53 protein-coding genes, 1 tRNA gene and 1 pseudogene are annotated in these 50,959 nt (G+C 69.2%); 19 read left to right on the forward strand and 36 right to left on the reverse strand.

Annotated features, from left to right (window positions below; all coding sequences use genetic code 11):
- Positions 1–85 precede the first annotated feature (85 nt).
- The 3 genes from ATM97_RS25615 to ATM97_RS25625 form a co-directional block, all read right to left on the reverse strand.
- On the reverse strand, positions 86–1,720 hold the full coding sequence (locus ATM97_RS25615) for a long-chain fatty acid--CoA ligase (RefSeq protein ID WP_218720751.1): 1,635 nt from the start codon (positions 1,718–1,720) through the stop codon (positions 86–88).
- A 119-nt stretch (positions 1,721–1,839) separates the two neighbouring features.
- Positions 1,840–2,223, reverse strand: coding sequence for a metalloregulator ArsR/SmtB family transcription factor (locus ATM97_RS25620; RefSeq protein ID WP_218720752.1), 384 nt, complete (start codon positions 2,221–2,223; stop codon positions 1,840–1,842).
- A 23-nt stretch (positions 2,224–2,246) separates the two neighbouring features.
- Positions 2,247–2,846 carry a TetR/AcrR family transcriptional regulator gene (locus tag ATM97_RS25625; protein ID WP_218720753.1) on the reverse strand — a complete coding sequence of 200 codons (600 nt, stop codon included), beginning with the start codon at positions 2,844–2,846 and terminating at the stop codon, positions 2,247–2,249.
- A gap of 72 nt (positions 2,847–2,918) precedes the next feature.
- Between ATM97_RS25625 and ATM97_RS25630 the strand changes: the two genes are divergently transcribed.
- A complete protein-coding gene (locus tag ATM97_RS25630) occupies positions 2,919–4,058 on the forward strand; it encodes an acyl-CoA dehydrogenase family protein (RefSeq protein WP_218720754.1) in 1,140 nt (379 codons plus the stop codon).
- A gap of 99 nt (positions 4,059–4,157) precedes the next feature.
- Positions 4,158–4,943 (forward strand): DUF1542 domain-containing protein, encoded by a 786-nt coding sequence (locus ATM97_RS25635; RefSeq protein ID WP_255588411.1) that lies wholly within the window; start codon positions 4,158–4,160, stop codon positions 4,941–4,943.
- Here ATM97_RS25635 and ATM97_RS25640 read toward each other — a convergent pair.
- Positions 4,857–5,981, reverse strand: a complete 1,125-nt coding sequence (locus ATM97_RS25640) for a hypothetical protein (protein WP_218720755.1) — start codon at positions 5,979–5,981, stop codon at positions 4,857–4,859. The genes ATM97_RS25635 and ATM97_RS25640 overlap by 87 nt on opposite strands.
- A 60-nt stretch (positions 5,982–6,041) precedes the next feature.
- A complete protein-coding gene (locus tag ATM97_RS25645) occupies positions 6,042–6,671 on the reverse strand; it encodes a hypothetical protein (protein ID WP_218720756.1) in 630 nt (209 codons plus the stop codon).
- A 343-nt stretch (positions 6,672–7,014) separates the two neighbouring features.
- On the opposite strand from ATM97_RS25645, the gene ATM97_RS25650 reads away from it, so the two are divergent.
- Positions 7,015–7,087, forward strand: a tRNA-Arg gene (locus tag ATM97_RS25650).
- A gap of 16 nt (positions 7,088–7,103) precedes the next feature.
- Here the strand turns inward: ATM97_RS25650 and ATM97_RS25655 are convergent.
- The 4 genes from ATM97_RS25655 to ATM97_RS25670 all read right to left on the reverse strand — a co-directional run bounded on the left by ATM97_RS25655 (position 7,104) and on the right by ATM97_RS25670 (position 10,649).
- Positions 7,104–8,327, reverse strand: a complete 1,224-nt coding sequence (locus tag ATM97_RS25655) for a site-specific integrase (RefSeq protein WP_218720757.1) — start codon at positions 8,325–8,327, stop codon at positions 7,104–7,106.
- Complete coding sequence (locus ATM97_RS25660; RefSeq protein ID WP_218720758.1) at positions 8,324–8,527, reverse strand: AlpA family transcriptional regulator; 204 nt, start codon at positions 8,525–8,527, stop codon at positions 8,324–8,326. The genes ATM97_RS25655 and ATM97_RS25660 overlap by 4 nt, the downstream gene beginning before the upstream one ends.
- A 13-nt stretch (positions 8,528–8,540) precedes the next feature.
- Positions 8,541–10,202, reverse strand: a complete 1,662-nt coding sequence (locus ATM97_RS25665) for a replication initiator (protein ID WP_255588412.1) — start codon at positions 10,200–10,202, stop codon at positions 8,541–8,543.
- Positions 10,203–10,355: 153 nt separating this feature from the next.
- Complete coding sequence (locus tag ATM97_RS25670) at positions 10,356–10,649, reverse strand: hypothetical protein (protein WP_218720760.1); 294 nt, start codon at positions 10,647–10,649, stop codon at positions 10,356–10,358.
- 149 nt (positions 10,650–10,798) lie between these two features.
- Between ATM97_RS25670 and ATM97_RS25675 the strand changes: the two genes are divergently transcribed.
- Together ATM97_RS25675 and ATM97_RS25680 are read left to right on the forward strand one after the other, a co-directional pair.
- Entirely contained in the window at positions 10,799–11,632 is an 834-nt protein-coding gene (locus tag ATM97_RS25675; protein ID WP_218720761.1) for a sigma-70 family RNA polymerase sigma factor, read from the forward strand.
- A 50-nt stretch (positions 11,633–11,682) separates the two neighbouring features.
- Positions 11,683–12,426, forward strand: a complete 744-nt coding sequence (locus ATM97_RS25680) for a protein phosphatase 2C domain-containing protein (RefSeq protein WP_218720762.1) — start codon at positions 11,683–11,685, stop codon at positions 12,424–12,426.
- Between the two features lie 772 nt (positions 12,427–13,198).
- On the opposite strand, the gene ATM97_RS25685 is transcribed toward ATM97_RS25680, so the two are convergent.
- The 4 genes from ATM97_RS25685 to ATM97_RS25700 all read right to left on the reverse strand — a co-directional run bounded on the left by ATM97_RS25685 (position 13,199) and on the right by ATM97_RS25700 (position 17,814).
- A complete protein-coding gene (locus ATM97_RS25685; protein ID WP_218720763.1) occupies positions 13,199–13,690 on the reverse strand; it encodes an HIT family protein in 492 nt (163 codons plus the stop codon).
- 802 nt (positions 13,691–14,492) lie between these two features.
- Positions 14,493–16,145 carry an AMP-binding protein gene (locus tag ATM97_RS25690; protein WP_218720764.1) on the reverse strand — a complete coding sequence of 551 codons (1,653 nt, stop codon included), beginning with the start codon at positions 16,143–16,145 and terminating at the stop codon, positions 14,493–14,495.
- Positions 16,135–17,136 carry an SDR family NAD(P)-dependent oxidoreductase gene (locus ATM97_RS25695; RefSeq protein WP_218720765.1) on the reverse strand — a complete coding sequence of 334 codons (1,002 nt, stop codon included), beginning with the start codon at positions 17,134–17,136 and terminating at the stop codon, positions 16,135–16,137. The genes ATM97_RS25690 and ATM97_RS25695 overlap by 11 nt, the downstream gene beginning before the upstream one ends.
- Positions 17,137–17,142: 6 nt before the next feature.
- Positions 17,143–17,814: a TetR/AcrR family transcriptional regulator gene (locus ATM97_RS25700; protein WP_218720766.1), complete on the reverse strand. Its 672-nt coding sequence runs from the start codon at positions 17,812–17,814 to the stop codon at positions 17,143–17,145.
- A 34-nt stretch (positions 17,815–17,848) separates the two neighbouring features.
- On the opposite strand from ATM97_RS25700, the gene ATM97_RS35085 reads away from it, so the two are divergent.
- A complete protein-coding gene (locus ATM97_RS35085) occupies positions 17,849–18,520 on the forward strand; it encodes a Uma2 family endonuclease (RefSeq protein WP_218720767.1) in 672 nt (223 codons plus the stop codon).
- Positions 18,486–19,811 (forward strand): cytochrome P450, encoded by a 1,326-nt coding sequence (locus ATM97_RS25710; protein WP_218720768.1) that lies wholly within the window; start codon positions 18,486–18,488, stop codon positions 19,809–19,811. The genes ATM97_RS35085 and ATM97_RS25710 overlap by 35 nt, the downstream gene beginning before the upstream one ends.
- 8 nt (positions 19,812–19,819) lie before the next feature.
- On the opposite strand, the gene ATM97_RS25715 is transcribed toward ATM97_RS25710, so the two are convergent.
- Positions 19,820–20,413, reverse strand: a complete 594-nt coding sequence (locus tag ATM97_RS25715) for a hypothetical protein (RefSeq protein ID WP_218720769.1) — start codon at positions 20,411–20,413, stop codon at positions 19,820–19,822.
- A 74-nt stretch (positions 20,414–20,487) separates the two neighbouring features.
- Here ATM97_RS25715 and ATM97_RS25720 point away from each other — a divergent pair, with 74 nt between their 5' ends.
- The gene (locus ATM97_RS25720) at positions 20,488–20,787 is read left to right on the forward strand and encodes a chorismate mutase (protein ID WP_218720770.1); all 300 of its coding nucleotides are present in this window, start codon (positions 20,488–20,490) and stop codon (positions 20,785–20,787) included.
- On the opposite strand, the gene ATM97_RS25725 is transcribed toward ATM97_RS25720, so the two are convergent.
- The 4 genes from ATM97_RS25725 to ATM97_RS25740 all read right to left on the reverse strand — a co-directional run bounded on the left by ATM97_RS25725 (position 20,735) and on the right by ATM97_RS25740 (position 22,893).
- Positions 20,735–21,214, reverse strand: a complete 480-nt coding sequence (locus ATM97_RS25725) for an iron chaperone (RefSeq protein ID WP_218720771.1) — start codon at positions 21,212–21,214, stop codon at positions 20,735–20,737. The two genes, ATM97_RS25720 and ATM97_RS25725, sit on opposite strands and share 53 nt — an antisense overlap.
- An 11-nt stretch (positions 21,215–21,225) precedes the next feature.
- Complete coding sequence (locus ATM97_RS25730) at positions 21,226–21,501, reverse strand: hypothetical protein (protein WP_218720772.1); 276 nt, start codon at positions 21,499–21,501, stop codon at positions 21,226–21,228.
- Positions 21,502–21,663: 162 nt separating this feature from the next.
- On the reverse strand, positions 21,664–22,407 hold the full coding sequence (locus ATM97_RS25735) for a helix-turn-helix transcriptional regulator (RefSeq protein ID WP_218720773.1): 744 nt from the start codon (positions 22,405–22,407) through the stop codon (positions 21,664–21,666).
- 45 nt (positions 22,408–22,452) lie between these two features.
- Positions 22,453–22,893 (reverse strand): DUF6194 family protein, encoded by a 441-nt coding sequence (locus ATM97_RS25740; RefSeq protein WP_218720774.1) that lies wholly within the window; start codon positions 22,891–22,893, stop codon positions 22,453–22,455.
- Between the two features lie 60 nt (positions 22,894–22,953).
- Between ATM97_RS25740 and ATM97_RS25745 the strand changes: the two genes are divergently transcribed.
- The gene (locus ATM97_RS25745; RefSeq protein ID WP_218720775.1) at positions 22,954–23,652 is read left to right on the forward strand and encodes a MerR family transcriptional regulator; all 699 of its coding nucleotides are present in this window, start codon (positions 22,954–22,956) and stop codon (positions 23,650–23,652) included.
- On the opposite strand, the gene ATM97_RS25750 is transcribed toward ATM97_RS25745, so the two are convergent.
- The 4 genes from ATM97_RS25750 to ATM97_RS25765 all read right to left on the reverse strand — a co-directional run bounded on the left by ATM97_RS25750 (position 23,653) and on the right by ATM97_RS25765 (position 27,659).
- Positions 23,653–24,162: a pyridoxamine 5'-phosphate oxidase family protein gene (locus tag ATM97_RS25750; protein WP_218720798.1), complete on the reverse strand. Its 510-nt coding sequence runs from the start codon at positions 24,160–24,162 to the stop codon at positions 23,653–23,655.
- A gap of 127 nt (positions 24,163–24,289) precedes the next feature.
- Positions 24,290–25,981 carry a SulP family inorganic anion transporter gene (locus ATM97_RS25755; protein WP_308248613.1) on the reverse strand — a complete coding sequence of 564 codons (1,692 nt, stop codon included), beginning with the start codon at positions 25,979–25,981 and terminating at the stop codon, positions 24,290–24,292.
- Between the two features lie 14 nt (positions 25,982–25,995).
- Positions 25,996–26,655 carry a GAP family protein gene (locus ATM97_RS25760; protein WP_218720776.1) on the reverse strand — a complete coding sequence of 220 codons (660 nt, stop codon included), beginning with the start codon at positions 26,653–26,655 and terminating at the stop codon, positions 25,996–25,998.
- Between the two features lie 128 nt (positions 26,656–26,783).
- Positions 26,784–27,659 (reverse strand): NAD(P)-dependent oxidoreductase, encoded by an 876-nt coding sequence (locus ATM97_RS25765; RefSeq protein WP_218720777.1) that lies wholly within the window; start codon positions 27,657–27,659, stop codon positions 26,784–26,786.
- Between the two features lie 272 nt (positions 27,660–27,931).
- Between ATM97_RS25765 and ATM97_RS25770 the strand changes: the two genes are divergently transcribed.
- Together ATM97_RS25770 and ATM97_RS25775 are read left to right on the forward strand one after the other, a co-directional pair.
- On the forward strand, positions 27,932–28,924 hold the full coding sequence (locus tag ATM97_RS25770) for an adenylate/guanylate cyclase domain-containing protein (RefSeq protein ID WP_218720778.1): 993 nt from the start codon (positions 27,932–27,934) through the stop codon (positions 28,922–28,924).
- Between the two features lie 41 nt (positions 28,925–28,965).
- The gene (locus ATM97_RS25775) at positions 28,966–29,736 is read left to right on the forward strand and encodes an RluA family pseudouridine synthase (RefSeq protein ID WP_255588415.1); all 771 of its coding nucleotides are present in this window, start codon (positions 28,966–28,968) and stop codon (positions 29,734–29,736) included.
- A 70-nt stretch (positions 29,737–29,806) separates the two neighbouring features.
- Here ATM97_RS25775 and ATM97_RS25780 read toward each other — a convergent pair whose 3' ends face one another.
- From ATM97_RS25780 to ATM97_RS25790, 3 genes are all read right to left on the reverse strand, one after another.
- The gene (locus tag ATM97_RS25780; protein ID WP_218720780.1) at positions 29,807–31,042 is read right to left on the reverse strand and encodes an NAD(P)/FAD-dependent oxidoreductase; all 1,236 of its coding nucleotides are present in this window, start codon (positions 31,040–31,042) and stop codon (positions 29,807–29,809) included.
- Between the two features lie 80 nt (positions 31,043–31,122).
- Entirely contained in the window at positions 31,123–32,064 is a 942-nt protein-coding gene (sigJ, locus tag ATM97_RS25785) for an RNA polymerase sigma factor SigJ (protein ID WP_255588416.1), read from the reverse strand.
- A 68-nt stretch (positions 32,065–32,132) separates the two neighbouring features.
- Positions 32,133–32,750: a TIGR03086 family metal-binding protein gene (locus ATM97_RS25790; RefSeq protein WP_218720782.1), complete on the reverse strand. Its 618-nt coding sequence runs from the start codon at positions 32,748–32,750 to the stop codon at positions 32,133–32,135.
- 61 nt (positions 32,751–32,811) lie between these two features.
- Between ATM97_RS25790 and ATM97_RS25795 the strand changes: the two genes are divergently transcribed.
- From ATM97_RS25795 to ATM97_RS25825, 7 genes are all read left to right on the forward strand, one after another.
- A complete protein-coding gene (locus tag ATM97_RS25795; RefSeq protein WP_218720783.1) occupies positions 32,812–33,255 on the forward strand; it encodes a MarR family winged helix-turn-helix transcriptional regulator in 444 nt (147 codons plus the stop codon).
- 151 nt (positions 33,256–33,406) lie between these two features.
- A complete protein-coding gene (locus ATM97_RS25800) occupies positions 33,407–34,186 on the forward strand; it encodes a metallophosphoesterase (protein ID WP_218720784.1) in 780 nt (259 codons plus the stop codon).
- Positions 34,187–34,269: 83 nt separating this feature from the next.
- A complete protein-coding gene (locus ATM97_RS25805) occupies positions 34,270–36,387 on the forward strand; it encodes an ATP-binding cassette domain-containing protein (RefSeq protein ID WP_308248614.1) in 2,118 nt (705 codons plus the stop codon).
- Positions 36,384–37,124 carry a CbiQ family ECF transporter T component gene (locus ATM97_RS25810; protein WP_218720785.1) on the forward strand — a complete coding sequence of 247 codons (741 nt, stop codon included), beginning with the start codon at positions 36,384–36,386 and terminating at the stop codon, positions 37,122–37,124. The genes ATM97_RS25805 and ATM97_RS25810 overlap by 4 nt, the downstream gene beginning before the upstream one ends.
- Before the next feature lie 57 nt (positions 37,125–37,181).
- The gene (locus tag ATM97_RS25815; RefSeq protein ID WP_218720786.1) at positions 37,182–37,859 is read left to right on the forward strand and encodes a DUF1345 domain-containing protein; all 678 of its coding nucleotides are present in this window, start codon (positions 37,182–37,184) and stop codon (positions 37,857–37,859) included.
- Between the two features lie 212 nt (positions 37,860–38,071).
- The gene (locus ATM97_RS25820; protein ID WP_218720787.1) at positions 38,072–38,710 is read left to right on the forward strand and encodes an ammonium transporter; all 639 of its coding nucleotides are present in this window, start codon (positions 38,072–38,074) and stop codon (positions 38,708–38,710) included.
- Positions 38,711–38,760: 50 nt separating this feature from the next.
- Positions 38,761–39,405, forward strand: coding sequence for an isochorismatase family cysteine hydrolase (locus ATM97_RS25825; protein ID WP_218720788.1), 645 nt, complete (start codon positions 38,761–38,763; stop codon positions 39,403–39,405).
- Positions 39,406–39,580: 175 nt separating this feature from the next.
- Here the strand turns inward: ATM97_RS25825 and ATM97_RS25830 are convergent, their stop codons facing one another.
- The 5 genes from ATM97_RS25830 to ATM97_RS25850 form a co-directional block, all read right to left on the reverse strand.
- Positions 39,581–39,754 carry an antitoxin gene (locus tag ATM97_RS25830; RefSeq protein WP_218720789.1) on the reverse strand — a complete coding sequence of 58 codons (174 nt, stop codon included), beginning with the start codon at positions 39,752–39,754 and terminating at the stop codon, positions 39,581–39,583.
- A gap of 70 nt (positions 39,755–39,824) precedes the next feature.
- Positions 39,825–42,092 carry an ATP-dependent DNA ligase gene (locus tag ATM97_RS25835; RefSeq protein WP_218720790.1) on the reverse strand — a complete coding sequence of 756 codons (2,268 nt, stop codon included), beginning with the start codon at positions 42,090–42,092 and terminating at the stop codon, positions 39,825–39,827.
- Positions 42,093–42,143: 51 nt separating this feature from the next.
- The gene (locus ATM97_RS25840; RefSeq protein ID WP_218720791.1) at positions 42,144–42,389 is read right to left on the reverse strand and encodes an antitoxin; all 246 of its coding nucleotides are present in this window, start codon (positions 42,387–42,389) and stop codon (positions 42,144–42,146) included.
- A gap of 30 nt (positions 42,390–42,419) precedes the next feature.
- Complete coding sequence (locus ATM97_RS25845; RefSeq protein WP_218720792.1) at positions 42,420–43,553, reverse strand: MBL fold metallo-hydrolase; 1,134 nt, start codon at positions 43,551–43,553, stop codon at positions 42,420–42,422.
- Positions 43,553–44,281: an enoyl-CoA hydratase gene (locus ATM97_RS25850; RefSeq protein WP_218720793.1), complete on the reverse strand. Its 729-nt coding sequence runs from the start codon at positions 44,279–44,281 to the stop codon at positions 43,553–43,555. Before ATM97_RS25850 ends, ATM97_RS25845 begins: the two co-directional genes overlap by 1 nt.
- A gap of 90 nt (positions 44,282–44,371) precedes the next feature.
- Here ATM97_RS25850 and ATM97_RS25855 point away from each other — a divergent pair, with 90 nt between their 5' ends.
- A complete protein-coding gene (locus tag ATM97_RS25855) occupies positions 44,372–45,490 on the forward strand; it encodes an NAD(P)-binding domain-containing protein (RefSeq protein WP_218720794.1) in 1,119 nt (372 codons plus the stop codon).
- Here ATM97_RS25855 and ATM97_RS25860 read toward each other — a convergent pair.
- The 6 genes and pseudogenes from ATM97_RS25860 to ATM97_RS25885 form a co-directional block, all read right to left on the reverse strand.
- A complete protein-coding gene (locus ATM97_RS25860) occupies positions 45,471–46,325 on the reverse strand; it encodes an aldo/keto reductase (protein ID WP_218720795.1) in 855 nt (284 codons plus the stop codon). The genes ATM97_RS25855 and ATM97_RS25860 overlap by 20 nt on opposite strands.
- A 93-nt stretch (positions 46,326–46,418) precedes the next feature.
- Entirely contained in the window at positions 46,419–47,930 is a 1,512-nt protein-coding gene (locus ATM97_RS25865; protein ID WP_255588427.1) for an acetyl-CoA carboxylase carboxyltransferase subunit alpha/beta, read from the reverse strand.
- A gap of 270 nt (positions 47,931–48,200) precedes the next feature.
- On the reverse strand, positions 48,201–48,803 hold the full coding sequence (locus ATM97_RS25870) for an ATP/GTP-binding protein (RefSeq protein WP_019044951.1): 603 nt from the start codon (positions 48,801–48,803) through the stop codon (positions 48,201–48,203).
- The gene (locus ATM97_RS25875) at positions 48,784–49,158 is read right to left on the reverse strand and encodes a DUF742 domain-containing protein (RefSeq protein ID WP_019044950.1); all 375 of its coding nucleotides are present in this window, start codon (positions 49,156–49,158) and stop codon (positions 48,784–48,786) included. Before ATM97_RS25875 ends, ATM97_RS25870 begins: the two co-directional genes overlap by 20 nt.
- Before the next feature lie 7 nt (positions 49,159–49,165).
- Entirely contained in the window at positions 49,166–49,579 is a 414-nt protein-coding gene (locus tag ATM97_RS25880; RefSeq protein ID WP_011207200.1) for a roadblock/LC7 domain-containing protein, read from the reverse strand.
- Positions 49,576–50,959, reverse strand: a pseudogene (locus tag ATM97_RS25885) (histidine kinase); the annotation flags it as partial. The pseudogene ATM97_RS25885 and the gene ATM97_RS25880, both read right to left, overlap by 4 nt.

Raw genomic sequence — 50,959 nt, forward strand, 5'->3', positions numbered from 1 at the left:
GAGGGGTGAGACGTACCGCCGAAGGCGCAGTATCACCCCTCGGCGGCGAGGTCACGAGGCCGAAACCCGCGGCGCCAGCCGCCAATTACACAGTCGTCACATCCAGCTCGCCCTCGGCGTACTGCGCGCGCAGCCGCTTCTTGTCGAACTTGCCCACACTGGTCTTGGGCACCTCGGCGATGAAGGTCCAGCGCTCCGGCAGCTGCCACTTGGCGAACTTGTCGGCCAGGAAGTCACGCAGTTCGACGGCGTCGGCGGCGGCGCCCTCGGCCAGCACGATCGCGACCAGCGGGCGCTCGTCCCACTTCTCGTCCGGCACGCCGATCACGGCGGCCTCGGCGACGGCCGGGTGGCCCATCACCGCGTTCTCCAGGTCCACCGAGGAGATCCACTCGCCGCCGGACTTGATGACGTCCTTGGAGCGGTCGACCAGGGTGAGGTAGCCGTCGGGGCTGATCTTGCCGACGTCGCCGGTGCGCAGCCAGCCGTCGTCGAACTTGTCCGGGTCGATCTCGGCCCCGGTCGGCGAGTAGTAGGAGCCGGTGATCCACGCGCCGCGGACCTCGAGCTCACCGAGCGACTCACCGTCGTTCGGGACGACCTTGCCGTCGTCGCCGACGAGCCGGGCCTCGACATTGGCCGGGAAACGGCCCTGCGTGTAGCGGTAGGCCCAGGCCTCCTCGCCCTCGACGCCCGCGGGCGCGTGCGCGACGCTGCCCAGCGGGGAGGTCTCGGTCATGCCCCACGCGTGCAGGATGCGCACGCCGTGCTTCTCCTCGAACGCGCGCATCATGGCGGGCGGCACCGCGGAGCCACCGACGACGGCGGTGCGCAGGTGCGAGATGTCCTGCGGCTGCGCGGCCAGACCCGCCAGCACGCCGCCCCAGATGGTCGGCACGGCGGCGGCGAAGGTCGGCTTCTCGGCGGCCATCATCTCCAGCAGCGGGCCGGGCTGCAGGAAGCGGTCCGGCATCAGGATGTTCGCGCCCGACATCAGCGCCGCGTACGGCAGGCCCCACGCGTTGGCGTGGAACAGCGGCACGATCGCGAGCACGTAGTCCCCGCCGTGGAAACCCATGCCGTTGGGCGAGTTCACCTGCATCGCGTGCAGCCAGTTGGAGCGGTGCGAGTAGACGACGCCCTTCGGGTCGCCGGTGGTGCCGGAGGTGTAGCACATGGCGGCGGCGGAGCGCTCGTCCACGACCGGGAAGTCGAACTCGGCGGACTGGCTGTCGAGCAGCTCGCGGTAGGAGTGCACCTGCACACCTTCGGGCGCGGTCAGTGCGGCGGCGTCGCCGTTGACGACGATCACGTGCTCGACCGTCTTCAGGTTCGGTAGGTACTGAGCGAACAGCGGCACCAGGGTGCCGTCGACGAGCACGACCTTGTCCTCGGCGTGGTTGGCGACGAACACCAGCTGCTCCGGGAACAGGCGGATGTTGAGCGCGTGCAGCACCGAGCCCATCGCGGGCACCGCGATGTAGGCGACCATGTGCTCGTTGTTGTTCCACATGAAGGTGCCGACGCGGTCGCCCTCTTCGATGCCGAGCCCGCGCAGCGCGTTGGCCAGCCGTGCGGCGTCGGCGCCGAGCTCACGGTAGGTCATGGTGCGCACACCGTCGCCGGTCCAGGTGGACACGGTCGAATTGCCCTGGAAGGTGGCGGCATAGTTGAGCAGTTTGGCCAGCGACAGCTGGTCGTCCTGCATGGTGCTCAGCATCGAAAACTCCTTCGGTCTCGCCGCGGCATGAGCCACGTCACAAGCGGATGCTACCGAAGGGAGCGCGGGCGGCAACCGTTTCCCAGCGTAACTTTTCCTGGTGAACGGTGTGTTCAGCGTCAGCCCTCTTGCGTGCGGTGCGGCGGTTGCGCGTCGGGGCCGCGATGATGCGCGGGCACGCCGGGGCCCGCGTGCTCGGCGTTGTGCACCGCGTCGACCACCAGCCTGCGGACGTGGTCGTTCTCCAGGCTGTAGTAGATCGTGGTGCCCTCCCGACGGGTGCGCACCAGCCGCGCCATCCGCAATTTGGCCAGATGCTGCGACACCGACGGCCCCGGCTTGCCGACCTCGGTCGCCAGTTCGTTCACCGACAATTCACGGTCGGCCAGCGCCCACAGCACCTGGACCCGGGTCGGATCGGCGAGCATCCGGAAGACCTCGACGACCAGCCCCACCTGGTCCTCGGCCAGTGGTGCGCGGACCGGGTCGCCGTCTGCGTTCATGCGCAGATGATAGGCCCGGCCGGTCAGCGCAAGGCGAGGTCGGCCAGCGCGGTCCAGTCGGCCAGCACCTGCTTGCGGCGGACCCGGTCGCGCCCGACCATCTCGTCGAGAGTGGCGCCGCGGACCAGATTGATGGTGAGCCAGAAGGTGCTCTCCAGCCGCTCGCGGGTGATCGCGGGGTCGATCAGCCCGGCGCAGCGGTCGAGCAGCTCGACGGTCAGCTCGTGCTGGACGCGCAGCATCTCCCGGCGCAGCGGCGGATCGTTGGCGATGCCGACGTAGAGCTCGACGGCGGCGCGGCCGAGCTGCCCGGCGAACGTCGCGGTGACCAGTTCGACCAGCACCGCGCCCGCCGCGCTGTCCCCCGGCAGGGCTTTGGCCTTGCGCTGCATGGCTTCTCGCTGCCGCTCGGTGAGATGTCCGATGGTCTGCGCGAACAGCTCGCTCCTGGTGTGGAACTGGTGCAGCTGCGCGCCCCGGGTGACCCCGGCCCTGGCGGTGATGTCGGCGATCGAGGCCCCCGCGTAGCCGACCTCGGCCAGGCTCTCGATCGCGGCATCGAGCAGCAGGGTCCGCGTTCGCAGACTCTTCTCCTGATGCTTGTTCGGTGGCAGCTCGGGCATCGACCCAGTATAGAGGGTGAAAATTCCATGCTGCCTTGCACGCAATTCAGTGCTGGACGTACTGTGTCGAGCATGGCTGTTGACCGGATGCTGCCCACCGACGAAGCGCGCGAGCTGATCGAGCTGACCCGTGACATCGCCGACAAGGTGCTCGAACCGCGCGTCGCCGAGAGCGAGAAGACCGGCGTCTTCCCCGACGGCGTCTTCCCCGCACTCGGCGCGGCCGGGCTGCTGAGCCTGCCGTATCCGGAGGAATTCGGCGGCGGCGCGCAGCCCTACGAGGTCTACCTGCAGGTGCTCGAGGAACTGGCGAGCCGCTGGGCCGCCGTCGCGGTCGCGGTGAGCGTGCACGGCCTGTCCTGCCATCCGCTGTTCACCTATGGCACCGACGAGCAGAAGCAGCAGTGGCTGGCGAGCATGCTCTCCGGCGAGACCATCGGCGCCTACAGCCTGTCCGAGGCACACGCGGGCTCCGACGCCGCCGCCCTGCGCTGTCGCGCCACCCCGGTCGACGGCGGCTACCGGCTCACCGGCACCAAGGCGTGGATCACCAACGGCGGCCGCGCCGACTTCTACACCCTGTTCGCCCGTACCGGCGAGGGCTCGCGCGGCATCTCCTGCTTCCTGGTCCCCGCCGACACCGCGGGCCTGAGCTTCGGCAAGCCCGAGGAGAAGATGGGCCTGCGCGGCATCCCCACCACCACCGCCGCCTACGACGACGCCTTCCTGCCCACCGAACGCCGCATCGGCGACGAGGGCCAGGGCCTGTCGATCGCCTTCAGCGCCCTCGACGCGGGCCGCCTCGGCATCGCCGCCGTGGCCACCGGTGTCGCCCAGCGCGCGCTCGACGAGGCCGTGGCCTACGCGAAGGAGCGGGAGGCGTTCGGCCGCAAGATCATCGACCACCAGGGTCTGGGCTTCGTCCTCGCCGACATGGCCGCCGCCGTCGACACCGCCCGCGCCACCTACCTCGACGCCGCGCGCCGCCGCGACGCCGGACTGCCGTACTCGCGGCAGGCCAGCGTCGCCAAGCTGGTCGCCACCGACGCCGCGATGAAGGTGACCACCGACGCGGTCCAGGTCTTCGGCGGCTACGGCTACACCCAGGACTTCCCGGTGGAGCGCTACATGCGCGAGGCCAAGGTCATGCAGATCTTCGAGGGCACCAACCAGATCCAGCGCCTGGTGATCGCGCGCCATCTCGCCGGGTGAGCTACCCCGCAACGCGCTGATCACACAGCCTCAGCCCGTTCCGGCAACCGGCCAGTAAACTGGACGGCGTCTCGAGACCTCGGGCGAAAGAGGTGCGCGATGCTGTGGTGGTTGATCGTGATCGTCGTCGTGTGCGTGGTCGCGCTGCTGTATCTGCGCGCCGAGCAGAACAAGCGGACCGCGCGCGAACTCGACGAAGCGCAGGCCGATGCCAGAGTGACGATCGAACGGCTCGGCGGCCAGGTGTACCAGCTGTCGCCGCGCAACGAAGCGGCCCGGCAGGCGCTGGCCGACGCGTCCGAACGCTACAACGCCGCGGGCGGGCAGATGGACAGGGCGAACTCACCCGTCCAGGCCCGCCTGGCCAAGCAGACGGCAGTGGAAGGGCTCTATTACATCCGGGCTGCGCGCACGGCGATGAATATGGACCCGGGCCCGCCGGTACCGGCCCTCGATGGTCAGGACATCGCGGGACAGGTCGACCAGCAACGGGTCGTCGAGCACAACGGTCGCCGCATCGCCGCTTCCCCCACCCCCTCCCAGGGCACGCCGAATTATTACCCCGGCGGGCGTGTGGCCGGACGGCCGGTCCCCGCGGGGTGGTATTCGGAGCCGTGGTGGAAGCCCGCGCTGATCGCCGGCGCCTGGGGCGCCGGTTCGGCACTGCTGTTCACGACATTGTTCGCCGGGATGTCCGGAGTCGGCTACGACGCCCAGGCCTTCGAGGACGGCACCGGCGAAGCGGCACTCGACCAGGGCGAGGTCGGCCAGGATCCGGGGTACGACCCGGGTCAGGATTCAGAGGGGTGGGGCGGCTCCGATGGTGTCGAGGGTGGATACGACAGCGGCGGGTTCGACAGCGGCGGTGGATTCGACGCGTTCTGAACCAGGCGGCGGGCCGGGACCTGCCCTGGCGCCACCGAGATAGCCGGGGCCGGGATGCGACGGGGGCACCACGCCACGACGAATCATGTTGCGGCCATGCGGGTCTGGGCTCATGTCGCAGCTCACGTCGTGCCGGTGCCGACCGTCGGCGCGACTGCGCGCGGTAACCACCGCCTCGACCCGGATGCCGGGTAACAGTCGGCCGGCGGCGATCGGATCGCCTCGGTCCGCCCAGAGCGGGGGCACACCGGCCGCAGATAGTCCGCCCTGCGCCGGACACTTCCGAGCCTGGACCTGCGGCGGGACCTTCCGGGTCTCTGCCTGCATCGGGACTATGCAGGTCTCGACTTCCGCCGGGACCATCCGAGGCTCGACCTCCGCCAGGACCATCCGAGGCTCGACCTGGATCGTGGCGACCGCATCGAGGTCAGCCCGGCCGTAGCCGACCGCGGCGGGGCAGACCGAGCCGCCGGGTACGTCGCCCACCGGGTCCACAGGCGAGAGTTCCCCAGGGCAGGACTGGCCGCCACCCCCCACGCCCCCCGTGGTGACGACCGCGCGTTCGGCCGCATCGCCCGAGTCCGCAGGACCATCCCCGATTGCCGACTCGGCAGGACCGGTCGCCACGGACGGCTCGGCGAGGTCCGACTCCGCGGGATCGGCACCGGGTGTGGGCCGAGTCGGTTCGGCCTGGCCGGGTAGCGCGAACCCGAACGTGGTGAGCAGCGAGAGGATCGGCTCGACCGGCGATGAACCCTTCGGGAGGACCAGGTCCAGCGTGGGGCCCAGGTCAGCCGACGGCGGTCCGAGTTCCCATGACGGAGCATCTCCTGCTGCCGCGTCTTCCGTGGTGGATCGTCCGAGCTCCGGCAGGAGAGCGTCGAGGATCGGGGGCGACAGGTCCGGGCCGACGGCCGTGACCAGCGGGAGGTGCTGGGCGGTCGGAGTGTCCTCGGCGGCGGCCACGCCGGCGATCGACAGCGCGGCGAACACCATGCCGGTCAGCAGCACACCACGGACGTAGCCGGCCGCGCGCATCACCCACTCCTTCCTGTCTCGTCAGTACTGGTTCTTCCGGTCGGCGACAAGCCGCGCCCGTCAGCTGGGCGTGCGGCACTCCGACAACTCCCCCGCGTCCCGCCGAACCTGCTTGGACGCGGGCAGCCGCTGGGCGACCACCCTGATCCGCGGATTCTCGTTCTCGATCTGCTGTGCCGAGGCGGCGAGCAGATCCCTGGCGACGCCGCGCAGCCGATCGGTATCGGCGATATCCACGCCGCCCATCTCGCCCGCCCGCGCGCGGTCCGCCTGCCCGAGCCGCTCGAAGAGCCCGACCAATTCCCCCTGCGCGGAGCGCCATTCGTCGGGGTAGAGGTCCGGGATCGGTAGCCGGCCGGCGGTATCGCGCGCACCGTCGGCCGCGGCGGCCCGGCCACCGAGGATCATCGCCGCCGTGTCGCGATACTGCGCCGGCGTGAGCGCCCCGGCTTCGCGCTCGGCCGCTTTCAGCTCCGCCCGATATCGGGTCTGCAGCGAACAGACGGACCGATAGAACGCGAGCATGGTCGATTGCGTCGCCGCGCTCGCGCCCTCGATCGCCTCGGCGCGCGCCGCAGCAGCCCGATCCACCTGCGACGACGCCGAATCCGGATCGACCAGCCCGCCGTCGACCGCGCACCCGCCCAGCCCCACACACACCGCCGCGGCCAGCACGAGCGCCCTCACCACCTGCGCACGCCGAGCCATCCGATCGACACGGACAACCCCGGCGGCACGGCGCGACTCGACGCGCCGTGCCGCCGTAAGCGGGACCCCACAACCATGACCACGTACTCCTCGCGAGAAGACAGAAAGTCAGTGCGTGCACGAATGCCCGACCAGGCCGGGCGGAAGCCACCGGGAACGCTAGAACACCGAAACCCCACCTCAGGGGCCCACACCCGTTTCAGATCAGCGTGTCGCCGTGTTCGCCGACACCGCGCACCCCGTCCCCAGCTTTGCTACCCCCCAGCCCCCGCACGCTATACTCGGCACGGTCGAACCGGGCCCCACCCCGACCCCGACCAACCCCGCCTTCGTAGCTCAGGGGATAGAGCACCGCTCTCCTAAAGCGGGTGTCGCAGGTTCGAATCCTGCCGAGGGCACAAGCATTTATGCAGGTCAGGCGACTTTCTTTCCGTTGCCGTTCGACCCTTCGACCCGTTCCGTACGCAGTTTGTACGCAGTAGCGGCGAACCCCTTGCGGGCCGAGTCGAGCTTGGTGGCCACGTCGTCGAGGTCGTCGTCGAACAGGTCCGAGTAGAAATCCAGCGTGGTGCTCGGCTTGTCGTGTCCCAGCATCCGTTGCAGCGCCAGCACCGATGCGCCCTCAGACACCGCCAGCGAGGCCGCAGTGTGCCGGAGCTCGTGCGGTGTGAGCCCTTCCAGTCCGGCAGCTTTCGCGGCAGCGTCGAACCAATCCCGGCGCATGTTGCGCACCCGCAGCACCGCACCTTGCGACGAGGTGAAGACCTCCGCGTCAGCACTTCGGCCGGCAAGACGTTGAGTCAGCGGCTCGACCAGGAACGCCGGGAACGCGACACTGCGCCGTTGGTGATCCTTGGGAGCCTTCGTCACCAACTGCCCGTCAACCTCGGTGATGGTCCGCTCGACCTGGATTCGGTTGCGCGCGATCGACACAGCGGAGACCTGCATACCCGCCAGCTCGGCGAACCTCAGACCGCAGTAGGCGAGCACCATCACCGTCAGCCAGTTGCTACCCGCCTGTTCGGCCAGCCGCTCTACCTCCACACCGGACAGGTAGCGACGCTTCGCGAGACGCTGTTTCGGCCGGTCCACCGTGCGGCACGGGTTCACCGCGATCTTTCGCGTCTTCACCGCGTGATCGCAGATCTGGGACAGCACGCCGAGGTTCTTCCGGACAGTGCCGCCCGCCGCGCCGCCCTCAACCTGCGAGGTCACCCATTCCTGAATCTCGTCGTGCATCTCGACCAGATCACCGAGGCGGAGGCTCCCCCACTTCGGCAGGATGTGCCGCTTCACGATGGACTCGTACCGCGAACGCGTCCCCTGCTCCCACGACGGATGACCAGCAAGCCACGCCTTGGCCACGACATCGACAGTCACCCGCCCAGCCGAGGGCGATGCGTGTGCGCCCGTCACGACCGCCGATGTTTGTCCGTCCAGCCACGCCTGAGCGTCGACCTTGCGCGCGAACCGCTTGGAGTGCTCTTTGCCCATCGTGTCGACATACCTTGCACGCCAACGCTTTCCCTTCTCCCACAGCTTGGACGGGACACGATGCAGCGTGCCGTCCGGTCGGCGCTCCTCCTTCGTCCAGAGGTCTTCGACCCCGGCCCGACGGTTGCGGCGGACGGTGCTCACGCGGCATCACCGAGAGCTTCGGCCTCCTGCTCAGCGATCCACGCCAGGATCACCGACTTGCGCCACACACGACGGCGAGCACCGAGCTTGAAGCTGGCCGGACCCTTGCCCACGTGCGCCCACCACCGCCAGGTGGCTTCGGGAATCCCGGTCAGCGCTTCGCAGTCCTTGGCCCTCAGGTACGTGTCTTCGGTGTTCATTTCCGGTTCCTCCCTATGCTGCTGCGGATGTCTGGACGGTTGAAATCTGTTGTGTCCCAATGGTTTCCCGTGAAACACCACCACCACCCGGGGGTCCTTCGTCCTGTGCGAGGCGAGCTGTGATGTATTGGGCGCGCTGACCGATCCGTCGTTGGACCAAGTCCAAGACCAGGTGCGCGCGTGGTGGTGCGTCCTTGTCGCCGGGGCGTACCGGAGTGATCCTCAGGTGCGAGGTATCGGCCATGACCAGACCGACGGCGGCGAGGTACTCGCGGACGTATTCGAGCCGTTCGGCCTTGTGGTCAAGGACGGTCTTGCCGGTCCACTTGTTCGAGTTCTTGCAGCGCCGACCCGGCAGCCCCAGCGATTCGCGGCGGTGTGCGATACCCCGGCACTTGCCCGGCTGGGTCTTCTCGCTGGCGCCCTTGGGCACGATGCCGTAGGTCAGCCACACCGAACACGTCGGCGAGCACGGCGTGTGCTCCAGCTCGGCGTGTAGCCGGTCGTAGTGTTCGGCCACTCGTCGCGAGCCCGGTTCGAGGATTTCCCCGACGCTCTTGGTCAGGTACTTCGTCAGGTAGCGGACCTTGTGATCCATGCCGTCGGAACCGGCCAGGATCTGGACCGCCTTGGACTGGCCGCCGAACTGGAGCGTGTGAGCCGGGTCGAGCTCATCCACGGAATCCATGACCGCGAGCGCGTCGTCCCAGTAGGTCAGCGGGCGATGGGTTTTGGGGTCGACGAAAGTGCCGGCGGAGTAGTCCCAGACCGGCATGTTGGTGTTGTCGTAGACGGGCCGGTCGTAGTGCGGCCACCAGATGTTGACGTAGGTCGCCGCGGTGACCTGGTAGAGCAGCTTGGTCGGGATCGAGCCCCGCAACGCGATATGCAGGTGCGGAGCGGCCCGGCGCTGCGGCTCCACCGTGGCGAAGTACTGGACGTTCCAGCCGACCGCGCGCCGCAGGTTCTCGATCCACTTGGAGAACAGCCGCGCCATGTGGATCGTGTCGCGGGCCTGGCGGGCGTAGTCGTAGGCGTCCGGATCACGCGGGGAGCCGTCGGAGACCATCTTGCCCGTCTCCGGATCGCGTACCTGGTTGATCGACCCGTACGAGGGCAGGGTGAGGGTGAAGAACGTCGACGGTCGGTACTTGCCCTCGGCGTAGGACTGACCCACGGTCGTCTTGGCGACCTTCTTACGCGGCAGGTCGGGCAGGTCGTCACGGCGGCGTGTGGACTTGGCCTTGCGGCGGGGCTTCTCGTCGAGGGCGGGGAGTCGGCCACGCACGCCGAGTTCACGCGCCTCGGTGTCGAGGTCGGCCACCAGCACCTTGATCGCGTCCGCGAGCTCGTCGTCACCGTCGCGGCGAGCATCGTGGTAGTCGCTGAAAAGGCTTGCGCGAGCGGTCAATACGTCCTGTTGCGCCTGGGTGACGACCGGCTCGGGGTCGACCGGTTCGTGTTCGGCGCACCAGCCTTCGCGCAGCTGGGTGATGCGCAGGTACTTGTTCGCCTTCGCGCAGGCCGGGCAGGTCGTGGCCACGGTCGACTTGCACGGGGCACCGACGTAGGAGGTCCGCGAGGTGATCGGGTCGAATGCCCGCATCGGCACGACCCGCGCGCACACGCCTTCCTTCTCGGCGGCAGCTTCGGCGATGTCCTTGATGTCGGGCATCGCGCGACGGTCGGCAGCGGTTTCCCGGTTCGGCGCTACGCCGATGATCGGAGCGGTAGCCATCAGAACCACACGTCCGATCCGTCACCCTCCCACAGCGGGGCGGCGGTCGAACTCGCGAGCCCTCACGTTCGCTGCTTCGTTGAGTGCCTCCTAGTAGCCCTCAGCCGCCTCAGCGGTGTAGGCCGCCAGCTCGATCACGTCGGCAGCGGGCCGCTCGATCTCGACCAGACCGCCCGTGCAGTCGCAGCGGGTCAGCGTTTCCCGGCACGAGCACTCGGAGCCGTCGCAGGTCGGGCAGATCGCCCACGCCGTCGCGGCATGAGCAGCGATGCAACGCGCGTCGGCGCAGTTGCGGGTGAAGCAGTACATGCACCAACCCGCGAAGTTCAGGCGAGTCGGACGCAGAACGGCGGTCGTAGCCGCCTTGGTGGTCTGTGCGTACATGGTTGCCCCCTGGTGTTGGCCGCGTTGCGCTGCAAGTTTATGACTCGTAAACCCTCAAGCCAGCGTTGGTGGATGATGGTGGTTTATGAGTCGTAAACTCAGAGTAGGACCCTCGCCCCATGTCGTCAAGAGGTTCTAAACTCTGTGTCGTGAGCACCCACGATGAGTTCGAAGCCATCCGCAACGACCCGGACCCGATCCGGCGCGGGCTACGCGCTGGCGAACTCATCGGGATCTACAAGCAACGCTCGGTGGAGCTAGCGCGCCTACGAAAGGCCGCGATCGAACAGGCAAACCAGGACCTCGGTTTGAGCTTTTCTGAGATTGGTGAGCGCCTTGGCTTGACGAAGGGTCGTATTAGCCAGATCCGCACATCTGCGCCACCACCAGAGCGCGCCTATTTCGGTGTCGGCCCGGTCGCCATCGGTGTACCGCGCCGGATTGGCATCGAGGAGGGGCGCGAGCGCGCATACATCGATACGAACGACGAGGCCACCCGGTCGATTCTCCAGGCCCTCATGGACAAATATGCTTTGGCCACAACAGATTTCGCTATTCACCCCGACACCGAAGAGGCTCCCGCAGGTGACTGTGTCATCGTCTGCGGTCCAAAGTCAGCGCCGGTCGCCCGCAACCTCTTGGCACACGATCCGCTACTCACCTTCGACCGGAGCGAAGATGGTTGGGCGATCGTGGACCTTCATACCGGCGACCGCCATACCTCGCCGTTCCGGACCAATGGCACACGCAAGGACATCGGCTATCTCTCGCGGCGTATTGCCGACGACCGCGTGATTGTCCACATCGCTGGCATCACCGCCATCGGGTCCGAAGGTGTCGCGCACTGGCTCAAGAACAATCTCGCCACCGTCTACGACCCCGGCGCCAGGCTGACGGACTGCGTCATTGAATGCGAGTTCGACGCGAAGCTCGTCGTAACCGGGAGTCGCTTGCTCGCTGGACCTGAGTCGGTGGCGCTGTGAGACTCGCCGTATCCGCTGCCCAGCTCGCCGCAAACTCCGATGATGACCGCTTGGTTGTCACCAACAACGCCGTCATCGTGTTGGACGGCGCCACGGCTCACGATCCGTCGATGCCGACAGCGGGGAAGTACGTTGACCGCCTGGCCGACGACCTCGCCGAGCTCATCGAAGAACGGCGGGAACTCCCCGATGTGCTGAGATCCGCAGTCGAGCGGACGAGCACGGCATTGAACCTCAGCCCCGGAGCCGCCCCGTCTAGCACTGTGGTTCTCATCCGAGTTCATCCCTCAACTGTCGAGGCTTTGGTCTTGGGCGACTCGTCGGCGGTCTTCGGCCACCGAGGCGGCGGCGTTACCGTCCACACCGACGAACGGCTGTCCGAGCTCGACCTACGCGAAGCGAACACATATCGCGAGCGTCTCGCGGCCGGTTCTGGATACGACGCAGAACACCGGTCGATCTTGCAAGCCCTCCAGACCGCCGAGAGATCGCACCGGAACCAGCCGGGCGGCTACTGGATAGCCGAGGCCGAGCCGAACGCAGCCAGCCATGCCCTGCACGTTCGCTATCCGCGCGATGAGGTTTCGTGGGCTATTGCAGCCACAGATGGCGTGTCAGACACCATGCCCAGGTTGAACACGAACTGGGCAGACCTCGCGCGGATGACGCAGCCTCAGCTGTGCGACTTCCTCCACGTGATGCGAGCTTGGGAAGCTGAGACCGATCCGAACGGCGCGAGGTTGCCACGGGCGAAGCGGCACGACGATAAAACCGTCGCAGTCATCCACCTCTGAACCTCTCAGCGTGCACCTCACCGCACAGGGTTGTTGCTGAAATTCGCTATATAGAGTCAAGGGCGCCTGCGGCGGCGCGTGCGCGCCGCCGCCGCGCAGACGCCGCGCAACGGTCTTGCTCGTACCTCACCGCCCGGCGCGGCGGCGAGTCGGCGACGAGCACGCGCTATCCACAGACGCCGGGACTCCTGACAGCTCAGACAGCATCGACCCGAGAGCGTTGACGAGGGCCAGGAGCAGCCCGTCAGAATTGCTGAACGGAATTCCCGAGCCCGAATCGGCCGACATCCAGCACGATCGACGGCCACCAGCGCACCGAGTCGCATACGTACTGCCGCACGACTTCGTCGCTTGCCTCATAGGACCAGCCTGCCGAACCCGTGCAGGTGGTCATCGAACCGCCACCGGTCCCAGCCGAAAAGGCCGGCATACTTCCCGATCGCCTTGGCCGGTCACCAGGTGCGAGTGAATTGCTGAACGGAATCCGCGGTGAGGTTGGTGGTATCGCGACCGGTGGCCGCGTGGCCCTGTTCTGGGTTGGCCTGCATTGTGATCCCGCGCCCCTCACACCTCAAGGGCGCCGATGGCGTCAGCTTCGCTGATTGCTGAGCAACCCTTGACCTGTGAGCCTCTACGCGTGAACGGCAGGCCGTATCGGGCAGGCGGTGAGCCAGCCCCTTGGTGTGCAACCCAACCCAGAACAGGGCCAACGCCGGTCACCAGAACGAGCGATCAGCAGCATTGCAGGACGTCGCCACCAACCCCTGCGTAATCAATTCCTTAGAGCAGTACGCAGACGTTGGGCCAACGCACTAGCCTGCTCCGGCGTCCAAGGCAACACCCCATTCTCCGCCATCAGCGCATGGAATTGCTGCTCGTGATACGGGACCCCTGGAGGCAGCGGCGAAATATGCCAATGCACATGGGAATTACCTTGCTGGCTGCCCAGACTCAGCAGATAGGTACGTTCGACCTCGACCGTCGCTTCCACTGCCCGCGCCACCTTGTACACCAGAGCCATCAACTGGAGGTAAGCGTCCTCAGCGAAATCTCCCACGACGTGCTCATGATGGACCTTCGGAGCCACGAGGACGTGTCCTAGCAAGGTCGGATACTTGCAGAGGAACGCGATGTCGTTCTCAGTCTCAGCGACCACCTCATGCCATTCGTCACTGCCGGGGCGGACGACCACCTCACAGATAAAGCAGGAGCTCGACTGAACTCGCTGTGTATAGGCTTTCACGTCGAACGGAATACGTTGCATACCAACTGATTCTGCCGACACGGCGGAGGTGTGGCCACTCTTCACTCCGCAGCACCAGCTACCTGGAATCGGACTGAGCGACCTGCCGTGGCCTGGATAGGCTCCGTTGGCCCTGCATCCTCGCTTCGGCATGAGCGGACGTTCGACCGCGCGGGCAACTCGCCTGGAGACGCTTACCGGCCGTGCCCCATTCGTGCCCTGAGCCAGGGTCAAAGGGGGCAAATCCGGGTACCCCACGCGCAACCGGTAGCCCAGGTCAGGCCGTTTTTCCCGCCTATTCGCCTGCTTCCCAAGCTGTTAGATCACCGGCCTTCCCTCGGGACAGGGCCTGAAGGAGGAAGCAGGCGAAAGTCACCCAGGGGCCATGTCAGGCCACGCTTTGGTACGCAGTTGGTACGCAGCAGCACCAGCCGAAGCCATCACGTACCAACGCACGAAGCGCAGTTTTCCCAGCTCAGGCCATCGACACCAACGATGCCAACCAACACCGTGACCAGGCCGAACGCCCGTAGTACGCTCTCCTAAAGCGGGTGTCGCAGGTTCGAATCCTGCCGAGGGCACAAGAATTTCCGCAGGTCAGGTCACTCTGGGTGGCCGCACAGGCCGTCACCCAGTACCCACCGAGAAGGCCCCGATACTCGACGACAAGGGCCTCCTGACCGCCAACGCGGTCTATCCGATGCCGTGGCGACTCGGCTGCGACCCGCTGCGCGTCGAACAGGACCAGCGCGGACGGCAGATCATCACCATCGAGTTGCAGGCGGGAGCGTCGGACACCTTCCCGTTCGAGCGGAGCGGCGGTTCAGGACCCGGCCGGGGCCTGCAATTTCGCCCGTAGGACCTTGCCGCTGGCGTTTCGCGGGATCTCGTCGAGCACGACGAATCGCTTGGGCACCTTGTAGCGCTCGAGCCCATCACGCACAAACTGTTTGAGCGCGTCCTCTCCTGGCGCGACCGCATCGGGTCCGAGCACGATGAAGGCGTTGAGGACTTGCCCGAATTCGGGATCCGGAACGCCGATCACGACCGCGTCGGTGATGCCGGAGTGAGTGGCGAGGCGGTCCTCGACCTCGCCGGGGAAGATGTTCTCCCCGCCGGAGACGATCATGTCGTCGGCACGGCCGTCGATGAACAACCTGCGCTGCGCATCGAAATGGCCCATGTCGCCGGTGCAGACATGCCCGTCGACGACCTCCTTGACCGAGACTTTCGCCGCGGGGTCAGGGGTGTATCCGGCGTATTCCAGACCGCTGCGCACGAAGATCTCACCGACCTCTCCCGGCGCGGCTTCGGTGCGGTCACCGCGCAGAACGCGGACCGACACCCCGAGCGCGGCCCGGCCGATGGTGTCGGGCGCGGCGACGAGGTCGGCGGGAGTGGCGATCGTGACCAGGCCCGCCTCGGTCGAGCCGTACCCATTGACCAGGATCGGTCCGAAGGCGTCGATCAGGTTCGCGATCGTGGTCGGTGAGATCGGCGCGGCGCCGGTGACCATGATCCGCAATGCCGAACGTGCTGAAGCATTTTCAGCAAGTTCCGGCACGGCGAGCAGCCGTTGCAGCATGACCGGCACCGCCATCACCACGGTGACTCGATGACGGGTGATGTCGTCGAGCGCGGTAGCGGCGTCGAAGCGACGGCGGCAGATCGCGGTCGCTCCCAGGGCCAGCGGACCGAGCAGCGACAACAATCCGAAGCCGTGGAACATCGGCGGCGCGACCAGCACCCGGTCGGTGGACCGCAGTCGCAGGATCGCCATCGCGGTCAGTGTGAGCGCCACGATCGCGGTCGGCTTCACCGCCCGCGGCACACCCTTGGCCAGCCCGGTGGTGCCCGAGGTCAACAGGGTCATCTTGACCGCGTGGCGAACGCGCGGCGGGCGCGGGTGACTGCGGGAAGCCAGCTCGCCCAGCGTCGTCAGTCCGGCGTCGTCGGCGTGCGGTTCGCGCCACGCCAGCACCCGCATGCCCTGGTAGTCGGCCTTCGCGACGGCGGCGGCGTACTCGTCGTCGTAGATCAGCACGTCGGGGTTGTGCCGGGCCAGGACGGCGTGCAGCTGCGGGGCGGGCAGCTCGGTGTTGATGAAGATCAACTCCGCACCCAGTTGCGCACCTGCGGCCATCGCTTCGGCGAACCCGCGATGGTTGCGGCAGAGGATGCCCACCGACATCGGCGGGCTCGCGCACGCGGCGTACAGCGCCGCGGCGATCGCTTCGGCACGTTGCTGCAACTGCCGATAGGTCAGCTGTCCGGCGTCGTCGATGATCGCGATCTTGTCCGGGTGACGAATCGCGCTGGCCGCCAGCAACATCGCCGGGGTCGGCCCGAACCGGTAGAGGCCGCGCGCCAACGCCACGGCTTTGCGCGGGCCTACCGGGGCGAGCATGCCCGAAGCAACGACCGCCGGTAACGCCGAACCCCATTGACGCAGGCCCTGGGTCAGCTCACCGGGCATTCGTGCGCACCTGTTCCTGATCGCCACCGGCGGAATCGGTGACATTCGACGAGGCCGGCTCGCCCCGGGTCGGCGGCCGCAACCGCGACAGCGAGGCATCGGTGTCACCGAGGTTGCGGAAGACCCGTTCCATCAGCACTTCCAGCGGTAGCCGGAACACGGTAGCGATCACCGCGGAGGGAAAGCCGTAGAGCGGGGTCATCGTGCGCGGCTTCTTCACGACGGCCTTGGCCAGGACCTTCGCCGCGTCCTGCGGTGTCTGACCGGGCAGCACGCGCATCCAGCGGCTCGGCGCGCTCATCCGGGTATGCAGCAGGCCGCCGTAGAAGGTGGTCAGAGTGACTCCGTCAGCGCGGGCTTCAGCGCCGACCGCGCGCATCCACCAGTCGAAGGCCAGCTTCGACGACAGGTAGAAGCCCCATTTGGGGGCGTTGGGGAACATGATCCCGACGGTGGAGACGTTCACGATGTGGCCACTGCCGCGGGCTCGCATGCCCGGCAGCAGGGCCAGCGTGAGCCGCATCGGTCCGAGGTAGTTGGCGCCGGACGTCGCGGCGATGTCCTTGGGCCGGTCATAGGACAGGTGAATCGAGCGGCGCAACGACTTGCCCGCATTGTGGATGAGGACGTCGACCTCGCCCAAGTCGTAGCGCACCGCTGCGGCGAATTCCGCGATCGACTGCTCGTCGGTGAGATCGAGGCGGTACGGATAGGCCTCGCCGCCGGCGGCGTTGATATCCTCGGCCACCTCGAGCAGCCGATCCATCGACCGGGCCGCGACAACCACCCGGGCACCCGCAGCGGCGAACCACCGGGCGGTCGCCGCACCGACACCGAACGACGCCCCGGTGATCACGACCACCTTGCCCTCGACCTCGCTACGCAGGGCGGCTCGGCTGCGTAACCCGCGAGGACCGATGACCCATGCGACCGCTCGCGCGAGCGGCGTCTCGACGATCCGCGAGGGACCGGTGGGCAGCACTTCGGACATGGGTGATCACTCCATCGACTTCGACGCGGTGGACAGGGGGCCCAGGAAGGCCACGGCTTGGGGATCGGAGAGCGCGGCGTCGATGGCCCGCTGAGTCAGCTCGATGCTCGGGTCGGTGCGCAGCGCGGCCAGCACCGTGCCGAACATGTTGCCGACGACGAGGTCTTTGACCTGGTCGCGGCTGATATCGCGGGTGCGCGTCCAATGCAGCACCAGCCCCTCGACGAACGACACGAACCCGCTGATCGCGGCACGCAACACCGGCGAGGAGTCCGACCCGGTGACCTCGACGACCAGGGCATCGGTCAGGCGGATCTGGTGGCGGTCACGAATCTGGCGCACTTCAGCGTCGGCCACGTCGGCGAACAGTGCTTCGAAGGCTCGCGGCTGTTGCTCGGCCTCGTCGAGCAATCGGTCGATGCCGCGGGTCAGCCGGTCCAGCGCGGGGCCGCGCATCGCCAGCAGGTCACCCCAGAACTCCTCGGCGGCCTGTTCGAGAACGGCCAGGTAGAAGCCCCGCTTTCCGCCGAAGTGGTAGCTGATCGAACCGGCGGCGACACCGAGCGAGCGCGCCAGGTCCACGATCGAGACCTCCTCGTAGCGGTCGCTACTGAACGCGGCCTTGCCCGCCGCCAGCAGCGCCGCGCGCGACGCTTCGCCACGCCGATTGACGCCCATCCGACCTCCAATTTATGAATCAGATTCAATAACTGTGAGAGTAGGCAGCCGTACGCAGCACAGTCAAGGGCTTTCTGAACGGTATTCAAACTTTGCGCCGACGAGACTGCTGCCTCGTACCCCGTGCTCGCGGTGCTGTCTCGAGTACGCCCGACTCCGATCCGCCGGATGGATAGGTGGCCGATGTCATCGGCGCGCACCGGTTGCCGGCGATACTCGAAGCCGCGGCCAGAGTGCACATGGCCCCGACGTCGCGCTGTTCGAGTTCGTGCCGGCCGATGTGCGGCCGGTGCCTGCGCGCCACCTGAAGATCGCCGTCGAGGTCATCTCACCGAGCCACGTCAAGACAGACCGGCTCGAGAAGATGAGTGAGTACGCCGCGGCTGGAATCCCCTGGTACTGGCTGGTGAGCGTCTCCGACACCGACGTGACCAGTGAAGCCGGATCAGGCCGCCGGCCAGGAGCCGCTGAGGCTGGACGAACCCGCGCTCAGCAGTCGCGGGATGTTCGCGAAACAAACGGTGCGCGGGACTACCCAGCGTGGAAGACTGCTGAACTGCGACGGTCGGCATCTGTGGTGCTGAAAGAGGTTGGGACCGTGCGGGTTCGATCCGGCGGTTCGGGCGTCGAGGCGTCGCGTTGCGAGTTCCGTGCGATGGATCGAGGGTTTGATGAACGTAGGGTATGCGGTCCGCTGGGCGGCTGAGCACGGGTTGCCGCGGCTGGGGCTGATGGCCCTGCACCGCAAGGGAGACACGTTCGCGCAGTTGCTCAGTGGCGACGAAGGCCGCAACGACCCGTACACGCTGATCGATCAGCTGCGCGGCGACGGCGGGGTGCAGACCGTCAAGACCGGGTACGCCGTCTTCGAACACGGACTGTGCAAGGAGATCCTGCGTGACCGGCGCTTCGGCGTGCGGACCCCGATCGATCCGATGCTGCCGGGGCCGATTCGCCGCTATGTCGAGTCGATCGAGTTGCCGCCCAATCCGATCGAAGCGCCGTCGATGTTCATGATGGACCCGCCCGAGCACAGCCGGCTGCGCAAGCCGGTCGCCTCGGCGTTCACCCCGCGCGCGGTGTCCCGGCTGGGCGATCGGGTGCGTGAGGTCACCACCGAACTGCTCGACGCGCTCGAGGCGAAGGGATCGGCCGAGCTGATCAGCGAATTCGCCGCGCAGGTCCCGGTGGCCGTCATCGGCGAGATGCTCGGGTTCCCGGACTCCGACCGCGAGATGTTCCTGGCCTGGGGCGAAGTGGTCACGCCGCTGCTCGATGTCGGCATCTCCTGGGAGACGCACCAGCGCGCGATGACCGCGACCGCGGCGATGAAGACCTACCTGGCCGACCACATCGAGAAGGTGCGCCGCGACCCCGGCGACGACATCTTCAGCACCCTGGTGACCTCCGGCGAGCTGAACACCACCGAGCTGATGGCCAGCGCGAACGTGCTGATGGGCGCGGGCTTCGAGACCACCATGAACCTGCTCGGCAACGCGATTCCGCTGTTGCTGGCCCATCCCGACCAGCTCGAACTCCTGCGCGCCGAGCCGCAGCACTGGCCCAACGCGATCGAGGAGATCCTGCGGTTCGAGCCGCCGGTGCAGCTGACCGCGCGGCGCGTGCTGGAACCGGTGGAACTGGGCGGCGCGCCGCTGCAACCGGGCAAGTCGGTGATCATGTCGCTGGCCGGCGCCAACCGCGACCCGGCCAAGTTCGAGGATCCGCATCGGTTCGACGTCACCCGCGCCAACGCCAAGGAGCATCTCGCCTTCGGCAGCGGCGTGCACGCCTGCATCGGCGCGAGCCTGGCCAGGCTCGAAGGCATCAACGCGCTGCCCGCCCTGTTCGAACGCTTCCCGGACCTGCGGCTCGACGGCGAACCGCGCCGTCGTGGCCTGTCGACCCTGCACGGTTTCGATCGCATGCCCGCGGTACTGAGTCAGTCGGCGGACGTGGTGCCCGCCTCCACCGGGGACGGTGCGACCCAGAGCTGACGGCGCCGTCAGAACTTGCCGGTGTGGTGCCCGATTCGATGGCCGAGTCGGGCACCCAGCTCGGCGACGAACTCGTCGGTGAGCGGCGGCCAGCCCCAGAAGTCGAAAGCCAGGGCGCCGAGGGCGAATTCGTCGGCCCACTCCCAGTCGGTGACCGGACTCGCGGTGCCGCAGGAAACGCAGGTCACCGCGCCGGCGCCGGTGTCGCGCCAGGCGTCGATGGCGTCGGCGAACGGCTGCCAGACCGCCTTGTCCGCTTCCCACCGCTGCGGGTAGTCGATGATCACGGTGGTGGCCCGGCAGTGCGGGCAGTCGGCGGCGGAGGGCTCGATGGCGCCCTGGCCGGCGAAGTGCGGGTACCTGCCGACGATGACGGCGACCGGGCCCGGCATCCAGTCCGCGCCCCACTCCTGGGTGATCCGCGACCACTCGGGGCCCGGCCGATAGCCTTCGTCGACCTGGAGGCTGTACATCGTGTCGCGCGAGGTCTCGCGCAGCAGCCAGCCACGCGAGACCATCCAGTCGACCGTCTGTTCGGCCAGTGCGCCCGCGTCGTCCGCGGCGACCTCGACGTCGATGATCCGTTCGAAATAGTCACCCACACCGGCATCGTGCCATCGAGCGGCGACAAAAACCCCGCTACCGCAGGCTTGTTCGGCTGTTACTGTCGCCAGCCGTGAGTACTCCGACTTCCCTCGCCGAGGTCCGCGCCCGCATCGACGCGATCGACAGCACCGTGATCGAACTCCTCGCGGCCAGGCAGGAACTCGTGCGCACGGCGGCGACGTTCAAGCGCGACGAGCACGCCGTCCGCGCGCCGGACCGGTTCGCCCAGCTGATCGCCTCGGTGCGCGAGCGCGCGGAAGCGGCCGGGCTCACGCCGGATATCGCGGAGACGATCTGGCGCGCGATGGTCGGCGCGTTCATCGAGATGGAGCTGGCCGAGCACGAGAAGTTCCGCTCACAGCCTTCTTGACCAGGGCGGCGATGCGGGTTTCATCGGCCGCGGTGAGAGCGGTGAGACCGAAGGCGGTGGGCCACATGGTGCCGTCGTCGATGGTGGCGGCGTCGCTGAAGCCCAGGGTGGCGTAGCGGGTCTTGAACTTGGCGGCGGCCTGGAAGAAGCAGACGACCTTGCCGTCCTTGGCCCAGGCGGGCTGGCCGTACCAGGTCTTGGGGGTGAGGTCGGGGGCGGTGGTCATCACGATCTGGTGGATGCGGGTCGCGATGGAGCGGTCGGGTTCGGCCATCTCGGCGATCTTGGCGAGCAGGTCTGCCTCGCCGTCGGCCTTGGACGTCTTGCCCCGCTTGGCCGCCGTTCTCAGCTCCTGCGCGTGCTCCTTCATCGCGGCGCGTTCCTCGGCGGAGAACCCGGCGGCGCTGCCAGACTTCGACGTGGGCATGTGACTTCCTCTCAGCGGCGGCGGCTCGCGGTCACGAACAACGCGATGCCGGCGGACAGCGCCAGGACGATCGCGATCGTCAGCAGGATGAGCGGTGTCGTCGCGGCGGCGTCGGCGCCGGGCCCCCCACTGCGGTGGATCAGCAGAGCCGCGATCAGCGGACCGATCATCGCCAGACCGGCGGCGGTCAGCACGACCCCGCCGGTCGTCAGCTCGACCGGGCCGAGGGACCACTTGGTTGCTCGCGGCCGGGAGCCGGTGCGTAGCAAACGATCGTCGACAGTCATGCCATCCCCTCTCGGGAACCCACCCGGAAATGCATCTGAACTGGCAACTGAACGGTACCGCGCCGAGACGTCGAACCAGGTGAGGCGAGACTCGACCGACGCCGGAACCGACAGCAGCTACCGGATAGCGACCAAAAGTGCCACATCGTTCGCACGAATGCGTCAACCGCCGGCGAGTCCGGGCGGCAACGGCCGGGACACGATGTACTGCCGGTATTCGGCGGGTGTCATCCCGGTCTCGCCACGGAAGACCCGATAGAAGTTCCGGTCGCTGGTGAATCCGCACGCGCGCGCGATCGACGACACCGTTCGCTCCGGCGCCGAGGTGAGCAGCTCGCGGGCGCGATCGACGCGCATCGCGCGCAGCAGCGTGGTCGGGCCGCCCTCGTCCCCGATCACCCGGAACAGCTTGCGCCGCGACATCCCGCACGCCGCCGCGATCCGCTGCGCGGTGAGATCCGGGTCGGCGAGATTGTCCTGCAGCGCCTCCTTCGAGACCCGGACGAGCAGCCCCTGGTAGTCGGAGGTTCGCGCCTCCTGCGGGCGCTCCCCGTCGACGATGAACATCGTTCCGGCGGGAGCGCGGAGGTAATGATCGCCGCAGGAGACCTCGCTGATGCCGGACAGGGTCAGGCAGGCCAGCGCGTACGGCGCCGGCGCGCGGGCGATATGGCGCCGAGTGCGGCGAGCGAGCTCGGCCGAGTTGGCCGCGATGGCCATCGAGATCGGCTCGGCCGTGACCTTCGGGGTCAGGGCACCGTAGAACGGCCCGTCACCGAGCGGCTCCATGGAGCACGGCAGCACCGACTCGCTCATGATCGACGTCCAGAGATCGAACGACTCGTGTGGGGACACCTCGGCCGTCGACATCTGTTGGCCGCCAACGACGACCTCGTCCTCGTCCATGCGATCCATGTTGGCACCGATTCTCAGTGACGAACAGGATCGTTCTCAGCGTGTCCTGCGGTCGAAACGGATTCGTGCCTGGTCGTGGGCGGAACGCAGAAGGTCGCGGACGACCGCGTCGGTGCGCTCGCCGGGATTCACGACGGCGAGCCAGTTGGCCGCGGCGTAGACCGGGTGGGCGATCACGGTGTCGTCGACGCTCGGGTCGGCCTGGTGGTCGGCCCACGCGCCGAACGCCTCCCGGCCCGCGGCGATATTGACCCGGAAGGTGTCGGGGCGGTCGAGGCGCGAGCTCCGGTCGTCCGGGTAGTCCTTGGTCACGACGGTGGCGAAGGGCTGGGTGGTGGCCGGGACGACGCCGTCGGGGGCGTAGTAGAAGAACGAGTCGCCCCAGCTGATCTCGGGCCATTCGCCGCCGGGGCCCGGCGCGAGGTGCAGGACGCCGCCGAGGCCGGTCACGTACTCGATGATCTCGTCTGATGTCATGATTCGAGCGTCTCATTGAAGCGCTTGTGCGGACTTTCCGCCGATGACGAGGAGTTTCTGGTGGTAAACCTCAACTCACCCGTCGGCCGCACGATCGATGTGGCGCGGCGCGCGGGGTACTCGGTCCAGCAGGTGCGCAATCTCGAACGCGACGGTGTGCTGCCGCCCGCCGACCGGTCGCCGGGCGGGCATCGGGGCTATCGCGAGATCCATGCGCGCTCGGCGCTCGCCTACCGAGCGCTCGCGGCGGGAGTCGGGCCGGTCGAGGCCAAGCGGATCATGCGAACCGCGCACGCCGGGGATCGGGCAGCCACGCTGGCGCTGCTCGACGCGGCGCACGCCGGCCTGCACACCGAACGCGCCGAGTTGGCGCTGGCCCGGCAGGCCGCCGAAGCCATTGCGGCGGAACCGATCACCGACGTGCGCGGATCCGACGCGATGAGCATCGCCGAGCTGGCCACGGCCCTCGGGCTGCGGACCTCGACGCTGCGGCATTGGGACGCCGAGGGTTTGGTGGTGCCCGATCGGAGGTCGTCGGGTCGGCACTACTCCCCCGCGCAGGTTCGTGACGCGCGCATCGTCCACCAGTTGCGGCGGGCGGGTTACCGGGTCGCGCAGGTGCGGGCGGTCATGCCGGAGTTACGGCGGCACTCGGGCCAGATCCGAGCAGCGCTGGCCGCCAGGGATTCCGCGATCACCGCCCGCTCACTCGCTCTCCTCGACGGTGCGGCGGCGCTGCGCGACCTGCTCGCCGGCTGATCAGGGCGCGGGTGTTTCCGCGGTGCTGCCGGACATCGGCATGGCGGGCAGCCCCAGCTTGCGATGGTCCCAGGACCGCACGCGCGTCGGCTCGACCCGCACGACGATCCGGTTGTTCATCATGGCCTCCACGAACGGCCTGACCTCGGGGCTGTACGGCCCGACATACCGCTCGTAGATGTCGATGCCCGCCTTCCAGTACTCCTCGTCCTCGGTGTCCTCGATCAGGTGCGCGGTGCCCTCGATCGAGACCCCACGCAACTGGTCGTAGGTGTCGCCGGCCTCGGCCATACAGGTGATGGTGGGATCGCGCCGCAGGTTGACCGCCTTCTGCGACTTCGACTTGGTCTCGAAGTAGAGGACACCGTCGATGTGCCCGAACCACATCGCCGTCAGATGCGGTTTCCCGTCGGCATTCAGCGTGGCCAGCGTGAGCACCCGGCTGCGGTCGAGAAACGCCGCGATCTCGTCCGCGCTCATCTGCACCACGGCCCGCTGCTTGATCCCCACCACATCCACCTTTCCGGCCACGACCATTCCCGCCGACCATACCGAGCCGTCCGCGCCGACGAGCCCGAAGCCGCGGATCTACCGCTGCTCCCGGGTGGATCCCGTTCCAGCCGATCGTGTCCGGGCGCTAGCGCACCGGTGGGTGCTCGGGGAGGTCGGCGGCCGCGGCGGCGACGGTCGGGTAGATCCCGATCGGGGTGTCGCCCGCCTCGGCCGAGCCGAGGACTGCGCCGAACTGGGCCACCGAGCGGGCGATGCGGAAGTCGATGCGGCGGTGCGCCAGGGCGTTGCGCAGGTCGAGCAGCATGGCGGTGGCGGTGACGTCGAGGGCGGGTGAGGTCTCGGCGTCGAGCACCACCAGGCGGGTGGCGTCGGTGCACAGGCTCTCGATCCGCGACCGCACATGCTCGGCGTTGGCGAAGAACAGGCCGGACTCCACGCGCACCACCAGCAGGTCGGGACGCGGGGTCAGCTCGGGGTGGCGGGCCGTATCCACCCACAGGGTGCCCTGTTTCGCGAGCGCGGCCACGTGCGGCTGCGAGGCTCGGTAGACCAGCAGCAGCACCGAGACACCGATACCGATGAGCAACCCGGGCAGGGTGTCGAAGAGCAGCACCCCGAACATGGCGGCGATGGCCGCGAGGAAGTCGGCGCGCGCGACCGGGCCGTAGATGCTGGCGAGCAGCTGGGTCCACACCCGGTAGAGGCGGCGCAGGGCGGCGATGTCGACGAGCTCGATCACCGCGGCGATGACCACCGCGGCCAGCGTCGCCTCGGGCAGCTGCTCGAACAGCCCGGTCAGGAACAGCAGCGTGAGCACGGTCAACACGGCGACGACGAGCCCACTGACCTGGGTTTTCGCGCCCGCCCCGCCGTTCACGGCGGTCTTGGAGAGGCTGCCGTTGACGACCATCCCCGAGCCGAGGCCGGATCCGAGATTGGCCGCGCCGAGGCCGAACAGTTCCCGGTTCGCGTCGATCGAGTAGCCCGCTTTGGCCGCATAGGTCTTCGCCGCGCCGAGCCCCTCGGCGAAGCCGATCAGCAGCACGCCGACGGCGGGTCCGAGCAGGTCGAGGTAGTCGTCGAAGCCGACACCGGACGGCAACCCGATCGACGGCAGACCCGCGTCGATGTGCCCGACGATGTCGACGCCCTTGTCGTCGAGCCCGAACAGCCGCACCGCGAGGATGCCGAGCAGCACGGCCAGCAGCGAGCCGGGTACCAGCGGCAGCCAGCGCCGCAGGCCGAGGACGACCGCGAGGCTGAGCAGCCCGATCAGCAGTGTGCGCCACTGGGTCTGGCCGAGATCGCTCAGCACACCCCAGGCCTGCTCGAAGAAGTCGCCGTCGTGCTTGTCGATGCCGAACAGCTTCGGTACCTGGCCGATGATGATGGTCAGGGCCAGCCCGACGATGAACCCCTTGAGTACCGGCTCGGAGATGAACGCGGCGATGAATCCCAACCGGATCAGCCCGGCCAGCAGGCCGACGAGGCCGGTGGCGATGGCCAGTGCCGTCGACAACGCGAGGTAGTGCCCGGCGTCGGCGCCCGCCAGCGGGGTGATGATGGCCGCCGACAGCGCCGCCGTCGCCGACATCGGGCCGACGACGAGGTGCCGCGAACTCCCGGCCAGGGCGTACAGGACCAGCGCGGGCACCGCCGCGTAGAGACCGACCACCGGCGGCACCCCGGCGATCGAGGCGTAGGCGAGCGCTTCGGGCACCAGCACCGCCCAGACGGTGAGCCCGGCGACGATGTCGGGCCGCAGCCACGCGCGCCGATACCCGTGCAGCGATTCGAAGATCGGTGGTGTGCGCACGACGATCCCCTACCTCAGAGTCCGCCGATGCCCTTGCCGACGACGACCGCGCCCATCACCAGCAGCACGATCGCCATCACGGCGTGGTTGTTGGCCTGCAACCACTGCCGGGCGCTGTCAAGGGCGGGTCCCAGCCGGTCAGCGGCCAGCGCGTAGCCGACGACCACCGCGAGCACGGTCGTCGAGGCGAGCAGGGTGAACACCACGATCGCGACGGCGTCACCGCCCACGCTCAGCCCCGCCGAACCGATGACGACGCCCGCCGACAGGCACAGCAGCAGGTTCTTCGGATTCACTCCCGACAGCAGCATGCCGAGCCCGGCCGCCTTGACCACGGTGAGCGTGTCGATCGCCTGCATCCACGCCGGGACCGCGGTGTCGGAGCGCGCGTGCCACTGTTCGGCCGCGAGGACCAGAAGCAGTACGCCCAGCACGATCTTGACCCAGGACGCCACCGCCGACGGTTCCTTGTCGCCCGAGTCCCCCAGGGACCCGGCCAGCAGCGTCACCACGACGGTCACGATCAGAATCCCGCCGACCCAGCCGGCCGCGAACCCCTTCGCCGCGCCGCCCGCGTTCTTGGACAGGATCATGAGAATGGCCGCGACGATGGGGATCGGCGAGATCGCCACACCCACGGCCAGCGGAAGCAGATCACCGATGACTGAGCCCATGCGGTCACGCTAGGTCGGGCCGGGCGCTGGACGCGTCACACATTGTGGGTGAGATCGGCATCGACGCCGACCGGCCGGTCTTCCCCCACTCGGCGGCGAAGGTGCTGGTGTACAGCGTGCTGCGCTGATCAGGCGGCGAGCAGTTCGTAGACAGCGGTGATGCTCTGGTCGCCGAGGCCCTCGTCGACGGCGCGGCGCAGCAGTTCGTGCATGGTCGCGTGCCAGGACAGGTCGACGCCGGTCTCGGCAGCCAGCCGCAGGTCGTCCTCGACGACGGTGTGGAACAACGCGACGCTCGAGCCGAGCCGCGTGTAGTCCTTGTCGTCGATCTCCCCGGCCAGGATCGGCAGCAGCGACTCGATCATCCGCAGCCACTTCCCCGAGTAGGGCACCATCGTGCGCGCGGGCAGCCCCCGCGAGGCCAGCACCGCGGCGCCCTCGACGAAGCCGAGCAGCGCGGGCAGCAGGGTGGCGCCGACCGCGTATTCGTAGAGCGCGGCGAGATCCGGTTCGGCGCCGAGGAAGTCGAGCTCGCCACCGAGCACGCGCAGGGTGTCGGCATGGGTGTCGAAGACCGCGCGGTCGCCGCCGAAGTACAGCAGGGTGTCGCGCAGGCCGACCGCCGCGGGCACGTTCTTGATCGCGCCGCCGAGGAACCGGGCGCCCGCAGCGTGCGCCCACCGCGCGAATTCCCGTGCCTGAGCCGGTGTCCCGCTGTTGAGCGTGATGACGTCACGGCCCGCGATCGTCCCGGCGGCCGTCGCCATGCTCTCGTGGGTGGCGGCGAAACTCGTCAGGCAGGCGATGACCACTCGGCCCGCCGCGATCGCGTCGGCGATGTCGTGGTGGGCGGTCGCGCCCGCGGCGACCAGGGCGGTCGCGCGGTCGGGGCTGCGATTCCACACGTGCGTCGGGTAACCGGCGGCGAGGAAGGCGGCGGCGAGCGCGCCGCCCATCGAGCCGATGCCGAGCACGGTCACCGGCGGTTTGTCCGCTGAGGTCATCTGCGACTCCGATCCACAGCGCGGGACTCGGGGTGAGCACCGCGGTGATCCCGAGTGTCGGCGCGCGCCGCGCGGGCCGACAAGTACGCACTTTTGCCGTCAGTTGCTCACCTCCAGGTAAACCTCCAGGTCAGCGGCGTGCCGACGGGTGTGGTGTGCCCGGTGTCACCGCGGTCCGAGTCGGCCAGGTGCGACGCGCGGCGATTTGTGAAGATCGCCAAGGTCGCCTCGGTCCGACCTGCGGTTCGAGCGCGCGTCGTAGAGTTTCGCTCATGTCGGATGCCGAATTGACCGAGCTGGTGCAGCGCAATGTGGAGGAGGCGCTCCTGGGCGGACCGCGGCGCTACACGCGCACGCAGGTCGCCGAACAGTCCGGCGTGCCGGAGGCGGAGTCGCGGCGATTGTGGACGGCGCTCGGCTTCCCGGCCACCGACGACGACCAGGTCGACTACACCCAGATCGACATCACCTCGGTCACCAACTTCCGCAGCATGAACGTCGTCGCCGCCTCCGATATCCGGCAGCAAGCCGCCGCCGCGCGTACCATCGGCCAGGGCATGGCGCGCCTGGCCGAATGGCAGGCCGACCTGGTACTGGCCGAGATCAAGGCGCGCGCCGCGGCGGCCGATCCGGCGCTGCCGCTCGACGAACGGGTCAGGGCGGCAACCGAATCCACCATGGCGAGCATCGAGCAGTTGCAGTCCTATGTGTGGCGCAGGCATCTGGCGGCCGCGGTCGCGCGGTCGGCGGACGCCACCACCGGGGAGGACTCGACGCGGACGCTGGCCGTCGGCTTCGCCGACATGGTCGGCTTCACCCGGCTCACCCGGCACCTGCACCCCGACGAATTGTCCACGCTGCTGGAGGCTTTCGAGTCGACCACCACCTCCGCGATCACCGACAACGGCGGCTGGGTGATCAAGAACGTCGGCGACGAGGTGATGTTCGCCGCCGAGACCGCCGAGGACGCGGCCCGGATCTCGCTCGCCATCCAGGAATCGACGATGCTGGTCGGCGGCACACCGGAACTGCGGGTCGCCTTCGCCTACGGCGAGGTGTTGCAGCGCTTCGGCGACCTGTACGGCTCGGTGGTCAATATCGCCGCGCGGCTCACCGGTGTCGCCAGGCCGGGCAACATCCTGATCGACGACGCCGCCGCCGAGGCGCTCGCGGGCCACCGCGACTTCGCCATCCGGCATCTGCGCAGCGTGCGGGTGCGCGGCTTCAACCGGCTGCGCCCGCACCGACTGCGCCCGGCCTCCTGACCGCCGGGCCGCACACCATTCTCTAGGGTGTCGACGTGGAGATGGACTGGCAGAGCGTGCGCGAGCAGTACACCGTGTTCGCCGACGACGCGGTGCTCGCGCTGAACAAGCCCGCCGGGATCTCGGTGACCGGGGAGCGCCACGACACCGACCTGGTCGAGCTGGCGCAGGCGGCGGGCACGCAGCTGTACCCGGTGCACCGGATCGACAAGGTCACCTCGGGACTGGTCCTGCTGGCCATCGATCTGGCCGCGCACGGTCAACTGACCAGGCAGTTCACCAAGCAGACCGCACGCAAGGCGTACCTGGCGATCGTCTCCGGCACCGATCTGCCCGAGCGCGGCGAACTCGATTTGCCACTGAGCGTCGGGCGCAAGAACCGGGTGCGGATCGCCGCCCCACGCGAGGCGATCCGCCGCGTCGGCGAGCGGTGGTCCGTCGACGACGCCGACCTGCTGCCCACGAAGAACTATCCCTCGCGCACCAGGTTCGCCACGGTCGCCCGGCACGGCGAGCACACACTGCTCGCCGTCGCGCCGGTCACCGGCCGCCGCCACCAGATCCGGGTGCAGCTGGCCTGGATCGGCCACCCGATCCTGGGCGACCCGCTCTTCGACCGCACCGCCGTCTTCCCGCGCACCCACCTGCACTCCTGGCGACTCGGCCTCGACGCCGACTGGCTCACCCCACCGGTGCTCGACCTGCAAGCGACCCCCGGCCCCGACTTCTGGACACCGCTGGCCGCCGACCCGGACGCGGCCGAGCGGTTGCTGCGCACCGCGTCCGAGCGGCTGGCCGACCTGGTCGGCTGAGCCGGCGGGAGTCCGAGCCAGCCGGGCCGTCCGGTCGCGGCGGGAAGCCGGACCGGACGCGGTCGTCCGATCAACCGGCCGCGGGCCGAGTACCGAGGCGAGCGGCCGGGTCACCGACGTCGCCGCCGCACGGAGCGACGAGCTGGTCGGCCTCGACAGCGGTCGTGACGATCCGTCGCCGACGGCTCGGCATCATCAAGGTCGGGTGGCCGACGCTCCAGGCGGCGCCCGCGCAGATGAACTCCTTGACGCGGGCGCCCAGGCGGCCGGTCAGCACGGTCGAGGTGGGCTGATCGTCGAAGGTCACCTTCTGGAGGATGCCGTCGCGGCGGCCCAGGCTGATGCACTGGGTGGCATAGCCGATCTGCTCGTCGGGGACCGGTCGACCGGTGAGGCGGGCGGCGATGGCGTCACCGGCCCGCCAGGCCATCGGACTGCCGGTGGCGCACGCCATCCGCAGCGGCACACCGCCGGGACCGTCCGCGAGCGCGGCGTCGCCCACGGCGTACACGTCGGGGTGCGAGACCGAGCGCATGGTGGCGTCGACGACGACGCGGCCGGTGTCGGAGACCGTCAGCGTGGTGGCCGCGGCGATGGGGTGCACCGCGAAACCCGCGGTCCACACGGTCACCGCCGCCGGGATCTCCGTGGCGCCCGCGACCACGGCGGTCGCGGTGACGCGGGTGACGTCGGCGTGCGCGTGCACCGTGATGCCGAGCCGGTCGAACACCGTGCGCAGGTGCCGCTGGGCCTTGTCGCTCAGCCAGTCGCCGACCCCGGCGCGCGCGGCGATCGACACGGCGAGATCCGGGCGGGCCTCGGCGATCTCGGTCGCGGCTTCGATGCCGGTCAGGCCACCGCCGACGACCACCACCGGCGCGCCCGCGGGCAGCTCGGCCAGCCGGGCCCGCAGCCGCAGCGCGGACTGCTTTCCGGCGAGGCTGTGCGCGTGCTCGGCGACGCCGGGGACGCCCTGATCGGCGCCGGTACTGCCCAGCGCGTAGACGAGGGTGTCGTAGTCGAGGGGATCGCCGTCGGCGAGGTCGACTCGCTTGCGCTCGACATCGACCGCGGTGACCCGGTCGACCACGACCCGCACACCGGTGCCCGCGTACACCTCACCCAGCGGGCGCTCGCGCAGCTCCTGCCCGGTCGCGAGCTGGTGCATCCGCACCCGCTCGACGAAATCGGCGTCGGCGTTGACGACGGTGATCGCGACGTCGTCGCGATGCAGCCGCTTCGCCAGACGTCCGGCGGCGATGGCTCCGGCGTACCCGGCGCCGAGGACGACAATGCGGTGCTTCATGGCTCGCTCCTATCGGGATGGACTCCCCTCCTGAACCGGACAGCCCCGCGAACCCTGACAGCCTTACGGTGTGATCTGAGTCACCACACGAGATCGAGCGGGGTGTGCGGCCCCTCGGCCGCCCACTGCCTGCCGACCCGGGCCAGTTTCTCCGGGTTGACCTGGATCTGGACGCCGGCGATGCCATCGGTCGTGACGTCGAGGCCGACGACGGCGATCACCTCGTCGCCGACCATCGCCAGCGCACCGGGACCACCGTTGACCACGCAGGCGTAGAACACCGGAGAGCCACCGACGTAGGCGCGTTTGGCCTGCGTCGGGCGGAACACCTGGCTGAGGTAGCGCGCGATGCCGAGCGCGCCGAGGACCGGGGACTTGCGAGCGGGGATCCGGCCACCGCCGTCGGCGATGCCGACCGCGTCGTCGACGAGCAGCCGCACCAGCGGGTCGGTGTCACCGCTGAGCACCGCCGCGAGGAACTCCTCGACGATCCGCTCCGCCGCGGCCGCGTCGATCGTGACCCGGGACCGCCCGCCGACATGCTGCTTGGCCCGCCGGTAGATCTGCTGACAGTTCGATTCGCCGATCTCGAGCATCTCGGCGATCTCGCGATGCTGATACCCGAACGCCTCGCGCAACACGTACACCACGCGCTCGTTGGGCGAGAGCCGCTCCATCACCGCGAGCATCGCCAGCGAGACGGATTCGCGCTGCTCGACGGTGTCGGCCGGACCGAGCATGCGGTCACCGGCCAAGACCGGTTCCGGAAGCCACTGGCCCACATAGGTTTCCCGCCGGGCCCTGGCCGAGGTGAGCTGGTTGAGGCAGATATTGGTGAGCACCTTCGTCAGCCACGCGACCGGCGTCTCGATCCGGTCCCGATCGGCCGCGTGCCAGCGCAGGTAGGTGTCCTGCACCGCGTCCTCGGCGTCGCCGGCCGAGCCGAGCAGGCGGTAGGCGATCGCCTCCAGACGGCCACGGGCGGCCTCGAACACCTCGGCCTGGTCGGTACTGAGCGTCATCCCCCTATGGTCGGCCATTCGGGTCGCGCGCTGCCACCCGACCGTCGGTCTCGGAGCACGCCTCGAGATCAGCCGGGACGGTGGGACGGCCGCCAATCCGGCGAGCGGCCGAGGACGCGCAGAATGCGGTCGAGCGTGGCCGCGTCGTCTGCCACGTCGAGCGCCGGAGCGAAGGCCGCGCCCGGACGCTCCCGCGACTTCCCGGTGGGCACGGCCATCGCCACGCGCAGTGCGGTCGCGGCCAGGTCGGGGTCGAGATCGACCGTGCGGCCGACGGATCGGGCGACATCCCACGCGTGCACGACGCTGTCGACGAGATGGAAACCGAGTGCCGTCGGGGCGGGGAAGCGGCCGGGTGGAATCTCCGGCAGGGCGAGGGTGCGGGCCGGCGCACCGGGCTCGGCGAAGGCGGTGACGACCTCGTCGGCCGAGCGCAGGTAGGCGTCGACCGGGTCGGCGGCGCGCCGGACCTCCCACACCGCGGGGTCGTCCGCGCCGCGCGCCGCGGCGGCGAAGCCCCGGTTCTGGGTGCCCATGTGTTCCAGCAGCGCGCGCAGATCCCACCCGGCACAGGGTGTCTCGACGGTCAGCGCGGCATCGGCGGCCGCCTCGACCGCCTCGACGCTCAACCGGACGGCGCGCTGATGCCGGGCGAGCAGCAGTCGATCCTCCAAAATAGTATGCATGCGCAGATCGTATGCTTATGCTTATCATCTGCCAAGGGGATCTCCCCGGTAGATTTCGACCATGCCGAAAGCGACCCGACCCGACCTCGCGGCCATGCTCGTGCCGCTCGGCCGTGCGCTGACGGAGGCGGAACGACCCGTCCTCGACCGGCACGGCCTCACCATGTGGGCCTACGCGGTACTGCTCGGACTGGGCGAACAGCCCGTCCACACCCAGGCCGCGCTGGCCAAGGCGGTCCGCGCGGACAAGACCAGGATCATCCCCGTCCTCGACGATCTACAGCGCCGCGGCCTGATCCGGCGCGAACCCGATCCGGCCGACCGGCGCGTCAATTTGGTCCAGCTGACCCCCGCCGGAGCGAGCCTGCGCGACCGCGCCCAGCACGACATCCAGGCACAGGAACAGCGACTGCTCGCCGACCTCCCCGCCGAGGATCGGCGCACCTTCCTGCGGGTACTACAAACGCTGTCCGAACGCAGCGGAACGCCGAACTCCGACGCGTGATCGATGACACAGACCGCCGATGAGGTTATCGGTCGTGGCACGCCTCATGAAGACGGATAAGCCCAGGTCATCTAGCCTTGAGAGGTGCCGAGGACTCATACCGGCACACTCTGACGCAACGGAGCGATCCCAGAGAAGAAAGCGACTGCCGATGATCCTGGCGGCTCAGCTCAGCGATACCCACTTCGACCTCACCCCGCGCAACACCGAGCGCGTGGAGCGGGTGATGGCCTATCTGGCCGACCTCCCCCGCAGGCCCGACGTCCTCCTCGTGACCGGCGACATCACCGACTCCGGCAAGCCGGAGCAGTACGCCGAAGCCCGCCTGGCCCTGCGCGCCGACGTCCCCGTCTATCTGCTGCCGGGCAACCACGACGACCGCGTCGCCTTCCGCACCGAACTGCTGGGCGAAGCCCCCTCGTCCGCTCCGATCAACAGCGTCCACCGCGTCGGACCACTCACCACGATCCTGCTCGACTCCAGCGTCCCCGGCGAAGCGGGCGGCCTGCTGAGCGAGGAGACCCTCGACTGGCTGCGCGCGACCCTGGCCGCCGCCCCGGCCGACGGCCCCATCCTGGTGGCCCTGCATCATCCGCCGAAACCCGTCGCCAGCCCGGTCGTCGACGTGATCGCGCTGGCCGAGCCGGACCGCCTCGCCGCCGTCGTCGCCGGTGATCCACGCATCATCGGCGTGCTGACCGGCCACGCGCACTCCCCCATCGCGACCACATTCGCCGGAAAACCCATGGTGACCTGCCCGAGTACGGCCTCCGTACTGGGCGGCGCCTGGGAGGTGACGCTGCCGCACAAGGTGATGGACTACGCCCCCGATCCGGCGATCGCGCTGCATGTCATCGACGAGACCAATACCCTCACAACCCATTTCCGCACCGTCGCGATGGGTGGCTGGCTGGCCGAACCACCGGCCTGAGCTCGGGATCTCCCCGGTTTCCTCACACAACCGCTACACGAGGTCACAGACCGGCCACATACACCCCTGGCAGACTGGGACACGTGAGAGACACGCCCGCGGATCTTCCCCGCGGACCCCTGCGCCCCATCGAACTGGCCACCGGTGCCGTGATGGCCGGCCTGACCGTCGGCCTGATCACCGTGGGTTCCCTGGTTCCCATGGCGGCGGCCCTGCAACTGGTCGCCGCGGTTCCCCTGGGTCTGCTGGCCCACCGCTACCGCCTGCGCGCGCTGGTCACCGCCAGCGTCGCGGCGGGCCTGGTCACCTTCGTCGCCGCGGGGATCATGCCCGCGCTCGGGGTGTTCGGCGCCGCGACGCTCGCGGGCATCATCGGCATCGTGAAGCGGCGCGGTGGCGGGCTGCCCACGGTGGTGGCGCTCGCGGCGGTCGCCGGGGTGGGCTGGGGACTGTTCTCGGTGGGTAGCCTGCTGCTGTTCTCGCGCACCAGGCAGCTGTTCTTCGATGCCCTCCGTAGTACCGCGGAGGGCATCCAGAACCTGGCCGCCCGGCAGGCGGCGCTGGAGCCGCTGGGCCGCGCCACCGCCGATCTCACCGACGCGCTGCTGCGCAACTGGTGGCTCTACCTCGGCGGTTCGGTCTTCCTCGGCGTGCTGTTGAGCGCGATCGTGTCGTGGTTCGTGCTGGGCTCGGTGCTGGACCGGCTGGCCTGGCTGCCCGGCAGCGACCGCCTCGACGCACCCGACGACGATCGGCCGGTCGGGCCACTGCCGGTCACCCTGCACGGCGCGGGCTACCGCTACCCCGGCGCCACCGCCGACGCGCTGTCCGGCATCGATCTGACCATCCACGCGGCCGAGTTCGTCGCCGTCGTCGGCCACAACGGCTCGGGCAAGTCGACGCTCACCCGCGTGCTCGCGGGCAGGCCGCCGACGACGGGCGCGGTCAGCAGGCCGGGTTCGGCCGGACTGGGCGAGCTGGGCGGCACCGCGCTGGTGCTGCAACGGCCGGAGAGCCAGACCCTCGGCGTCTCGGTGGCCGACGATGTCGTGTGGGGCCTGTCGGCCGAGCTGGCCGCCGAGGTCGACGTCGACGCACTGCTGGCCGAGGTCGGCCTGTCCGGCATGGGCAGGCGCGAGACCGCGACGCTCTCGGGCGGCCAGCAGCAGCGCCTCGCGGTCGCCGCCGCCCTCGCCCGGCGCCCCGCGCTGCTCATCGCCGACGAGGCGACCTCGATGATCGACCCCGACGGCCGCCGCGACCTGGTCGCGCTGCTGGCCGAGCTGCCGCGCAGGCACGGCACCGCCGTCGTCCTGGTGACTCACCACGAGGCCGACGCGAGCGCCGCCGACCGGGTGATCCACCTGGCCGACGGGCGCATGGTCGACCACCTCGCCCGCTGGCCGCAGCCCGCCCGCGATCAGCGCCGCGGCCCGATGGGCGCGACCATCCTCGAACTGACCGACGTGCGCCACACCTACAACCGCGGCACCCCGTGGGAGGCCCCCGCGCTGCACGGCGTCGACCTGTCGGTGCGGCAGGGCGAGGCACTGCTGATCGTCGGCGGCAACGGGTCCGGCAAGTCGACGCTGGCCTGGATCATCGCCGGCCTCATCGCGCCGAGCTCGGGCCGTTGCGAGTTGCGTGGCGATCCGGTCGACCAGCAGATCGGCCGGGTCGCGCTGGCCTTCCAGCACTCCCGGCTGCAACTGCAGAAGCAGACCGTCGGCGCGGAGATCGCCGACTGGGGCGGCCGGGCGACCGGCTCCGGCGCGGTCGGCCGGGCGCTGGACGCCGTGGGCCTGGACCGCCGCCTCGCCGCCCGCTCGGTCGAGGAGCTCAGCGGCGGGCAGGCCAAGCGGGTGGTGCTCGCGGCCATGGTCGCCAGCCATCCCCAGGTGGTGGTGCTGGACGAGCCGCTGGCCGGACTCGACCCGCAGGGCCGCGCCGAGATCGTGGAACTGCTCGCCCGGCTGCGTGACGCGGGGCAGACCCTGATCGTCATCTCGCACGACGTGGCCGATGTGACCGCGGTGTGCGACCGGACCGTCCACCTGGACGCGGGCGTGGTGGTCGAAACCGCGGGCGCGCGACGACCGGTCGGCGCGCAGCCCGCGCCGCTGCTGCCGGGACGCCCGGAAACCGTCTGGCGACTGGACAATCCACCGCACAACGAACCGGGAAGCGGAGTCGTCCGATGAGCACCGTGCTGCTGCGCGAGGTCCCCGTCGACAGTGTCGTGCACCGGTTGTGGGCAGGCACCAAGATGATCGCCGCCTTCCTGATCAGCCTGCTGCTGATGTTCCTGCCGACCTGGCCGGTGCTCGGCGTGATCATCGCGTTCCTGGTGCTGATCTGGGTGGTGGCCCGGCTGCCGCTGGGCGCGCTGCCCCGATTGCCCTGGTGGTTCTGGGGATTGGTGCTGCTCGGCGGTTTGATCAATGCCCCGATCGGGATGAAGGCGGTGCTCGGGTACGCGCAGGTCTTCGTCTTCGGCATGGTGCTGGTGGCCGCGTCGTTCCTGATCGCGTACACCACCCCTATGGGCGAGGTGGCGCCCGCGCTGGCGAAACTCGGTGCGCCGCTGCGCAAGTTGCGGATGCCGGTGGACGAGTGGGCGGTGGTCGTCGCGCTGACGCTGCGCGGGCTGCCGCTGCTGCTCGACGAGATCCGGGTGCTGCGCGCGGCGCGCAAACTGCGCCCGAAGGAGAACCTGCTGCACCGCGCCGCCGACGCCAACCCGCTCATCGACATCCTCACCGCGTGCATGGCCGTATCCACCCGTCGCGCGGGCGAACTCGGCGAGGCGATCACCGCGCGCGGCGGCACCGGCATGCTCACCGCGCACCCCAGCGCCCCGACTCGCCGCGACGCGGTCGCGCTCGGCGTCGTCGTCGCGGTCTGTGTGGGCGCGATCGCCCTGAGCATCGCCCTCTGAATCCCCCGCCGGGCATCCTCCGCCGGGCGGGATGCCGGGCGGGCGATACTGGCTGACGTGACCGACAGCGAGCACGCGGTACCCGCCTGGCGAGAGCCCACCGAAGGCGAATCGCGCTTGGCCGCCACCGCGGCGATCCTGACGATCGTGGTGGTCCAGGCGCTGCTCCCGAACGAGCTCCTGCCCACGCCGGTGTGGTTGCTGCCGATGCTCGAACTGGGTGTGATGGCGGTGCTGTTGATCGCCAACCCGAGCCGGATGGACCGTGAGGAACCCTGGATCCGCAGGCTCAGCCTGCTGCTGTCCGGCCTGATCAGCTTCGCGACCACGGTGTCGGCGCTGCGCCTGGTACAGACCATCGTCACCGGCGCGGACGAACGCGGGGCCGGGACGCTGCTCGGTAGCGGGGCGATGATCTGGGCGACCAACATCATCGCCTTCTCTCTGCTCTACTGGGAGTTCGACCGGGGCGGTCCCGCCGCGCGCGCCAACGGCCGCGAACCTCTACCCGACTTCTTGTTTCCGCAGATGCAGGACGCGCGGCTCGCGGGCACGGACTGGCGGCCGGAATACCTCGACTACCTCTACCTGGCCTTCACCAACGCGGCCTCGTTCGCACCGGCCGACGTGCTCCCGCTCTCCCGCTGGTGCAAGGTGCTGATGATGGCGCAATCCGCCATTTCCGTGGTCATCGGCACCACGATCGTCGCGCGCGCGATCAACATCATCGGGTAGGGGCCGAGCACGGTTCGCGATAGCGAATAACTATGAAAGGTTTGAGGTTTAAAACCTGAATTCACTGTCCAGCTACCCTCGGGCAGGCTATGGTTCATCTCGACATCGAGCTGGACCGCTATTCGCGCCGTCTCTAGCTTTCTCGGGGGAGCCATGATCTCGGCGCATTTCGTTTGGGCACGTCACCTGATGAACCAGATGGGAACGTTCACATGATCATCCGCAAGCTCGCCGCCGCGGCCATTCCGGTCCTCGCGGTAGCGCTCGTCGGCACCGGCGTGGCAGGGGCGGATCCGGTTACCCCGGACGTCGAGTACCGCACCGACCTGGTCGGCAACAAGGTCGTCACCACCCTCACCCACGGCACCTTCGCCATCGACGGCGGCACCGTCCACGTCCGCGACGAAGCGGGCGCGACCCTGGTCTCGCTGCCGCTCTCGGTCCGTGACGGCAGCCTGGAATACCCGCTGCCGCACGCCCTCCGCGAGGACAACCGGGTACTCGAGCTGACCGCCGTCAAGGACGTCGCGGCGGCCAAGCCCAACCTGACCCCGGTCGCCTCGCCCGCCGAGAACTACGCGGCACAGGCGAACTTCGCCTCCACCTTCGGCTTGGCCACCGCCATCGGCAGTTTCGTCGGCATGGCCATCGGCGCGGTCATCGGCCTGGTGGTCGGTGCGGCGGCGGGTGGCATCGGCGCGATCCCCGGCTTCGTCACCGGCGCGACCATCGGCGGCATCATCGGCACCCTGGTCGTCGGCGGACCCACGCTGGCCATCGCGGGCTTCGATCTGATCAACACGCTGCTGGCGCCGCCGGGTACCACGCAGTGGGCTCAGCAGACCAAATAGTCTGCGCAACAGCCGTATTGCCGGTCGCACCGACGCCTACACTGGCGTCGGTGCGACAAGGCAACGGACTCGACATTCCCGACACCCTCGGCGATCTGTGCGCGCCCGACCGGATGGCGCTGATCGTCTACGACATGCAGGTCGGCGTGCTCGGCCAGCTGCCCGACGGCCAGGAAGTCGTCGACCGGGTGGTACGCGTGGTCGAAGCCGCCCGCAGCGCGGGCTATCCGGTGATCTTCCTGCGGCACTTCTTCCCGCCGCGCCGCCTCTCCGGCGTCTACGCGATGCGCCTGCTGATGGGCTGGCAGCACGCGGAATCCATCGATGACGTGCAGTTCATCCTCCAGCGCGACACCCCCGGCTTCGAACTGGTGCCGGAACTGGTGCCCCGCGAGGACGAGCTGGTCCTGGACAAGATGACGATGTCGGCCTTCGAGGGCACCCCGCTGGCCGCGCTCCTGCGCGATCTGAAGATCGGCGCCTACGCCATCGCCGGCGTCGCGCTCGAGATCGGAATCGCGCCCACCGTCGCGCATTCCACCGACCTCGGCTTCATCCCGGTGGTCATCGGCGACGCCTGCGGCGGCCGCGATAAGGAAGCCATGGACAGGGCCTACGACGAGTTCACCTTCCAGGGAAACGCGCTGGTCACCGACGTCGCGACCATCACCGGCCTGATGACCGCAACCCCCTGACCGGCAACCCGACAGCACACACCGAACCACCACGGTTTCGGCCGCCTCGGCTCCGAGGGGCGATACGTAGCGCCGAAGGCGAAGTATCGCCCCCCGGAGCCGAGGTCACGAGGCCGAAACCCGCGGCGCCAGCCGCCGACGACACCGAAAACCCGCCGCGCCGGCCGCCGAGAATTCAGTCCCGGATGGCGTTCTTGGCCGCTTCCTGGGCGGAATCGACCTGGCCGGAGAACTTCCCGCCGGTCTTCTCGTCGACCACGTCACCGGCCTTCTCGATGACCCCGTCGACCTTGTCCGCATGCTGGGCAGCCAGATCCATCGCCTTGCCCGCCAGGTTCTTGAAATCCACCGTGCACTCCTCGCTGATTCGAACCGGTCCAACGCGATCACCCTAGCAACACCACAGCTTTCGCGGCAGGTCAGCTCGGTGAACTCGTCACCCCGTCCCAGATCGGATGCCACAGCCTGCCGGTGTCGGTCCAGGACTGGAAACGGACGGTGCCGGTGAGCTCGGGCGTGACCCACTCGGCGTCGTGGCATTCCTCGGCGGTCATCTCGTTGACGAACGGCGAGCTCGCGCGGTGCAGCCGCCGCAGTTCCCCCGCGATGCGCCGGGACTGCTCGACGCCGAAGCCGGTGCCGACGCGACCGATGTACACCAGCCCCTTCTCGTGCGGGATCCCGAGCAGCAGTGATTTGAACTCACGTTTGTCGCTGCGCCGCCAGCCGCCGACGACGACTTCCCTACTGCGCCAATTGCGTTGCTTGAGCCAGGTCTGGGTGCGCTTACCCGGCTGATACATCGAGTCGACCCGCTTGGCGACCACCCCCTCCTGCCCCTGTTCCCGGCTGGCCCGCATCGTTTCGGCCCCCGAGCCCGCCAGCAGCGCGGAGACATTCATCGACGGCGCCAGTCTGCCCAGCGCCTCGAGCACGGCGCGCCGATCGCTGTACTTCTTGCGCAGCAACGAGGTGCCGTCGAGAAAGAGCACATCGAAGGCGACGAACACCGCCAGCGCCGAATCCGCTTGCAGTGCGGAGATATCCGACAGCCCCTTCGCGTCGAGGACCACGGCCTCACCGTCGAGGACCACCCGGTGCCCGGCCAGCTCGCCGCCGAGCGCGGCGAACCGGGGGTAGCGGGCGGTGACGGTGTTGCCCGCGCGGCTGCGGACGGTGACCGTGCCGTCGTCGATCTCGACGATCACCCGGAAGCCGTCCCACTTGGTCTCGAAGGCCCAGTCCCCCGCGTTCAGCGCCTCCACCTCGCCCGCGGTGGCGAGCATCGGCGACAGACCGCGCGGGAGGTCACCGGTCGCGCTGTCGTCCACCGGGACTCGCGGGGTCTGGTCGCGCATGAAGTGCATCAGCCACTGGTCGCCGTTGGTGCGGATGAAGGCGTAGCGGCCCCGCAGGCGGTCACCGACGAGTTCCACGATCACTTCGTCGTCGCGCCACTTCTCGGTGCGGTAGGTGCCGGAGTCCCAGATGGTCATCTCGCCCGCGCCGTACTCGCCCTTGGGGATGGTGCCGTGGAAATGCAGGTATTCGAGCGGATGGTCCTCGGTGCGCACGGCGAGCCGATTGTGTTTCGGTTCGGTCGGCGGGCCCTTGGGCACCGCCCACGACGCGAGCACGCCGTCACGTTCGAGCCGGACGTCGTAGTGCAGCCGACGCGCGTGGTGTTCCTGGACGACGAAGCGATCGCCGGGGCCCGGCTCCGGCGCCGCGGCGGGCACCGGCTCGGGAGTGCGCTCGGGGTCGCGCATGCTGCGGTATCGGGTGAGCGCGTCGGGTCGGCTGGGCAGCGGCGGGTCGAGATCGGCCAGCAGGTCGCCCTCGGCCTGCCAGCGCACGAGGACCTCGTCGAAGCGCAACTGGCGCAGGGACTTCGCGTCCTCGATCTCGGCCCAGCTCCGCGGCGCGGCGGCGTTGGGCTCGGCGCGACCGCGCAGCGAGTACGGGGCGATGGTGGTCTTGGCGGCGTTGTTCTGGCTCCAGTCCAGGAAGACCTTGCCAGGGCGAGCCGACTTCGCCATCGTCGCGGTGACCAGATCCGGGTGCAGCTGTTCGAGATTGGCGGCGACCTGCTTGGCGACGGTGGAGGCGCCCCGCGAACTCACCGGCCGATCCAGCGGCACGTAGACGTGAATTCCCTTGCTGCCGCTGGTCACCGGGAACGCCCGCATCCCGATATCGGCGACCATGTCGCGCACCGCCAGCGCGACCAGCGCGCATTCGGCCAGCCCCGCACCAGGACCAGGATCGAGGTCGAACACGATCCTGGTCGCGGGGCCGCGCTGGTCGCCGTCGAAACGCCACTGCGGCACATGGACTTCCAGGGCCGCCTGCTGGCCGAGCCAGGCCATCCCCGCTTCGGAGTCGATCAGCGGGTAGGTCACCTTCCGGCTGGAATGCTCGATCGCCCGGCGCTGAATCCACGCCGGCGCGTGCTCGGGCAGATTCTTCTCGAAGAAATCGGGATGATCCACCCCGTTGGGCCACCGCTTGCGGGTGACCGGCCGCCCCGCGACATGGGGCAGCATCGCCTCCGCGATCGCCGAATAGTAGGCGATCACCTCGCCTTTGGTCGTGCCGGTCGCCGGGTACAGCACTTTGTCGAGGTTGCTGAGCTCAACCTCGATCGCCGGCTCACCCGGCGGACCCCGGAATTCCCGGCGGACCATCGACGCGGTTCGGCGGCGGGGACCGATAGTCTCCGGCCCCCGCGCACCGAATCAGGCCTGCGGTCCCGGATCGGTCGGGGCGGGGCCGCCTGCGGTGCTGCCGGGGCCTGCCTGCGGCGGAACGACCTTCTTCGCCGCGTCCTTGCCCTTCTCGATCTTGTCGCTGTACTTGCCGCCGGTCTTGTCGTCGATGAAGGTGCCGGCCTTGTCGACCGCATCGTTGATCTTGTCGGCGTTCTGTGCGGCCGCTTCCTTGCCCTTACCGAGCAAGCCCTTCAAGGTATCCACGAGACTCATCTGCCGATGTTCCTTTCCCGTAAGAAGCTGTCACTCCACATCCTCCCACCACGAAACCCGCGGTGGGAGGTCATTCGGAACCACCCGCTGGCCCGGCTTGGGCACCACCGTGGCGGTACCCGCTTCGGCCGCCGCGGACACCAGCCGGTGCACCGGCTCGGACCATCCGTGGAAGGCGAGGTTGAAGGTGGCCCAGTGGATCGGGACCAGCAGCCCGTAGCCGGGGTCGCCCAGGCACAGGTCGGCGTGCGCGCGCACCGCTTCCTCGGGATTCATGTGCACGTCGGTCCAGCGCTCGTCGTAGGCACCGATCGGCAGCAGCGTCAGATCGAACGGGCCGAGGACCGCGCCCGCCTGCGCGAAGGCCTTCGTGTAGCCGGTGTCGCCGCCGAAATAGACCCGCTTGGTGGGTCCGGCCAGCGCCCAGGACGCCCACAGCGTGGTGTTGCGGACCAGCCCGCGGCCGGAGAAGTGCCTGGCCTCGGCGCAGGTGACGGTGAGGCCGCGGTCGTTGTCGTCGCGGCCGAGCGAGACCGAGCCGCCCCAGTCGAGTTCGATGATCCGGTACTCGGGCACGCCCCAGTGACGCAGGTGCGCGCCGATACCGGTGGGCACGACGAACGGCGCGAGCTGCTCGTGGACCAGGGCGTCGACGGTGGCCTTGTCCAGATGGTCGTAGTGATCGTGGGAGATGATCACCGCGTCGACGGCGGGCAGCTCCGACAACTCACCGGGGACCGGATGCAGCCGGGCCGGGCCGATCACCGGCGACGGCGAGACCCGCTCACTCCACACCGGGTCGGCCAGCACGCGGTAGCCGTCGAGTTCGATCAGCGCGCTCGCGTGCCCGTACCAGGTCACCGCCAGCGGGGCGGCCTCGGCGGGCGGAGCAGGCGTCTCGAGCGGGACCGGACGCGACGGCCTGCCGACCCGGCTCTTGGTCAGGCCCGACCACAGCAGCGACGGCGCCGCGCCGGCGGCCATCATGCTGCTCGGCTCGGTGTTGTGGAACCGGCCGTCGCGATACGACGACTTGCCCAGTGCGCTCGGTGCGATGTCCGCGGGGCCCGCGCCGAGGGCGGTGGGCAGTCCCCACACCGCACGCGCTACCCAGGCGAGCCCGAGCGTGCTCGCCACCGACCCCGCAACGCGTGCGAGCCGCATCAGCGGCCCACGAACTTCGCCGGGCGCTTCTCCTGCCGAGCCAATCGGCCCTCCTTGGCATCGTCGCTGGTCCAGGCGGCTTCCAGGGCGGCCCGCTGCTGCGCGCTGGCCGGATCACGGGTGCCGTCGTCGTTGAGCAGCAGTTTCATCGCCTGCAGCGACAGTGGTGCGAGCGCGGCGATGGACTTCGCCCAGTCCTGCGCGTCGGCGAGGGTGCCGAGCTTGTTGGCGAAGCCGAAGGTGTAGGCGTCGGCGGCCGAGACCGGGTCGGCCGCGAGCAGGATGGTGCGCGCCGGACCGCCGCCGATCAGCGAGACCAGCCGCGAGACCGTCCAGCGGTCGACCGAGATGCCCAGCTTGGCGGCGGGCACCGCGATGAACGCGTCCGGCTCGATCACCCGCAGGTCCGACGCGATGGCCAGCTGCACGCCCGCGCCGAGCGCGCCGCCGTTGATCGCCGAGATCACCGGCACCGGGAGGGATTCGATGGTGTGCAGCATGTCGAGCAGGCCGCCGAGGAAAGACTCGGAGTAGACGCCCGACAGGTCGGCGCCCGCGCTGAAGATCGGACCGCGGCCGGTCAGCACGATGACCCGGGCGCCCTGTGCCACCGCGTCGAGCATCGCTTCGCGCAGCAGTCCGACCAGCTCTTCGCTGAGTGCGTTGCGCCGTTCCTCGCGCTGCATTTCGATGGTGATCACATCACCATCGCGGGTCACGCCGAGCATGCATCCTCCCCAGAAGTACCGACACCGTGGATGCCATAACTCTGCCACAGGCAGCCGTCGGCGCCCGGTAAGGCGATAGCATCGGCGGCTGTGGCGACCGACTTCGACATCCTGGTGATCGGTGCCGGCCAGTCCGGTCTCTCCGCCGGTTACCACCTGCGCCGCCTCGGGTTGGTCCCCGAACGCGATTTCCTCATCGTCGACCACGCGCCGGGTCCGGGCGGGGCCTGGCAGTTCCGGTGGCCCTCGCTCACGCTGACGACCGTCAACCGGGTGCACGATCTGCCGGGGATGTCCTTCGCCGAGACGCTGCCGCCCGGCTCGGAGTCGGCGCCGGCGGCCACCGCGGTGCCGCACTACTACGAGCTCTACGAGAAGCGCTTCGACCTGCGGGTTCGCCGCCAGGTGACGGTCGACGTGGTCTGCGATCGGACCGCCGACGGGCAGTCCTGCGCCGGTCGCGGAGAGGTGCTGCACGTCGAGACCGACGGCGCGGGGACGCTGCGCACGCGCGGATTGATCAACGGCACCGGTACCTGGGAGCACCCGTTCATCCCGGTCTATCCGGGCGCGGACACCTTCACCGGCCGGCAGTTGCACACCCGCGACTACCGCACCGCCGCCGAGTTCGCGGGCAAACACGTGGTCATCGTCGGCGGCGGCATCTCGGCGGTGCAATTGCTCGACGAGATCTCCCAGGTGACGTCCACCACATGGGTCACCCGCAGCGAGCCGGTGTTCCGTTCGCTGCCGTTCCGCGAGGAGGACGGTCGCGCGGCCGTCGCGATCGTGGAGGACCGGGTGCGCCGCGGGCTCCCGCCCGGATCGGTGGTCTCGGTGACCGGCCTGCCGCTCGACGAGCGCCTGCGCGCCGCGCGCGATCGTGGCGTGCTGCGGCGGCAGCCGATGTTCGAACGAATCGAGCCGACCGGGGTGCGCTGGGCCGACGGACGGTTCCAGGACGCCGACGTCATCCTGTGGGCGACCGGGTTCCGCAGCGCGCTCGACCACCTGGCGCCGCTGCGGCTGCGCGGCCCCGGCGGCGGCATCACGATGACCGGCAGGCTCGCCACCCAGGTGGCGGTCGACCCGCGGGTGCACCTGATCGGCTACGGACCCTCGGCCAGCACCATCGGCGCCAACCGGGCGGGCCGGGCCGCGGCCGCCGAACTGACCGACTACCTGGGGATCAAGCCAGCCCGGCGCTGAAAGTGGCCGGATCGGGGCCGACCCGGGTGCCGGTATCGAGCCGGTTGATCGCCTCCATCGCCTGCGCGTCCAGTTCGAAGGAGAGCACGTCGAAGTTCTCGGCGATGCGCGACGGGGTGACCGACTTCGGGATGACGATATTGCCCAGCTGCAGATGCCAGCGGATGATCACCTGCGCCGGCGTGCGGTCGAGCTCCTTGGCGATGGTGACCACGGTCGGGTTGTCCAGCAGCGTGCCCTGCCCCAGCGGGCTCCACGCCTCGGTGGCGATGGCGTGGTTGGCGTCGTATTGGCGCAGTTCGCGCTGCGCGAGGGTGGGATGCAGTTCGATCTGGTTGACCGCCGGGGTCTCGCCGGTCTCGGCGATCACGGTCTCCAGGTCGATCACCCGGAAGTTGGAGACGCCGATCGAGCCGATCCGGCCCTGCGCCTTGAGCGCCTGGAAGGCGCGGAAGGTGTCGACGTAGCGACCGGCCGACGGCACCGGCCAGTGGATCAGGTACAGGTCCAGATAGTCCAGGCCCAGGCGCCGCATACTGGCGTCGAAGGCGCGCAGCGTGCTGTCGTAGCCCTGCTCGGCATTCCACAGCTTGGTGGTCACGTAGATCTCGTCGCGGGGGATGCCCGAGGCGCGGATGGCGCGGCCGACGCCCTCCTCGTTGCCGTAGATCGCGGCCGTGTCGATGCTGCGGTAGCCGACTTCCAATGCCTCGGCCACCACCGGGGTGACGTCGTCCTCCGGCACCTGGAACACACCGAAGCCGAGCTGCGGAATGACATTGCCGTCATTGAGCACGATGGTGGGAACAGGGCTGCTAGCGCTACGGAAGGTCACCCGTTCGACGGTAGAAGTGGTTCGCCGTACCGTCAACGACGCACCCTCGCGTGTTTCCCCCGGTTCCGGATCGGGTAGGAAGCGGGGCGCCGGTCAGTGAACAACCCCGGGAAGACCGATTCGCCGGTATCGCGCCTGCCGTCGGGCCCGCAGTTCCGCCGTCGGCGCCGCGCGCAGGGCGGCCAGTTCCTCGGTCACCGCGAGCACCATGCGCCGGGAGAAGGCGACCGGTTCGTCGGCGGCGTCGGGGTGTTCGTCGACGATGCGGTCCACGACGCCGTCGGTTTGCAGGTCGAGCGCTCGAATACCCTGTGCCGCAGCCAGTTCCGCCGCGTGCGAGGTGTCACGGAAGACGATGGCGCTCGCACCCTCCGGCGGCAGCGGGGCCAGCCAGCCGTGACCGGCGGCCAGCACCCGATCGGCCGGGAGCAGGGCCAGCGCGCCGCCGCCGGTGCCCTGGCCGAGCAGGATCGACACGGTCGGGGTGTCGAGGGTGACCAGGTCGGCCAGGCAGCGGGCGATTTCGGGGGCGAGCCCGCGCTCCTCGGCCTCTTTGGACAGCGCGGCGCCGACGGTGTCGATCACCAGGACCAGCGGCAGGCGCAGCTCCCGGGCCAGCGCCATCGCCCGGCGCGCCTCGCGCAGGGCGGCCGGGCCCATGGTGTGCTCGCCCTGCTGGCCGGAGCGGTCGTGGCCGAAGACGACACAGGGCTGTCCGCCGAACCGGGCCAGCGCCAGCACCACGGTGCGATCGGATTCGCCCTGGCCGGTGCCGCTGAGCGGAACCCGTTGGGTCACATGGCGAAGCAGGTCACGGATGCCGGGACGGCCGGGCCTGCGGGTGCTCAGTACCGAATCCCAGGCGCTCGCCGTGGAAGCGGCGGCGGTGGCCGGACTGCGTACGGGCGCGGCCCATCCCGGCTCGGCGGTGACCGGCAGGACGACGCCGCTCGCGACGCTCAAGGCCCGGTGGGCGATCCGGCGGAACACCTCGACGGTGACCACACCGTCGATCACGCCGTTGCGGTAGAGGTTCTCCGCCGTCTGCACGCCGGGCGGAAAAGGCTTGCCGTACAACGCTTCGTACACGCGAGGGCCGAGGAATCCGATCAGCGCGCCCGGCGCGGCGAAGGTGATGTGGCCCAGCGACCCCCAGGACGCGAACACCCCACCCATCGTGGGATCCCGCAGATACACCAGATAGGGATGCCCCGCCGCCTTGTGCACCGCGACCGCCCCCGCGATCTTCACCATCTGCACGAAAGCGACCGTGCCCTCCTGCATCCGGGTCCCGCCGGACGTAGGCGAGGCGATCAGCGGCAACCCCAGTTCGGTGGCCCGCTCCACCGCCGACACGATCCGCTCGGCCGCGGCCACCCCCACCGATCCCGCCAAAAACGCGAACTCACACGCGATCACGGCCACCCGCCGCCCGCGCAACAACCCCTCCCCCGTCACCACCGACTCATCGGTCCCGGCCCGCAGCTCGGCGTCGACCAACTCCTGGCGATACCGCGGCGACACCGCGGGCTCGACCGGCGGCTGGTCCCAGCTCAGAAACGAATCGGTGTCGAGCAACTGCCCGATCAGGTCGAACGCCGACATACGCACGCGCTGAGCCTAGCGGGATCGGCCGCTACCGAGCCGAGGGAACGGGACCTTCGGGGTGCGCGGTGCACGCGCTGCTCACGCTTCACCGTCGCCTGGGTACGGGTACGCGGCGCGGTTCGTCGTGGCATTCCGTTATGAACGACTACCGAGTGCTGCCGAGCAGCTGATCGATCCGCTGTGTGGCTGGCGGATCGGATCGGGGCAGCGGGGTGCTGAGGGGCGAAGCGGGGCTGCTGCCTTCATCGCGGCAGCCCCGGGTTCGGCTCAGTAGCCCTGCATGACCTTGCGCAGGGCGTACTCGGTCAAGGAGACCAGGGCCTGCTTGGCGGGCTCCCGGCGGCGGGCGTCGATCGACATGATCGGCACGTCGGCGGGGACCGCGAGGGCCTGGCGGATGTCCTCGAGCGGGTACTTCGGTGCGTCGTCGAACTCGTTGAGCGCCACCAGGAACGGTAGACCGCGAGCCTCGAAGTAGTCGACAGCGGCGAAGCTGTCTTCCAGCCTGCGGGTGTCGACCAGCACCACGGCGCCGATGGCGCCGCGGATGAGGTCGTCCCACATGAACCAGAACCGGTACTGGCCGGGCGTGCCGAACAGATACAGGACCAGGTCGTCGGCGAGGCTGATCCGGCCGAAGTCCATCGCCACCGTGGTGGTCGACTTCATCGGAATGCCGGTCAGGTTGTCGATTCCGGTACTGGCGTTGGTGACCAACGCCTCGGTGCGCAGCGGAACGATCTCCGACACCGCACCGACCAACGTGGTCTTACCGACACCGAAGCCACCGGCGACAACGATCTTCGCCGAAGTCGGCTTGCTCGTGCGGGTGTCGACCTGCGCCGTCGAATCAAATACGCCGGAGTCCACTGAGAACCCTTTCGATCAGCTCGCGACGTTCATCGTCGCTGGAATCGTCTTTCAAAGTCGCCGAGACCCGGACATGACCGGCCTCGATGAGGTCGGCCACGAGTACCCGCGCTACACCGATCGGGATACCCAATTGGGCAGCTATCTCGGCAACGGACGGCGATTGCCTGCACAACTCCACGATGGACGTTTCGAGGTTGTTCAGTTCGAACTGCCGCTCCATGGCGACCGGATGCGATGCAACGAGAGCCTCCAACGCCAACTCGACCGCCGGCCTGGTGCGGCCGGCAGTCAAGGAGTACGGGCGGACGAGGCTGGGCTCGGCGCTCCCCATGCGGTGATCGTCTATGTCCATCCCACCATCAGGAACCCATCGTGACGCGTGGCGTGGCCTGGACGGTCTGGCCCACACGCTCGACCAACAGAGCCATTTCGTAGCCCACCTGACCGATGTCACACGAGGTGTTGGTCAGGACCGCGAGATACGAGCCGTCGCCGACTGCCATGAGCAGTAGGTAACCGTGCTCCATCTCGACGACGGACTGCAGTACCGTACCGCCTTCGAACAGATTGGACACGCCGACGGAAAGGCTTGCCAGACCGGCGGTGACGGCGGAGAGCTGCTCCGCGCGGTCCACCGGAAGCTGGGCGCTCGCGGCCATCAGCAGGCCGTCAGCCGAGACCAGGACGGCATGGGCTACGCCAGGAACCTCGTTGGCGAAGTTCGAAACCAGCCAATCCAGCTGACGGTTCGTACCACCTAGATCGGGGTTCATCGGTCTCCTTTATCTCCGGTTAGGTTCATTGCCTTCATTGCGCGGCCATCCCGGACGCCCTGCTGGTGACGACTCAAGCTGGACCTGATCGTTTCGGGATCACGTTGCGGGGTGGTGTCGGCCTTACCGGTCACACCGCCAGGCACGAGCCTGCCGCCCGGGTTGCGCTGAGGCAAGCCCGCAGCGGTACGAACCTCGGGCTGAGCCTCGCTGGCCCGGCGTGCGGCCTGCCATCCTTCGTCACCCGGTGATTCGAAGGCAGCCGCCATCTGGGACCGGTCGGAATTCTCGTCCGTGAGCCACGCCGACATCATCTCCGCGAAGATCGGCGTTCCGCCCATGACGGAATCACCTTCCGGTGCCGGCTGCAACCTGGTCTGGAAGAACGACGCAGCCTTGGCCGGATTCGACCGGAAGCTGTGCCGACCCGGATCGCGCCCTGCCGACGCAGCGTTCTCCGGCCCCGCAGGATCCCGATCCCGTTGGGGCAGAGCCACTCCTGGCCCGGCGTTCGCCTGCGGTACCACAGTAGCGCCGGGATCGCGCTGGGGCAGCCCATTCGGCGCAGCCGGACGCTGCGGCAGGCCGTTGGGCGCCTCCCGCTGCGGCAGACCGGCCGCGGGAGCCCGCTGCGGGAGCCCGTTGTCGCCGGAATCACGCTGCGGCGCAGGGGCACCCGGCGCGCCGCGCTGGGGCAGACCGTTGGCGGGACGCGGCGGCTGACCGGCCGGGTCACGCTGCGGCAGACCACCGCGCTGCGGCAGCCCGGTGGACGGATCACGTTGCGGCAGACCACCGGTCTGCTCGCGCTGGGGCAACCCGGTGGAGGGGTCACGCTGGGGCAGACCGCCGGTCTGCTCCCGCTGCGGGAGACCATTGGCCGGATCACGCTGGGGTAGGCCACCGGTCTGCTCCCGCTGGGGCAGGCCGTTCGACGGATCACGCTGCGGGAGACCACCGCTCTGCTCGCGGTGCGGCAGCCGCGCCGCCGGATCACGCTGCGGCAGGCCGCCGGTCTGGTCCCGCTGCGGCAGCCCGTTGGACGGGGCGCGCTGCGGCAGGCCGGTCGACGGATCACGCGAGACCGGACCGGAATCACGCTGCGGCGCACCGTTGCCCGCGGGGTCACGCTGGGGCAGCCCGGTGGACGGGTCACGCTGGGGCAGACCGGTGGAGGGGTCACGCTGGGGCAGGCCGCCGGTCTGCTCCCGCTGCGGGAGACCGTTGGCCGGATCACGCTGGGGTAGGCCACCGGTCTGCTCCCGCTGGGGCAGGCCGTTGGCGGGACGCTGCGGCAGCCCGGCCGACGGATCGCGCGGCGGCGCGCCGTTGGCGCCCGGCGAGCGCTGCGGCAGACCACCGGCGGTGGTGTCGCGCTTG

The sequence above is a fragment of the Nocardia sp. MH4 genome, from assembly GCF_019266065.1.
Lineage (GTDB): Bacteria > Actinomycetota > Actinomycetes > Mycobacteriales > Mycobacteriaceae > Nocardia > Nocardia canadensis.

Coding starts and splice junctions, on each gene's coding strand:
- ATM97_RS25615 (WP_218720751.1), bottom strand. CDS start 1,720: ATGCTGAGCACCATGCAGGACGACCAGCTGTCGCTGGCCAAACTGCTC.
- ATM97_RS25620 (WP_218720752.1), bottom strand. CDS start 2,223: ATGAACGCAGACGGCGACCCGGTCCGCGCACCACTGGCCGAGGACCAG.
- ATM97_RS25625 (WP_218720753.1), bottom strand. CDS start 2,846: ATGCCCGAGCTGCCACCGAACAAGCATCAGGAGAAGAGTCTGCGAACG.
- ATM97_RS25630 (WP_218720754.1), top strand. CDS start 2,919: ATGGCTGTTGACCGGATGCTGCCCACCGACGAAGCGCGCGAGCTGATC.
- ATM97_RS25635 (WP_255588411.1), top strand. CDS start 4,158: ATGCTGTGGTGGTTGATCGTGATCGTCGTCGTGTGCGTGGTCGCGCTG.
- ATM97_RS25640 (WP_218720755.1), bottom strand. CDS start 5,981: ATGCGCGCGGCCGGCTACGTCCGTGGTGTGCTGCTGACCGGCATGGTG.
- ATM97_RS25660 (WP_218720758.1), bottom strand. CDS start 8,527: ATGAACACCGAAGACACGTACCTGAGGGCCAAGGACTGCGAAGCGCTG.
- ATM97_RS25665 (WP_255588412.1), bottom strand. CDS start 10,202: ATGCCCGACATCAAGGACATCGCCGAAGCTGCCGCCGAGAAGGAAGGC.
- ATM97_RS25670 (WP_218720760.1), bottom strand. CDS start 10,649: ATGTACGCACAGACCACCAAGGCGGCTACGACCGCCGTTCTGCGTCCG.
- ATM97_RS25685 (WP_218720763.1), bottom strand. CDS start 13,690: ATGCAACGTATTCCGTTCGACGTGAAAGCCTATACACAGCGAGTTCAG.
- ATM97_RS25690 (WP_218720764.1), bottom strand. CDS start 16,145: ATGCCCGGTGAGCTGACCCAGGGCCTGCGTCAATGGGGTTCGGCGTTA.
- ATM97_RS25695 (WP_218720765.1), bottom strand. CDS start 17,136: ATGTCCGAAGTGCTGCCCACCGGTCCCTCGCGGATCGTCGAGACGCCG.
- ATM97_RS25700 (WP_218720766.1), bottom strand. CDS start 17,814: ATGGGCGTCAATCGGCGTGGCGAAGCGTCGCGCGCGGCGCTGCTGGCG.
- ATM97_RS25710 (WP_218720768.1), top strand. CDS start 18,486: ATGAACGTAGGGTATGCGGTCCGCTGGGCGGCTGAGCACGGGTTGCCG.
- ATM97_RS25725 (WP_218720771.1), bottom strand. CDS start 21,214: ATGCCCACGTCGAAGTCTGGCAGCGCCGCCGGGTTCTCCGCCGAGGAA.
- ATM97_RS25730 (WP_218720772.1), bottom strand. CDS start 21,501: ATGACTGTCGACGATCGTTTGCTACGCACCGGCTCCCGGCCGCGAGCA.
- ATM97_RS25735 (WP_218720773.1), bottom strand. CDS start 22,407: ATGGACGAGGACGAGGTCGTCGTTGGCGGCCAACAGATGTCGACGGCC.
- ATM97_RS25740 (WP_218720774.1), bottom strand. CDS start 22,893: ATGACATCAGACGAGATCATCGAGTACGTGACCGGCCTCGGCGGCGTC.
- ATM97_RS25760 (WP_218720776.1), bottom strand. CDS start 26,655: ATGGGCTCAGTCATCGGTGATCTGCTTCCGCTGGCCGTGGGTGTGGCG.
- ATM97_RS25765 (WP_218720777.1), bottom strand. CDS start 27,659: ATGACCTCAGCGGACAAACCGCCGGTGACCGTGCTCGGCATCGGCTCG.
- ATM97_RS25770 (WP_218720778.1), top strand. CDS start 27,932: ATGTCGGATGCCGAATTGACCGAGCTGGTGCAGCGCAATGTGGAGGAG.
- ATM97_RS25775 (WP_255588415.1), top strand. CDS start 28,966: ATGGACTGGCAGAGCGTGCGCGAGCAGTACACCGTGTTCGCCGACGAC.
- ATM97_RS25780 (WP_218720780.1), bottom strand. CDS start 31,042: ATGAAGCACCGCATTGTCGTCCTCGGCGCCGGGTACGCCGGAGCCATC.
- sigJ (WP_255588416.1), bottom strand. CDS start 32,064: ATGACGCTCAGTACCGACCAGGCCGAGGTGTTCGAGGCCGCCCGTGGC.
- ATM97_RS25790 (WP_218720782.1), bottom strand. CDS start 32,750: ATGCATACTATTTTGGAGGATCGACTGCTGCTCGCCCGGCATCAGCGC.
- ATM97_RS25795 (WP_218720783.1), top strand. CDS start 32,812: ATGCCGAAAGCGACCCGACCCGACCTCGCGGCCATGCTCGTGCCGCTC.
- ATM97_RS25800 (WP_218720784.1), top strand. CDS start 33,407: ATGATCCTGGCGGCTCAGCTCAGCGATACCCACTTCGACCTCACCCCG.
- ATM97_RS25810 (WP_218720785.1), top strand. CDS start 36,384: ATGAGCACCGTGCTGCTGCGCGAGGTCCCCGTCGACAGTGTCGTGCAC.
- ATM97_RS25820 (WP_218720787.1), top strand. CDS start 38,072: ATGATCATCCGCAAGCTCGCCGCCGCGGCCATTCCGGTCCTCGCGGTA.
- ATM97_RS25835 (WP_218720790.1), bottom strand. CDS start 42,092: ATGGTCCGCCGGGAATTCCGGGGTCCGCCGGGTGAGCCGGCGATCGAG.
- ATM97_RS25840 (WP_218720791.1), bottom strand. CDS start 42,389: ATGAGTCTCGTGGATACCTTGAAGGGCTTGCTCGGTAAGGGCAAGGAA.
- ATM97_RS25845 (WP_218720792.1), bottom strand. CDS start 43,553: ATGCGGCTCGCACGCGTTGCGGGGTCGGTGGCGAGCACGCTCGGGCTC.
- ATM97_RS25850 (WP_218720793.1), bottom strand. CDS start 44,281: ATGCTCGGCGTGACCCGCGATGGTGATGTGATCACCATCGAAATGCAG.
- ATM97_RS25865 (WP_255588427.1), bottom strand. CDS start 47,930: ATGTCGGCGTTCGACCTGATCGGGCAGTTGCTCGACACCGATTCGTTT.
- ATM97_RS25875 (WP_019044950.1), bottom strand. CDS start 49,158: ATGGACATAGACGATCACCGCATGGGGAGCGCCGAGCCCAGCCTCGTC.
- ATM97_RS25880 (WP_011207200.1), bottom strand. CDS start 49,579: ATGAACCCCGATCTAGGTGGTACGAACCGTCAGCTGGATTGGCTGGTT.